The organism is Arthrobacter sp. ISL-28 (genome assembly GCF_018613875.1).
Lineage (GTDB): Bacteria > Actinomycetota > Actinomycetes > Actinomycetales > Micrococcaceae > Arthrobacter.
Genome location: NZ_JAGGPJ010000004.1, coordinates 1 through 41,870, shown reverse-complemented (window position 1 = coordinate 41,870; position 41,870 = coordinate 1). Strand labels below are relative to the sequence as shown.

The following is a 41,870-nucleotide window of genomic DNA, read 5'->3' as shown; positions in this document are numbered from 1 at the left end:
CGCGGATCCCGCAACGGGTTCCGTCCGAGGCCCAGGCGATGTTCAGTATGGGTGTAAGGCATTGCTGCTTTCTCCTGCTCGACCTGCCGCGGTTCTTTTCCGCGCTGTGGTGGCAGCACAAATCGATGAGAGTTGCTGTGACGTCGGTGCCGGATTTCCCGGCGAGCATGGATGCGGCGGCCCACACCGTCAGGTGCGGACCGCCGCAGTGCAAACAGACGGGTACTAGATGATGGCTGCCTTGAGCTGCTTGGCGGCCAGCGCCGGGTCGGCCGCACTGTAGATGGCGCTGCCGGCGACGGCTACATCGGCGCCGGCCCGCTGGACGGCTTCGATGGTCGCCGCGTTCACGCCGCCGGCCACCGAGAACGGGACCCGGGCTTCTTCGCCGGCGCTGAGCAGACCGTTCAGGTCATAGCCGGGCTGGGCCTGCTCGTCCAGGCCGGCGTGGAACTCGACGAATTTGGCACCGAGGGCGCGTGCTTCCTTGGCCCGGGAGACCTTGTCTGCCACGCCGATGAGGTCTACGACGATGCCCTTGTTGTGGGCCTGGGCCGCCTTGACGGCGCCCGCGATGGTGGAGTCGTCGGCACTTCCGAGCACGGAGACCAGGTCGGCTCCGGCTTTGAAGGCGATCTCGGCTTCCAGTTCTCCGGCGTCCATGGTCTTCATGTCAGCGAAGACAATCTTGTCCGGGTGGGCTTCCTTCACGGCGGTGACGGCGGGGAGTCCGGCGGCCTTAATCAGCGGCGTCCCCAGTTCGATAATGTCCACGTATTCGGCGACCTTGCCGGCGAGTTCGAGGGCGTCCTCGACGGTGAGGAGATCCATTGCAACTTGGAGTTTCATGGTGTTGTTGTTCCTTCTGTAGTGAATTTCGGTGAGCGGAAAGTCGGGGGTTCGCTTATTCGAGGTTCGCGTGCCTGAGCCAGAGCTGTTCGGCCGGTTCGTCAGTGTTATCCCAGAGGGTCTGGAAGACCGATTCCGTGGCGAGGAACAGGACCTGTTCGAAGAGGCTTCCCGAGTACTGGCGGGAAACGCTGGATCCGTGATCGGTCTTTTGGGCGGCAGGAATGATCACCAGCGCGTCGGCGAGTCCGGCCAGCGGCGATCCCGGGTTGGTGGTGAACGCAGCGATGCGCGCACCCGCCCTGGCTGCGGTTTCCGCGGCCTTGACTACTCCGGACGTCGTCCCGGAACCGGACGCCACCAGGAGCAGGTCGCCGGAAGATATCGCCGGCGTGGTGGTGTCGCCGGCGACGTGGACGGTCAGACCCAAGTGCATCAGCCTCATGGCTGCCATGCGCAGGACCAGGCCACTCCGGCCGGCGCCGGCGACAAAGATCCGATCTGCCCGTCCGATATGGGCCGTCAAATCAGCCAATTGCTTTTGGTCAATTTTGGCAGCCGTTTCAGCGATCTCGTCGCTGACCAGGGACAGGTTAAGTGCATTGGCACTGACGGTGTCGTCCAAGACGGGCGACGCAGTGGCTGTGGGACTCACGATTCATATCCTTTGACTCGAATATCGACCGGCAAGCAGGGGCCGATTCGGATGCTTTCCCCTAACTTGTATCCATCGTCTCGGATCGAATGGATGGGCATAACGCTTTTTTCTGACGGTTATTACTACCCGTTCGGATAGTGCACTCCGGCAGGAATCGCTACGCTGTACGGATGAGCACGCTTGCAGGCCGGCCCGGAACGGCGACAGTCCCGACACTTCCAGATGTGCAGGATCCGTTTCTGCAGGCACTAGCGAGGCTGGCCGATGCGCCCTTGACCCACATCGCGGAGCGCCTCCGTGTTGCGCTGCTCCCCTATCTGGGAAGCAGCGCGCTGGTCATCTTCACCGAAGACTGCACCGGACGTCCGCAGAAGAAGGCTGGCCGGGAAGGAATCATTTCCCGCGTCTCGATCACCGAGCTTGAGAGGTTGCGGGCTTCCCTCGCGGATGATGGCCCCTGGTTCGGGGACGCCGAGATAGCCGCCGAGCGGCGGCCGGTGCTCGCCATGAAGTACGGTCCGAGTCATGCGCTGCTGGTCATCACGGATCCAGATCCCGTCAAGGCAGATTCGGGGGAAACCTCCGCCGTTGATCTGGTGAAATACCTGTGGCACATCGCGGCACAACGGATCCAGGAGAAAGTGGCCGATGCGCCGCCGTCGTACCTGATGGAATCACGGGCCGCTTCCGCCGAGCGCGTCCGTGTCACGGCTGAACTCGTTGACCTGCATTCGACGACGCTTGAAACGCTGCTGGCCGCCTTGCGCTCATCCTCTTTGGACGACGCCTCGGCGCGTTCAACGGTCACGGATTTGACGGCTAAAGCGCTCGTCGGGCTCCGCACAGTCAGTGACCGGACTGCGGATCTGGTTGAAGAGCCTGTCGCCATGGCCTTCACGCGGCTACAAGAGGATCTCCGTCCGCTGACCCGCTTTAGCGGCATCGACGTCCAGTTCATCGAACCACCGCTAAATGGGCGGGCTCTCCCTGGCGAAGTCGCTCATGCGGCACGGGCGATCGTCCGCGGGCTGGTGCTGGCGATGATGGAACAACCCGAAGTCCGGAGGGTTCGGGCTCAGTGGGACTGCGACGGGGACAACCTGCTGATCAACGTACGCGACGACGGCGGCGGTGCCCTCTCCGCCGACGGTCCGAGCATCGGGCGGCTGGACCGCCGCGTCCAGGCACTTGCCGGACACATGCAGATCGACGTGATGCCGGGCTGGGGTGCCGACGTCTCCGTCGCGCTCCCCTTGGATCCGCCGGCGCAGCCGGCCGGGGACGTCGCCGAATGGAACCTTGCCGCCAGGGAACTCGAAGTGCTCCAGCACCTTGCCGCCGGCCGGCGCAACCGGGCCATCGCCTCCGCCCTCAACATCAGCGAGAATACCGTCAAGTTCCACGTGCGCAATCTCTTCAGAAAGCTCGACGTCCGCTCACGAACCGAGGCCATCGCCCTGGCACACAGCCACGGAGTCCGGTGACGGTTCGGCTCCGCAGCCAGAGTTCGGTCCGAGCCCGCAGGGCAGGAGCAAACGAACCGAGACACTATCCCGTCCGTGGCATTTGAGGAGCCCCACTCCGCTGAAGCGATTGGACCCGCGTGCAGGCACCGTCTAGCGTGAGTCGTATGTCGGTGGCCGAATCTTCAGAGAAGTCCAGCAGCAACACTTTGCTCGTTTTGGGCAAAATTTCATCGATCCTGGATGCGTTCTCACTGTCCAAGCCGGTGCTCTCGCTGGCGGACATCCGGGAGGCCACCGGGATGCCTACTTCCACGGTCCAGCGTCTGGTTGCCAACCTGATGTCCCAGGGCTTCCTGGACCGGGAGGAGGATGCCTACCGCATCGGGATGCGGATGGCTTATTGGGCCGCTCCAGCCACCCGCGGCATGGAAGTCATCGACGTCATCAGCCCTTTGCTCAAGACCCTTAGGGACACCACCGGCGAGACCGCATGCTTCTTCAAAACAGAGCAGCACTACCGGGTGTGCGTGGCCATGGCGGACACGCGCCATGCCCTTCGGCGTGAGATGCACTTGGGAAAGGTCTTGCCGCTCCACGCCGGTTCTGCCGGGAGAGTACTCCTGGCCTGGGACCCGGACCTCCTGGAAGCCGTCCTGCGCGATCCGTTGGAGCCGATCACCGAATCCACGATCACCAGCACCGAGGATTTGGCCACCGCCGTGAAGAAAACCCGGACAGATGGCTTCGCGATCATCGTGGGTGAACGTGAAGACGGTGCCTCGGGCCTATCCGCTCCGGTTTTTGACTCTGCAGCCGGCCTGGTCGGGGCAGTGACCATCAGCGGCCCCACCCTGCGCATGCCGCAGGAGACGTGCGAGGCGTGGGTGGAACCGCTGCTGACAACGGCCGAGCACATGACGAGATTGATAGGTGGCCGGTTTCCTGGCGAGGCCTGACGCCTGCCCGAAACCGACGCACCGATCACGGGGCGACGAGAACGCTCATTGTCCGGCAGAGATATTGACGGCGTGCGGGGGCGTGCGTCCCTCGGCGATGGCCACGGCGTTCAGGGCGCTCAGCCGGGCCATCTCGCTGCGGACGCGCACCGTGGCGCTTCCGACGTGCGGCAGAAGGACGGTGTTGGGCAATTCCGCCAGCCCCGGGGCCAGCCGCGGTTCGTCCTCGAACACGTCCAGCCCGGCCGCTGCAATCACACCGTTCCGCAGTGCGTCCACGAGTGCGGCCTCGTGCACGATCGGCCCGCGGGCGGTGTTGATCAGGATGGCGTCAGGCTTCATGCGGCGCAGCACGTCGGCGTCCACCAGATGTCGGGTCTGATCTGAGAGCGGCACGTGCACGGACAGGTAGTCGCTGCGTTCCACGAGTTCCTCCCATGGCACCTGCCGGACCTTGCCCGCGAACTCGCCGAGTTCCTCGTCGCTGACGGCACGGTCACCCGGCGGCCGCGGGGAGAAGAGTACCTCCATGCCGAAGCCCAGCGCGCGTCTGGCCGTGGCCCGGGCAATCCTGCCAAAGCCGGCGAGCCCCAGCACGGCACCGGAGACGTCCCGGCCGAGCAGGAGTTCCGGTTCCCAGCCGTGGAACTTTCCGTCGCGGACCAGCCGGTCCGCCTCCACGGCGCGGCGGGCGGTTCCGAGGATGAGCAGCATGGCGATGTCGGCTGTCGCATCCGTCAGGACGCCGGGCGTGTTGCCCACCACGATGCGGCGCCGGGTGGCGGCCTCGACGTCGATGTTGTTCTACCCGACGGCGAAGTTGGAGACGCCTTTCAGCCGCGCGCCCGCCAGGAGCGGGGCATCGATGACGTCGCGCAGCTGGGTAAGGACGACGTCGAAATCGCCTGAGGCGCAGAGCGCCGCCAGCGTCATGTAGTCGGGAGGGTCGGGCAGCACGGTGACCCGGCCGGCGTCGCTGAGCAGTTGAAGACCGGGATCCGGGATGGCGGTGGTGACGAGGAAACTGTTGCCCACGGTCAGTTGCCTCCGGTGTTGCAGGACATGCTGGTGGAAGGCGCCGTGCTGTCGGCGGGGATGACCCATTCGAAGGCCGGAGCCTTGGACCGGGCGCCTTGGGCTGCCTTTGAGCGGTTGGGTTCGCCGAGTTCAGCGAGCAGTTTTTCTGACAGACCCACGATTCCTGCGAACCTTTCGGTGGTGAGCCAGCCGGGACGGGTGGCGAAGAGAATGTCTTCGCTCGAGGTGTTTCCGCTGGCGCCTGGGGCGAAGGGGCAGCCGCCCAGGCCACCCAGTGCGCCGTCGACCATGTCCGCCCCTGCCTGGATGGCGGCGAGGGTGTTGGCGACGCCCAGGCCCCAGGTGTCGTGGCCGTGGTAGACGATCCGCCGCGCCGGGGAGTCCTCACGGACGCGGCCGACCAGTCCGGATACCTGCGCGGGAATGGCCTGGCCGAGCGTGTCGCAGAGGACGATGTCAGCGGTGCCTTCGGTGCGCGGGTCGTTAGCGATGGACAGGACGCGCTCCGCCGGCACCATGCCTTCGAAGGGGCAGGTGAACGACGTGGCGATGCACAGCTGGATCTGCCCGTTGACGGCCCTGGCGTATTCCACCGCGTGCGGCAGCGCCGCAAGGCTTTCATCCGTCGTGCGGCCGATGTTGGCCTTGTTGTGGGAGTCCGACGCCGAGAGACAGTACTGGAAGTTCCTCGCCCCTGCGGCCGCGGCCTTCGCCACATGTCCCGGGGTCGCAACCCAGATCCAGCATCTTTCCAGTTCCTCTGCGGTGAGTGCCTTGACCACCTCGAGGGTGTTGGCCATGGTGGGAACGAGGTCCGGGCGAGCCATGGAGCCCAGTTCGATGGCCGGAACGCCGAGGCGCAGGAGTTCACGGACGGTCTCCACTTTCTGCTCTGTGGAGAGAAGCTTTCCGGTGAGCTGAAGCCCGTCGCGCAGGGTGACGTCCCTGAGGATCGGTGTGCTCAATCCAGCAACGGATGTTGCATCCGGGCTGCTTTGGCGGTTGTGGTTCATGACTGGAGTGCCTCCTCGCGGCCCGACGCCGCGTTGATCTCGGCTGGACCCATGTCAAGGAGCCCGCAGAGGATTTCTGCTGTATTTTCACCCAGGTCTGGGCCCAGATTCCGGATGGGGAGGGATTGATCGCCGATCACCGGGACGATGCCGGGGAAGCCCACTTCGGAGAGGATTTCGTTGCCGGTTGAAACGTCGAATTTTTGGATCATGTTGCGGGCGGCATACTGGCTGTCGCTGCTGATGTCCGCCGCGGTGTAGATGGGGCCGGCGGGAACGCCCGCGGCGTCGAGGGCCGCGAGGGCCCCAGCGGCGTCCAGTCCTCCGGTCCAGGTGCCGATGGCCTGGTCGAGTTCCTCCCGCCGGGCCCAGCGGCCCGCGTTGCTCTGCAGTCCCGGGTCGGCGGCCAGGTCTGGGCGGCCGATGGTTTCCATGTATCGCTGAAAGATGGAGTCACCGTTGCCCGCCACCACGATACTGGCGCCGTCCCGGCAGGTGTAAGCGTTCGACGGGGCAATCCCTTCCATCCGGCCTCCCACGCGCTGCCTGTCCACTCCGTAGGCCTGATAGTCCGGAATGAGTGATTCCATCATGGAGAACATGGCCTCATTGAGTGCGACGTCGATGATGCGCTCGGTGAGCGGCACAGCGCTGGCGGCGTCCCGGCGTCGCGCTTCCCGCTGGTACAGGCTCATCATGGAGCCGAAGGCGGCGTACAGCCCGGCGATGGAGTCCCCGATCGAGACCCCCACCCGTACCGGTGGCCGGTCCGGGTCTCCCACGAGGTTGCGGAATCCGCCATACGCTTCCGCGACCGCGGCAAAGCCGGGGCGCTCGGACAGCGGTCCCGTCTGCCCGAAGGCGGAGATCCTGGTGATAATCAGGTCAGGGTTGGCCTCGTTGAGCACGCCGGGGCCGAGGCCCCATTTTTCCAGCGTTCCGGGGCGGAAGTTTTCAAGGAGGATGTCCGATTTCGCGGCAAGCCTGAGCACTGCCTGCTTCCCCGCCTCGGTGCGCAGGTCCAGCACCACGGACTTCTTATTGCGGTTGATGGTGCGGTACAGCATGGACGTGTCGCCCTTGTGCAGGCGCCAGTTTCGCAACTCATCACCTGTGTCCGGACGCTCCACTTTGATGACCTCCGCCCCGAAATCGGCAAGCATTCTCCCTGCGGTGGGGGCGGCGATGTAGTTGCCTAATTCCAGGACGCGGACGCCTTCCAGCGGCGCGATGCGTGTCTGTGTCATGGTTTTCCTTCTTTTCGTAGCGTTCGCACTTGGGCTGTCGTTGCCTTAATACGGGTCAGAACAGCAGGCTCATCAGCAGGATCAGCAGGATCGCGACGACGGATGCCACGGAGACGCCGACGGTGACCGATTTCAGCGCTCCCCTTACGCTCTGCCCCAACAGCGACTGCAGGAGCCAGAAGGTGTTGCTGGTGACGTGGACCATGAAGAGGGAGCCAGCCCCGGCCGCGAGGGCCAGGAGGACCGGGTCCAGCCCGATGGCAGGCGCGATGGGAGCGAGCAGTCCTGCTGCCGTTATGGCAGACAGGGTGACCGAGCCGACGGCGACGTGCAGGACGGCGGCGATGGCCCAGACGACGAGGAGTGGGGCGACGGTGCTCGCCGAGAAGAAGCCACCCAGAATGTCGCCGAGGCCTGCAGCGGCTACCGTCGCCGCGAGAGAACCACCGACACCGGTCAGGATCAGGATCTGCCCGCTTTCCTTGAATCCCACCGTAATGGCCTCTTCCACGCGTTTCTGGCCGATGGCCGAGCGGGTGACGAGGCACGTGCCGATGAGTCCGATCAGCAGGGCGATGACGGGCTCACCCAGGAGCTGCAGCCAGGGTACATCAATATTCAGGATCTGCAGGATCGCACCAGCGCCGATAAGCAGCAGTGAAGTCAGGAGCGGAGCGAAGAGCAGGAGCAGCGGGAACTGCTTCTTCTCAGGATCAGCCACTGCGACGGCTGCGCCGGCCGCCCGGGCAGAAGATCCGTTAGAGCCGGGTGTGCGGGCGCCAGGTGCCGCCGAAGCGGAAGGCTTCGTGCCGCCGTCGTATTCTTCCTCTTCGCCCTCCTGGTCTTCCTCGGCGACGAACGTGTGGTCCTCATCCTTCGCCTCGTTCCAGAAGCCGCGGCGGAAGAAAAACGTCATGATCGCGATGGAAATGATGATCGTTGGAATGACCAGCAGGAGGCCGAACAGCAGCATCTTTCCGAGGGGCACGTTCAGCAGCCCTGCCAAGGCCAGCGAGGCAACGCCGGGAACGGTGAACACGATGCCGCACTCGAGGGCAATGGCCATGGCCGTGGCCACCCGGGCGGTGCCAAGTTTGCCGATTCTTGGGGCCAGCTTGCGGGCAAGCGGGGCAGAAATGACGAGCAGGACGTCCAGGAAGATGGACTGGAGAAGCGTACCGATGGCGAGGCCCAGGGTGTATGGCAGGCGCTTGGGGCCGAAGGTGTTGAGGAGGTGTTCCACGAGACGCCGGATAGCGCCGCTCTGGTTGAGGATGGAGCCCATCAGGACGCCGAAAGCGATGAGCAGGCCCACCTCGACCATGATCTCGCCAAAACCGGAGGTGATGGTTTCCACGGTCTTTTCGACACCCAGACCGACGGCCAGGCCAAGGTAGACGGAGCCAATGACCAGGGCAATGACGGGGTTGACTCTGAAGCGCACAATCAGCACGACCGCGGCGAGAACGGCCACGGCGGTATTGATCAAGACAGCAATGTCTGACATGAGGGGAATCCGATCGTTGTGGCCTTCGACATTGAAGGCTTGGAATAGGTGCCGGCCGTGAGGAGCGACACAATCACCTAACTCATATTATGGGATTCAGCTCATAATGCAAGAGGTTGCGAAAAGGCACGCCTGAAACAGAGTTCTCACGGGCGTCTATTTGGGACTGGTCCGCCCTGGAACCCGCAGCAGCGTGCGCAGAATTTATGAGAGGCACGGCGCGACCCCGGCTGAAAATTTGGGCAGCAGGTTGCCTGACACATTGCTGGATGCATCCGCTACCGGCGGGTCCAAAGGCGCTTCATGTGCGCAGCAGCTCGCTGCTGCGCACATGGCGCTGACGTGACGTGTTATCCCAAAGCGCCCCGGAGCGCCTCGCCGGATTTAGCCTTGGGTCGGCTGCGTTTGGAAGATCCGGTCCCTAACGTCGTTTCGGAGAATGCGGACCTGTCCGCCATTTGGGTTGACCGTGCCGTCCAGCACATAGAAGCCCCTCCCTGCATCCGGACCGCCTGCGGCGCGGTCAAAGGCATCGATCAGATGCCTTCCCAGGTGCCCATTCGGCCCAAGTGCCTTGATCTCCTCGAGCTCTTCGACCGTCAGCCCTGCCAGTACCGCGTTGATTTCAGCCATCACACATCCCCCCGATTGTGCAGGCTCGATTTAGCCTGAGCACACAGGTTAAATCACCGGGGATAGGGCCGCAAGACGATGCGGTGACGACTCTGCAACGTTTGGCGAACGCCACGCAACGGCATCAGGCCGGCTGCTTGAGAACCGGCATGGGTGGCCCTGAGACAGCCCAACAAGACCCACGACGACGGCGGCGGGCCGCTCCCGCTGGAAGCGGCCCACCGCCGTCGGACAATAACTAAGAGTCGTCTGTAATCCCTGACAGTTCGCCCCCTGAGAACCCCCTCCCAGGGCTCAGCGGGTCTGCGGAATCTGCGTCCATGTCCCGCCCGGCTCGGCTTCGTCGGCGGCCGCAGCCCTGATCGACTCGGCCAGGCTCTGGTCATGGCGTGAGATGAAGTAGTGCACCACGGCCGCCAGGATTGCTCCGACAAACCAGGAGAACGCTGAAACGGCGCCAAATAAGGGGACGAGTGCAAAGACCACCGCCGGGACAGCCGAGACGAGGAACGAGATGACTGCCTTCTGGTTCCAGCCACCTTGATACGTGTAGTACCCCTCTTCGCTGAAGAGGTCTCGAACCAGCACATGCTGCTTGCGGAGCACATAATAGTCAACCATGATGATCCCGAACAGCGGCCCTAGCAGGGCGCCGAGGCCTCCGAGGAAAAGGTTGATCACCACTGGGCTGTTGAAGAGGTTCCAGGGTGTAATGACGAGCGCGATCATTGCGGAGATCAGACCGCCGCGCTTGAAATCGATCCGCGACGGCCAAGCGTTCGCGAGATCATAGGCCGGCGAGACGAAGTTTGCCACAACATTGATTCCCAGCGTTGCGACCGCGAAGGTGACGGCGCCGAGCAGAAGCGCCCAGATGTTGTCGATCCGCCCGACAATCTCAACCGGGTCATAGATGTGCTCCCCATATACCTGGAACGTTCCGGCCGTGACGACGACGGAGACCACGGAGAAGGCGATGAAGTTCACCGGCAGCCCCCACAGGTTCGCCGTGCGCACGGCCTTCCGGGATGGCGCGAACCGGGAGAAGTCACAGAAGTTGAGCATCAGGGTGGAGAAGTACGTCACTGTTAGCGCTACGGCGGCGAAGAAGGCATGTGCCACCCCCCATTTCGCCTGTCCCCCCGGCAGTTCGAGGGAAATCTGCCACCCAGCACGGACCAGGATGTAGATAACCAACAGTCCCATCACCGCCCACACGGCCGGACCGGCCCAGTCCTGGAATCGCCGGATCGTCTCCATGCCGTTCCGAAGGAGTAGAAGCTGGAGCGACCACATCAACACGAAGGCCAGCCAGCCCAGCGTGGACTCGCCCAGGAAATTGTTCTCCGTCAGAACCTCCAGTTCGGGCCAGATCTTCAGGGCGATGATGATCACGGCCCGGGAGGCGAGCCATGTCTGGATGCCGTACCAGGCGATAGCCACGAGCGCACGAAGAAGGGCCGGCAGGTTGGCTCCGAACGTTCCAAACGAGATCCGGGCGAGCACGGGATAGGGAACACCGGTTTTCTGGCCGGCGTATCCGGAGAAGTTCATCAGGAAAAACACGATGATGATCCCCGCCACCAGCGCAAGGAACACCTGCCAGGCACCCAGGCCCAACGCGAAAAGACCGGCCGCGAAAGTGTATCCGCCGAGCGAATGAATATCCGACATCCACATCGCAAACAGTGAATAGAAACCCCACGTACGATGTTCGGCCGGTGCAAGGTCTTCGTTGTAGAGCCGTCGGCTGGCCCCGGCTGGAATTGTGTGAGACACCAAATCCTCACTTCCCAAACTTACACATGCGGAGAGTAAGTTCAGCCCGTGGAGGCTGTGGTCACAACCTACCCATTAGACGTCAATATACTCAGCAGGCCACCGGTCGGGTAGACCAAGGGCGCCCTCTAGGTCCCGACGGCGACGTCTCGGTCTTTGTGGCGCGTGCTGACCAGTCCCAGGCAGAGTGCGGCCGCTGCCGCGGAGGCGGCCGCGACGATGCCGAAGGGAACTGGATCGTGGGCACCGCCGATACCGACCAGGGGTGCGGCGAGGCCGCCAAAGGCGAACCGGGCCAGTCCCAGCAATGAGGAGGCGGTGCCGGCGATGTCGGGGTAGCCCTTCAACGCGAGCGATGTGGCAGGCGGGCTGGTCACGGCCACACCGCCGACCATGGTGAACAGCGACAGAATGATCGCGGCCAGGGGCAGCTGCAGGAGTGCCGTCGCGAGCAGGCCCAGGGCGCCGGCGCCGGCCATGATCAGGCCGGTGGTGAGTGTGCCTCGTTCCGACCACTGTTCGGACAGGCGGCCGGCCAGAAACCCGAAGATCATGAAGCCCAGGGAATTCAGGCCAAACGCAAATGAATAACCCTGCGGGGAGAGCCCGTAAATGCCCTGGAGGATAAAGGTCGCCCCGCTCAGGTAAGCGAAGATCGCGGCATAGGTGAAGCCGGTGATCAGCACGGCTCCCACGAATACCCGGTCAGCCAGGAGCCGGCGGAAGTCGCTCACGGTGTGGGAGAGGTCTCCGGTGACGCGGCGGTTTTCCGGCAGCGTCTCCCGGAACACCGCCAGGGAGGCTACGAGGATGGCGATGCCGACGGCGGCCAGGAACAGGAATACTCCGCGCCAGTCGATGAAGGCCGCCAGTTGGCCGCCAATGACGGGGCCGATGATGGCGGCAAGTCCGCCGAGCACGGTCAGGCGGCCGTAGTACCGAATCAGCTTCCCGCCTGAGTAGACGTCCCGGCCGGCAGCCTGGGCGATCACGATGCCTACAGCGCCAGCCAGGCCCTGGACGAACCTCGCGATGATGAGTGTTTCGATGGTTGGGCTGAGCGCACAGAGGGCTGACGTGATCGTGTATGCGATGACCCCGATGAGGAGCGGCGTTCGGCGGCCGAACCGGTCCGAGAGCGGGCCAGCGACCACCTGGCCCATGGCCAGGCCGAGCAGGCAGGCGGTGATGGTCAACTGCGCCACTGAGGTGGTGCTTTGAAGCTCCGCGGTCAGGGCTGGCAGGACAGGCAGGTAGAGGTCCATGGAGATCGGACCGAAGATTGTCAGCAGGCCGAGCACGACCGCGAGCGGGCGGCCGACGGTCTCTTCACGCGCGGGCATCGGGGTGGTGATGGCTGTCACGCTGGCTCCTTCAGGGCGGTCAACGGGGGTCTTGTTCAGTGCAACAGGGTCACGCTATTCCTAGCGAGTGCTCTGCTTATCCGGGTTCTGGCAGTACCTCCCTACGCTCGGTTGATCCGGGTAGCGTGGATGCGTGGACAACAGAATGGAAGCGCGCGAATTCCTCGCCTCGAGACGGGCCAGGATCACTCCCGAAATGGCCGGACTGACGTTTGTGCACGGCCGACGCCGGGTCCCCGGCTTGCGCCGTGAAGAGGTTGCCATGCTCGCGGGGGTCAGCGTGGATTACTACACGAAGCTGGAACGCGGGAACCTCGCCGGCACTTCCGAAAGCGTCCTCGACGCCATCGCCGGGGCGCTGAAGCTGGACGAGGCGGAACGCGACCACCTCTACAATCTTGCCCGTGCAGCCAGCCCGTCCGGCAAATCCCGACGGCGTCCCCTCCAGAGCGGGACCGTCCGCCCGACCCTGCAGTTCATGCTTGACTCCATCACCGCGTCGCCGGCCTTCATCGGCAACCACCACATGGACATCGTCGCAGCCAACCAGCTCGGCTATGCCCTCTACTCGGAGATGTACCAGGGCCCGGCACGTCCGGCCAACCATTCCCGGTTCATATTCCTGGACCCCAGGGCCCGGGATTTCTACCCCGATTGGGACCTGGCAGCCAACACCAACGTGGCAATCCTGCGCACGCAGAGCGGACGCAACCCCTTCGACAAACGCCTGGCCGACCTCGTCGGGGAACTGTCCATGCGCAGCGAAGAATTCCGGGCGCGCTGGGCGGCCCATAACGTGCGGCGCCACTACGCCGGGACCAAAGTATTCCGCCACCCGGTCGTAGGAGAACTCGAACTCGCCTACGAATCCATGGAGCTCGCCGAAGACCCGGGCTTCACCCTCACCGTCTACCCGGCCGTGCCCGGATCCCCATCAGACGAACGCCTCCGCCTGCTCGCAAGCTGGGCCGCAACCGAACGAATCCAAGATCGTGCCGGTGCGAGCCAACCTCAAGGGCTGCCCCACTCCTGACTGCTGAATGCCGTTGCGGCCCTTACCCTTGCCGCAGCGCCTGAATCTTCTCCATCCGGTCAGGCCGTGGGCACAGTGAAGCTCCATTCACAAGACCGAGCAGGTGCGTCGCGTTGCGTTGAACGACTCGCAGCTCGGATTCGATGTCTTCGTGGCCCGGGTTCGTCGAGGACGAGGGCGCGGATTACGCAGGACGGTTCTATGCTTTTCCTAGAGGGTTTTGCAGCGAGCCGGAGCGTCGTGATTTGAGCGTGGAACATGGCCGAAGCCACCCCTTTGAACAGTGGACCGGAACCGCCGGCCATTTTCCCGTCCGCAATCTTGGACAGTCCCTACGTGCAAACATTCCTCAGCGAGGCGGCACGGCAATTCGTCGAAGACGTCGGCGGCGCAGCCCGGGGTTTCCTGTGGGCCGTCACACTCGTCCGTCAGGGAGACGTCCGGAACTGGGCCTCGGGCTCCACGAAGGCCCGGGACGTTGACGGGGTTCAAAGCTCGTTCGAGGACGGTCCTGCCCGGACCGCCGTGACGAACCGGGAATTCATCCACATACCCGACGTCGCCGTCGAGCGCCGCTGGTCTGGGTACGCCTCTGCTGTTGCCGGTCAGGGCGTGAGATCGGTGCTGTCCGTCCCTGTGAATGTGGAGTGGGGGATCAACGCCGCGCTGACGCTTTACGCAACCTCTCCCCACGCTTTCACCAGCGAGGATGTCATCCGCGCCGTCGCATGCGCGCGACGACTGTCCAAGGTATGTCAGTTGTTGCTGGACTTGGCGCGGAAAGCCGGGGCGGCCATCGCGCAAACCCCGCTATCCGTGATCGAAGTGGGCGTGTGGTCCCTGATCCGTGACTACGGTCTAACGGAGGAGTCGGCCACGCGTTACCTGCAGGCAGTCGTACGTGCCGTGACCGTCGATTTCCCAGCGGCACTCACAGCAGACGCCACCGGCGTTGTCCCGCCAACCGCCCGGACCTATGGGCACACAAACTCATTGGACAGCGCCACTTCCGTTTACCCAAGGACGGGGTGAGCAGTGGCAAGGAGGCCAGCCGGCTCTCCGCCTCCGCCCCGCCGCGCACTGGGAGTCTCTGTCCGCACTGGCAGTCTCTGTCGAGGGGTGTACTAACAGGGGCCCAGACGGCGGTGGAGCCGCCTTATTCTAGCTATGGACAATCGAGGCGAGGTCCGCGAGTTTCTCATGTCGCGACGGGCCAAGGTAACGCCCGAGCAGGCTCGCCTGACAGCGGTACAGGATCTCCTTGACCGCGGCGCGGTAGGCGTGGTCGGCGACCTGTCAGACGTCGAGCAAACACGCGACGTCGCCGACCAGGTGAACCGAGTCGGTCCTGTGGTCACGAGTGGCGGATATTGGCACCATCAGCACCGGGAGAAAGCACACCACTCCGCCTACGACCAGGGGTTGCAGAACGAGCTTGTGGACCATCTGGCCCACGTCACCGCAGAGCACCTTACTTAAATCTTCCAAAAGGCCAAATAGCCTGGGTCGCCCGGTGGACGCCGGCTCACGCGGCGAGCATGATGAAGCCGTGACCGCTAGCGACTCTGCAAGCAGCAAAACCCCGCGACGGGCAACTACGGCCGACTCCGCGATAGTTGCCCAAATGCTTCACGATTTCAACACCGAATTCGCCACGCCGAGCCCGGGCCCCGGCCGACTCAGGTCGCGGCTGGCCTCCCTGTTGGCGGGGGACGACGTCGTCGCACTGCTCATTGGCGAACCAGCAACCGGATTGGCAGTCCTCAGTTTCCGGCTGAACGTCTGGTACAAGGGGCCTGTCGCGATCCTCGACGAGCTCTACGTCCGTCCGGGCCTTCGTGGCCGTCGCCTGGGCAGCGCGCTCCTCGCCGCTGCATGCGACCTGGTGCGGAATCGAGGTGGCGAGCTTATCGAAATCAACGTCGACGGTGAGGACGCAGATACACGCCGCTTCTATGAAGCGCGCGGGTTCAGCAATACCGAACCGAATCACACAGACCCGCTCCTCTACTACTATCGAGAGCTTTGAGCGGCGCGTGGAAGTGCTGGAACTCGGTCTATGTGGTACGGCCATTGCCCCTCTAAAATGCGGATCCGGTAGTCCGATCACCATCTGGTCAACTGCTCTACACTCGACAATCCCCTGTACGATGAAGGCATGGTTGAGCAGATCAAGATAGTCCATTCATCTACCGTGCAACAGGTCGCGGATGGACTCACAGCCATGATCCTGAGCGGCGGACTCAAGCCAGGTGAACGCCTCAGGGAGAGTGTCCTCGCCGACAACCTGCGACTTTCAAGGAACACCGTTCGCGAAGCCGTTCGCATAGTTCAAGCGGGCGGTCTCATTCGGCACCGAGCAAATCAGGGCGCTATCGTTTGGGACCCGACCGACGCCGAGATCATGGACGTCTACAACGCCCGTTACCATCTGGAGACCACAGCCGCACGGAGCATCTCCGAAAGCACCTCTTTGGACGAAGTTCACGCCGCAATGGAGGAGTTCCGGGCAGTTTTGAAGACTAGAGATCCATATAAGATTGTCGAGAAGGACCTTGCGATTCACAGCGCCATAGTCGGACTCCTCGGAAGCCAGAAGTTGAGGACGTTCTATCAGCAGTTGGTGACAGAACTGAGGTACTTCATGTTTGTGCTTTCCATTGAACAGCACGAGTACGAGGATCCAGATACGCTCGAGGCTGAGCACCAAAACATAGTCGACGCGCTTGAATCGCGTGATCCCGCCGTGGCGGAGAAGGTTGTCTCAGACACGATCATCCAATATCGCGAATCGATCCGGCAGGTTGTCGCCGAAAGGCACGCTGCAAGCTAAGCGCCTTCCGCTGTAGCTGCAACAGCGGCAGCTCCTTTCCAGGGGCGCACTTCCCCGGACGACTGACCCGTAAAGCCTAAAATCCTTGCTAGATCCATCGAAAACGTGGCATACTATTTACTGTCGAACTGTTGAACAGCAGTACAGATGAGCAGTTGGTCTTTGGGCAGCGCGGACGGTCATGAATCACAGTCGAAGCTGGCTTCAACGGCGACACCCTGAGTGCCTACTTATCGACTTCCCCATTTAGCGGCAGGAGCCTAGGACATGAATGTCAGTACCGACTCCGAATTTATCGACGCGGTCGCATCGGAGAGTGGACTCCTGGCAGAGCAGTCTCAGCTCGCTGACTCGACTGTCTTGGAGCTTCTTGAACAGTGCTACGGCCTGAACGGGACGCTTGTCCGGATTCCGACCGAGAAGGACGAGACTTTCCGCCTCCGGGACGGAGAAGAATCTTATCTGGTGAAGGTGTCACCACCGGATGAGGATCCGGTGATCGTCCAGCTTCAGACGGCGTGCATGGAGCATTTGGAACGGACTGCCCCTGATCTTCCGGTCCAGCGTCTGATCAGGAGCCTCGCCGGAGACCCGCAAGTCCTCATCCCGGCACCAGAGGGACCTTTTGACCGGGTACTTCGGGTGATGCGCTTCATGCCCGGAGATTTGCTGGCCACCCATGAGGCCTCGCCCGGTCAGCTTCAGTTGGTCGGCTCAAGCCTTGCCCGTGTGGGCCTTGCTTTGCAGGACTTCGAGCATCCCCGCGCCGACCGTTTGCTCCTGTGGGACCTCAAGCACTTCCACCGGATGCGCCCGCTTCTTGACTACGTCGATGAGCAGCACAAACGCTCCCTGGCCGAAGACATTTTCGACCAGTTCGACGAGACTGTGGTTCCGCTTCTAGACACCCTGACCTCTCAGGTTATCCACGGGGATTTCAGTCCGTTCAATGTCCTCGTCAACCCCCACACGCCGGAGTACGTGACCGGGATCATCGACTTCGGAGACGCCGTGCGGACCCCCGTGATCTTCGACATCAGCGTCACCATGGCCAACCTTCTGGGAACAGACCTGGACAACCCCTGGGAACACGCACTGCACGTCATGGATGGCTACCGGAGCATCCATCCACTGCCCGACCGGGAGCTGGAGGCCCTGATCATCTCAGCCCAGGCCCGGCTTCTCCTGCGAGCCCTGATCACCCAGTGGCGGGCAAGCCAATCGCCCCAACGCCGCGATTATCTCCTCTCCCACTCCAAACCGGACTGGGACCGGCTCGCCGCCACAGCCGCAGCCCCGGCACCAAAACTGCCCTTTCACACCCTGAACCAGACGCACTAGCCACCAAGGAGACATCATGAGCACTACTCCCCAAACCATCCGCAAGCCGTCCCGGGCCATGATCAACGGCTTTGATCCCAACCGCCTCGGTGAGCTCCCGGATCAGATGCAGAAGAACATCCGCCGCCGGGACCAGAGCCTCGGACCCGGATACCGGCTCTTCTACGACACCCCCCTGGAAATCGTGCGCGGCAAGGGCGTCACCTTGTTTGACCGCGACGGAAACGAGTACCTCGACGTTTACAACAACGTCCCCTCTGTCGGTCACGCCCACCCGCGCGTCATAGCGGCCGTCCACAAACAGATGCAGACCCTGAACACCAACACCCGGTACGTCCAGGAATCCATCCTCGATTACTCCGAGCAGCTGCTCTCCACGTTCCCGGCAGAGCTGGGCCACGTCATGTTCACGTGCACCGGGTCCGAAGCCAATGACCTCGCCATGCGCGTGGCAAAATACGCCACCGGAAACCAGGGCATCATCGTCACCTCCGGCGCCTACCACGGCCTGACAACCGAAGTAGCGTCCTTCTCGCCGTCCCTGGGCGCGGGTGTGCCCCTCGGAGCGAACGTGCGGGTCATCGACGCCCCGGACGCCCTCCGCTACTCCTCCGATCAAGGATCCTTGGAGGACCACCTGCGGAACCAGGTGCGGGCCGCCATCGCCGACCTGCACCGGCACGGCATCGGACTGGCGGCCTTCATCGCCGACAGCATCTTCTCCTCCGACGGCGTCTTCGCCGGCCCCGCAGGCTTCCTCCGCCCCATCATCGAAGAAGTACACGCCGCCGGCGGGCTGTACATCGCCGATGAAGTCCAGCCCGGCTTCGGCCGCACCGGCGAGGAATGGTGGGGCTTCCAACGCCACGGAATCGTCCCGGACATCGTGACCATCGGCAAACCCATGGGCAACGGGATCCCCGTCGCGGCAGCAATCTTCAAGCCCGAACTGCTCGTGGAGTTCGGCAAGAACATCCGCTACTTCAACACCTTCGGCGGGAATTCCGTAGCCATCGCCGCTGCCCAGGCCGTCCTGGACGTGATCCGCGAGGAATCACTCATAGAAAACGCCCGCAAGGTCGGCGAAAAGATCATCACCGGACTGAAACACCTCACCCAGGACCTGGACCAGGTCGCAGAAGTCCGCGGAAGCGGCTTCTTCATCGGTGTCGACCTCGTCACTGACCGATCCACACTCACACCCAATGGGGAGGCCGCCGCCGGCATCGTGAACGCCCTCCGGCAGGACCGGATCCTCATCTCCGCCTGCGGCGCCCAAGGCAACGTCCTGAAACTCCGTCCCCCCATGCCCTTCTCCATGAATGACGCCGACCGCCTGATCGAAGCACTGGGCCGCGCCTGCAAGGCACTGCGCTAACGGCCAGCGTCGGGAGCTCGGGCCGGCTCGCGATAGCCACAGGGGGTATCTTCCAACTGGAAGGCACCCCCTGCTGTCATCTACTGCCACTCCAGGACCTGATCGAACAGCGAGGTGTGCACGTACACGCGCTGGACCGAGAGGCAGTTCTGCCCGGCCACACCAAACGCGCCGGCCACGATGGCCTTCGCCGCCGCGTCTGGGTCAGCGTCGGCGCAAACGATCGTGGCGTTGTTCCCGCCAAGTTCGGACAGGATCTTCTTCGCACCGGCCATGGCGGCGATGCGTTCCGCCGTCTCAGGGCCACCGGTGAAGGAAATCAGGTCCACCCGGGGGTCCGTGACAACAGCCTCGGACACACCGGGGCCTGTCACGATCGCCGCGATCCGGCCCGACGGTACACCCGCCTCCAGCAGCAGTTGGACAAAAGCCAGGCCGGTCAGCGGCGTCCGCGTGGAAGGCTTAAGGACGACGCCGTTCCCACCGATAAAGGCCGGGCCCAGCTTGTGTGCCACGAGGTTCAGCGGATCATTGAACGGCGTGATCGCCGCGATGATTCCCACCGGCTTCCGGCTGTACCAGCCGATCTTGCCAGCACCGGCCATACTGTCCTCAAAACCCAGGGTCTCCCCCGCAAGCACTGAGGAGAATGGAGGCGGTAGCAGGGGAGAGGTTCCTGACTTGCCCGCTTCGTGACGGCCAGGACCACCGTGTGATGGCGCTGTCCCTGAGGAGATCTGTCGGTTCAGCTTCCCTGCTTGACGTCGTCGAAGTCAACAAGGGCCATGCCCAAGTGCGCAACAGGATGGGCAAAAGCGACGCCATCGACGCGGAGGCTGCCGCCCGCAAGGTCCTCTCCGGGGAGTCTTCATCACCGCCGAAGGACACCACCGGAACTGTGGAAGCCATCAGGAACCTTCATCTGGTGCACGACTCAGCCATAAAATCCCGCAGCAGCGCTCTGACGCAGCTCCGAGACATCCTCCTAACGGCACCGGGAGACCTCAGAGCACGTTTGGACGCCAAGACCCTGGAGGGAAAAGCCACCCAGGCACGAAGCCTCCGACCAGTTCTTAGCCGCATTCACGGGCCCGAACAAGCTGCGAAATACGCCCTTCGCGAGCTGGGCCGGCGCGTCCAGGAGCTCACGTCGCAGATCAAAGAGGTAGAGAAGCACCTGACCACCTTGGTCAAGAGAGTTGCACCGAGAACAGCGGCGCTGCCGCAGGTCGGAATCGTAAGCGTCGCACAGCTGCTCATCACAGCAGGGCAAAACGTCGACCGATTCCACAGCGAGGCCGCATTCGCCAGGCTATGTGGAGTCGCGCCGATACCCGTCTCTTCCGGGAAATCACACAGAATGCGGCTTCACCGCGGCGGTAACCGGCAGGCCAACAGGGTTATCTACCTCATTGCCATCTGCCGCCTGCGCTACGACCCGCGATCCCAGGCCTACCGAGACCGCAAACGTGCAGAAGGGCATTCCACCTCGGACGCCATCCGCAGCCTTAAGCGCTTTGTCGCAAGAGAGCTTTATTACGCCCTCAAATCAGATCTACTAGGTGAAGGCAAGACTGCTTGGCCTGGTCAGGAGAAGGTGCATGCCCAGTGATCCCGCATGTCTATCGCATTATCAAAACAAAGTCTGGCTTGTAGTGTCGGACTATGGAAGGCCCAGAAGGACCAAAGCGCTGGGAACCAAAGATGACTCGCGGCAGCTTCCGCTTCATGTTCGTCTCCTTCACGATCATTGCGCTAGGGCAGTTGGTGGTCCTGATCCTCTTTCGCGCCTCGGGGAGACCATGGGATCTAGCCGACTACATGTGGGTTGCCGCTTTTTTGGCACCTTTAGGAGGTTTAGTGTGGCTGCTGCTTGTTCGTCGGCATGACAAGCCCTTTTGGGATGAGGAAGAGGCCCGCAGGGCTGACTGGGACGCTGGACTGCACGCCAAACGACCTGTTCGAGCCATTCGTTGAGATGCGCGCCGCGGCAACGGCCAACGCCCCGAAGCGCAGCGAAGACCTCGGCATCCAACCGGGCAACCCGATCGCGAAACCTGTCCGCCTCGTCGCTCGTGAGGACGGTGAGTAGGCCACGCAAAGCAGAGGATCCGGTCCGGTGGCTGGTCCCCTGCAACCGCTGCGGCCAGCACCATAAAACCGTCGCCCGGTGGCCTGACGGCGGAATCTGCGGCTACTGCTACCAGCAAGCAAAACGCACCCGTGGAGTCTGCGCCTGCGGCCACGAAGGCGTCCTGCCGGGAATCATCGATGAGCAGCCAGCATGCCGCAGCTGCTCGGGCGTTCGTCTCAACGTCGACTGCGAGGGCTGCGGCGCCGAAGACGAACTCTATTGCGGTGGACGCTGCTGGACCTGCATCCTCGGCGACGTCGTCGACAACCTGCTAACCGACCCGACCACGGGAACCATGGCCACGGAGCTGATCACCTTGGCAGGTGCACTAAAGTCAATGAAACGGGCCAACAGCAGCATGACCTGGATCCGGCAAAAGCACGTCACGGAGTTCCTTCGAAACCTCGCGGCAGCACCCAAGTTCAGTCAGGAAACCTACGACGAACTGCCCGACTCGCGCACCCGCGAATACGTCCGCGGGCTCCTCATCGAACACGGGGTACTCCCCCAACGTAATGCTCTTCTGATGCGCTATGACAGCTGGGTCACCCAAGCACTGGAACGCGTCAACGACCCTCAGAACCTTGACGTGATCCCTGCTACAGGTCTCCGCGATTGAGCAAGCATCGGCACCAACGAGTTCGCTTCATTCCTTGTAGAAGGTTTCGCGGGTAAGGCCCGTCTTGCTGAGGACCTCGTCCAAACCCAAAGCAACCATCAAAGGTTTTGTCTGATGTAGTAGCGCGTCTAGGTCTACCGCGCCGTTTGGAGTACACGACGCGAGCAAACATGATTGACGAGGAGCTCGTCAATCGCAGAAACACAATCGCACATGGACAGTTCTTGGAGCTCAAGGCCAACGATTTCCTAGCCCTTCATGAGAACGTGCTTGCTCTGCTACAGCTCTTCACCGACGATGTTAAAAATGCCGCCTCCACGAACGCCCACCTGGCAGATACTGTCTAGCGGCCGTTAGCGCCGGATCCTGTTCCATTGTTCGTGACGGGCCTTCCAGTTGGCGTAACGTCTGGCGGAGAGGGTGTTGCCGATTCTTGCCTGACCAAAACAGATGCCGATTGTCGGCTGGCGGCGCACGGAGTCGGCAACCGTGCCGAAGGTGATTTCTAGCTTCTGGTCAGGCCGCCGCTAAGCGTCCGCGCCCAAGGCTCGTTGATATCGGCTAGTCCGAGACTTGCTACGACGTTCTCCAACATGCCGTCGCCAAACCACTGACGTACCGCCTCGTCGGACCTTATATGTTCGCTTACAACCATGACCTGTTTCGCATAGCATGCCCGCACGGCGTTGGCTACTATAGGTTCATCGGTTGCACAGTTGGCCTGCATGAGGAAGCGCATGACGTCGCTCTCCACAACAAAATCGGTGTAAGCGCTGTGCGCCGCTGCTTGTAGGTTCTCAGGTGAATTTACCGAGGCGGCCGCTTCCGACAACTTCTCTGCCAGGGTCGTCGCCATCAGGTCGGACACGAACTCGACCGAGCTAGCGAACAAGGATGGCTTGTCGGGGAAGAGTCGGTAGACGTATGGCTGCGAGATCCCTGCGCGCTCCGCAATTTCATGAGTCGTTGTGCCGTAGAGGCCCTTCCGTGCAAAGCAAGAAACCGCCGCTTCGAGTACGGTTTGACGGCGCTGGTTGCTTTTCGCGCTAGAGCTCAGAATGGTCATAGTCATAGTCAAGCATGCGGCGAGGCGCCTCTGCACCGCGCCGCATGCTCACGCACTGGTGTCAGTTCTTGAAATTGCGGACAACTGACTGTTCGCCCTCATGGCCGTCGGGGGTGAGAGCTTCCAAGGCGACCAGGGGATTCCAGTAGTCAAGGTAGCGGGTGATCCGCCCCTCGTCGTCGGTGTAAAGGACAGAGATGCAGGTCTGCTCGTATGCCTTCTGCGTCGGTATAGCCCGCCCGGCCGTGCGGAACTCTGCGATAGCCAAGGTCGGTTCGACGGTCTCGTGGAAGAGAATGTCGACAAATTCGATATCGAATGTGGCCGGGAAGCTGCTCATATGCGCGAGGAGGGCCTCATGCCCTTGAACGACATTTGGCACACCCGCCGGGGCATATGGGAATTCAAGTACTCCATCTGGCGCGAAGAGTTTCACCCATTCGTCGATCTGGCCGGACGAGACAAGACGAAGGTGCTCTGAGAGCGCGTGCTTGGCGGTGTTCTTGGTTTCTTTTTGTGCATTTTGCGTGCCCATTAAGGTCTCCTTCTCTGGTTAGCGATCTGTAGTTAGTGATCAATCAATAACTAGTGTAGCGCGTGGCTTTGAGCTCTGTCCACGGGCAGGCCTGCTCTGGTCGACTTGCCCGTTACTGCTCGCACGTAGTCCGAAGCCAATGTGAGGAGCTCCTCGCCCGACGATGCAGTTCCGAAGACGTAGAAGTCCGGCCTGACGAGCACTGCCGTGATGTCCCATTCCCGGAACCATTCGGCGTAGGTCCCGTTTACGTCTTCGAACCTTGCCCATTCCTGGTTGATGACGGATGCGGGACCGCCAAAGGAGGTGACGGCGATCCCCAGGGCCTTCAGTGTCTCCCGGGAAGAGACCGGCAGCTCCTCTACCGGTTCGGCGACTATCAGAGCGCCAGAGCCGAATGCATCGTCGAACTTTTGTGGTGAGTCGGAGCCTTCCAGCAGAACAACGCCCTGGCGGGAGAGGTACCCCCCACGGTCGCCGGAGTGCACACCTGCGCCCAGCCGCGGGGCCGGCGGCGCTTGCGGAGTCCGGCCCGACTCCCGTTCTGCGATCATGGCGCGGTCCCGTTTTGCTGCCGCCGCAGGATCGGTAATGCAGATGATTTGGCCAAGCGAGCGGGAGAAGTCGATGAAGTCCGAGACATGAGTGACCCGCTCAGACGCGTATGAATCGAGTAGGTCGTCCTCCGCTATCCCGCGGAGGACGAGGTCGAGCTTCCAAGCGAGGTTGACGCAGTCCCGGAACCCGGCCGCCAGGCCCTGCCCGGCGAACGGTGGCATCTGATGGGCGGCGTCACCGAGCAGGAACACCCGGTTGACGCGCCAGTTCTCAGCCCATCCGGAGTTGAAGGTGTAAACCACTCCCCGCTCGATAGCGGAGTTGGCGGTTGTTACCCCGAACGGCTTGAGCAGCTGCCAGATGCGTTCGGGGTCGACGAGAGACTCGACCGACTCGTCGTTAAGGCGCATGAATTCCCACCGACGACGGCCTGGCCCCGCCGGCACTACGGTTGTCGGCCGCTTCGGGTCGCACACCTGTTTCGCGAGGTGAGTGATTTCGAGACTAGGACCTGGAATGACATCGACAACCAGCCAATCGAAGAAGTAGCCAAGGTCGTGCCAAGGGACTTCCGCAGCGGTCCGGGTGCTGCTGCTGGCACCATCTGCGCCGAGCGCGTAGCGGGCGCGGAACCGGGTCACGGTCTGATCAGCAACGTCCTGCACCTCGATCTCAACGCCGCCCGACCCTTGCCCGGTCACCCGCGCGTCGACGCCGCGTCGGATAACAACGCGTGGAAGGTTCTGTAGCTTTTCGTCGAGATGGCGCTCAAGGGCGGGTTGATTGTAGAAGTAGGTGTTGTTCCACCCAGACGGGTCAATTCCCGTCCAGTCGACTTGGTGCAGTACGTCGTCGTCAGCATTGACCCAGACGTACATGTCGTCGTAGGGTTCGACCGCGTCTGGCATGCTGTCCACGGGCATGCCTGCGTGTTGCAAGACCCTGGCAATCTCGGCGTCGTGAGCGACCGCACGTGGGAGCGGGTAGGTTGCGTCCTTCCGCTCGAGGATGGTCACCGAATGACCCGCCCGTGCCAGTAGGAGCGCCGCCATCTTTCCGACCGGCCCCATTCCGATAATGACAACGTCCGAGTCGATCCCATTCGATGGCGAGCTCATGGATTGCTGCTTCGGAAACGCTGAGTAATCGATCCGATGCCCTCGATGGTGGTGATGAGCGTTTGACCGGGTTTCAGGTAGGTGGGCGGGTTCATGCCCATTCCCACCCCTGCCGGCGTCCCGGAGAAGATCACATCTCCCGGCAGCAGTTCCACTAACGCGGAGAGCTTTTCAACGAGGACAGGAAGCGAGAAGATCATCTGCGAGGTGCTGCCTGACTGGAGGATGCTCGTCGAACCGTTTGCCTCTTCAAGAGTGCATCCGATTTTCAGGTTCTGTGGATCGTGCTCGGCGCGGATTTCTTCGATGCTGGTAACCCAGGGGCCGAGCGGGGCGAAGTTTTCAAGCGATTTCCCAAGACTGAACTGGGCAGGAGGGGCCCACCACTGAATAGTTCTGTCACTCAGGTCCTGTCCGACCGTGAACCCTGCGATGTGGTCCCAGCCCTCGGAGCGGGGAATGTCTCGGCCACCCCTGCCGATTACCGCAACGAGCTCGGCCTCCCAGTCGACCATGTCGCTGGGCAGCGTCACATCGCTGTCCGGCCCGGCGAAGCTCGAGACGAACTTGGTGAAGACAACGGGCTCCGCAGGAGGCTCCAGCTTCGATTCACGGGCATGGTCGGCATAATTGAGGCCGATGGCGAAGACCTGCCTTGGATGGCCGACGGGATTTCCGAGGTCGCGCTGCTCGAATGAGCGTGCACTATCTAGCTCGTCGAGATCTAGCGTCTTCGCCCACTCACTGAACTCATCCCATCTCCGGTAGAGGCCCTGGGGGTCAGAAGGGAACAGATTATTGCTCGCCGAGGCGATATCGACGGCGGAGTCTGATTGGATCAGGTGTGCGCGTCCTGCGATGCTTGCGATTCGCATATTTCTCGTTTTCCTTTGTCTCGTCTGCTCAGTTACCAGAGTTCGGGCAGGTATACCTCAGGGGCGACTGCGGGTGCGTATTGGCCTGTGCGCGTTCGTCGATGGATTTCTTGAGCATCAAGACCCTCGTTGCGGGCGGCGACTAGCTTCTCCGGGTCGAAGTGAGCGCCGATCGGGTTCGCAGCGAACTCCTGCGACGCCCACATCCACTCTTTTGATTTCGACCAGCTTCCAAAAGCGTCAACCTGGATCTCGACGCCGTTGCCTTCCGGGTCTTGGTAGTACATCGAGATCGTCATGCCGTGGTCGAGGTTCAGGAAAGGGTCGACCCCAACCGCGTGCAGTCGCTCGTAATTGTCGAGCCACTGGTCGAAGTCCGCGTATTCGAAGGCGGTGTGATGTAGGCCCGCGGTATGGCCCTTGTCCACCGGCGCTTTCAGTCCCGGTAGGGCGAGAAGTGCAATGCGGTGGTTCGCTGCGTCATTGGTCAGCCACGCTCCCTCTGGCGAGTAGTACACGGGCTCAAGGCCGGCGACGGCCTCGTAGAACGCCACCATTTCGTCGAGCTTCCTCGTGGCGAACGTGGTGTGGTGAAAGACCGGCCGGGAGATCGGGCGTACTCGGCGCTGGGATGGCATGTTCTCTCCTGAAGTGTGGGGACTATGAGCTAGATAAGCTCAGATATTTGTGGCGGTTCCCCGCTCCAGGGGGACAAAAGAGGTGCCCTCCGGAGCGAGTGCGGTCAGCAATTGGTAGTGCAGTGCCTGATGCAGGTGAGACAGACCGGCCTCGTGTATGGGTATCGCGACACGGGGCGACACGGAACGCTCAAAGTCAATGGCCTCTTGAAGACGCATCCAGGGCCCGCCCACGGGAAGCAGAAGGACGTCGACCTGACGGGCATCGTGAGCGAATGAGTCGCCCGGGTGCCAGATCCGACCGCCGAGCACGAACCCCGTGCTGGCGACGTTCGGAACGAGGGGGTGAATAACGGCGTGCTCGGCTCCGGTCGCCTCAATCGACAGTCCGCCGACGTTTCGGGTCTCCCCCGGCTCGATGACCAAGACGTTAGCTTCCTCGGGAAGTTTGGCCGCGACCGCCGCGTTTGAGATGATCGTCACTCCGCCATTGCGCTCAAGGACGGTGGCGAGCCTGTCCATTGCAAAGTGGTCCGCATGCTCATGGGTGATGAGGATCAAGTCCAGGTCGAGGAGATCGTCGAAGCCGGTTGAGTACCCTCCGGGATCGATCAGTGCTCGTACTCCGTCGACCTCGACGAGGACACAAGCATGGCCAAGATGTGTAATCAACAAGGCTATCCTCCGGCTTTCTCAAACTCACGATGGCATCTCCACGCTGGAAGGGTAGGGACCCCGCCGCCGTCCGCCGCCGTCACCGCACCCGCGAGAGGCCGGCCCGTGAGCCAGGCCAGCAGGTCACGCGGAGAGCCTTGTACTATCGCGACCTCGCCAATTGCATGGAAGACCTCGAGACTGCCGTCCGAGCACAACCGCGTGCGGGGCCAGTCCGGCACTTCGGCAAGTTCGGTGACGACTTCGACAAGAATCCCTGCAACGGTCTCACCATCAAGCTCCTCGGCTACCCGCATGTCGAGGTCATGGACGATGATCTCCACGAGCGCGTCCCACAGGACTCTGTCAATTCCCGGCGCACGTCCCCGATCAGTGCAAACAAACGCAGCAGTTTCGTCGCGTAGCCGGCTCAGTGCTGTTGTGATGTCATCGATCACAACAGCGCCAGGACGGTGCCCGCCCGGATCCTCGGGCCAACGACGTAGCTCGTCAACCGGAGGAATACCACCGGTGCGGAACTCGTGCAGGATGTCAGCGTAGTCATCCGCACACCGAGCCACATGGGTGATCACCTGCCCGATCGTCAGGTCGGGAAGAGACGACTCGTGGTGGAAGTCGATCTCCCAGAGGACCTCGACGGAGGAAAGGAAACTGGAGGAGCGTTGATTGAGCCAACGCGGAACACGATCAGATTTGTGGTCTTGTAGGCCCCGAGGGCTACTCCCGGTTGTGCTCACGGCGGCCCTTCCGAACAAGATAGCGCCAACCTGCATCCAACTGGCGGGAATTCCAGATCTGCTCGCGCTTAAACTCGGTCTCGGTATCGTCGGACCACAGCCTGGGACCACCGGCAGCGATGGCATTCAGAGCCGTGCGGCAGGCACGCTCGAGAAGCACCGCATACATAACCGCTGATCCGATGTCAGGCCCCACCGTCACCGCCCCGTGTTTGGGTAGGAGGATCCCGCGCGCATCGCCTAACTCAGCCGCCACGGCCCGACCTAAATCCGCCGAGGCGATTAGCGCTCCAGTAGCGCTGAATCTCGGAATCTGGGGTGAGGCAAACGGGACTGCGTCGTGGGAGATCGGCTGGAGCGGGACGTCGAGCGAGGAGAATGCGCTGAGTGCCGGAGCGTGGGTATGGACGACTGCTCCGACATCGGGGCGGGCTAGGATGATTTCGGTGTGTATCGGGTACTCAAGGTGTCGTGGCTCGTCTCCTTCAAGGACCTCGCCATCGGACCTGACCAGAATGACCCGTGGCTCGTCGATCTCCTCGAACCCCCAGCCCGCCGACTTCATCCAGACGCCGCGTCCGCCCGGGTCGCGGACGGAGGCATGGCCCCAGACCATGTCTCCGAGTCCCGCGGCGCTAAGAGCGAGACTGGCGTCGACGACATCGGCGCTCGGCTGTCCGGTCATGACCGCTCCCTGGCCACGTTGGTGGCGAGGGGAGTGTCCACCCCGACCGGACCGACGGTGGTCGCTCCCCCCGGGTCGCCGAGCGGGGCATCCCGCCCAGGCAGGGGCTCGGCGAAGAAATCAGTGTTGTCCTTCATCCACACCGGATCCGGGAGGTCGTTCAGCCCGCCGCGGATCGCAGATACAGGGCAGGCCGACATGCACGCCCCGCACTCGATACATTCGTTCGGATTGATGTAGCGCTTCTCCAGTCCTTCATAGATGCAGTCCACCGGACACACATCCACGCAGGAGCTGTCGAGTTCGCCAATGCATTCACTGCCGATTACGTAAGCCATCAGTCTTCCTTTCCGCCCACCATCGCGTGGATCTTCTCTGATGAATGCCCCGGGAAGACATCCTCCCCAGGGCGGAGCAGCGCAGCGATGTTGTTGACAGCTGTGGCAGCCTCGCCGAATCCGACCACCATGAGACGGACTTTGCCCGAATAGGTCGTGATATCTCCTGCCGAGTACACGCGAGGTCGGCTCGTCGACATGTCGGTAGCGACGACGATCTGACGACTCTGTAATTCAAGGCCCCACTCCATAAGTGGCCCAAGGGACGCAATATGGCCCGACGCGGGTATCACAACGGAGGCGTCAACCATCGTGTGGTCGCCCGTCTTGGTGTTCCTAATCGTGACCGCTTCGACGGCCTCTGCTCCATGGAGCGCCGCTATTTCGGAGTCCATATGAACCGATGCCGACGTCCTCATCAGTTCAGTGATTGTGCTGTCGAGCGCAGTGAACCGGCTCCGGCGGTGGACCACGGTCACCGAACGCGCATGCGCTTCCAGCGCTACCGCCCAATCGAGTGCGCTGTCGCCGCCGCCGACCACGATGACGTCGGCCGCTTCGTATGCCTCCGGCGGCCGGACGATGACATCGACTCCCGCCCCGGTGAAGGCGTCCACCACTGGAATCGGGCGCGGCGTGAAACGCCCGATTCCTGCGGTCACAAGCAGGGCACCGCAGTTGATGACAGTCCCCATTGAGGTAGTCACCCGAAGGCCGTCCCCGTTGTCCTCGAGCGTCACGCACTCTTCACCGAGCAGAATCGCAGGCGCTGCCGACTTGGCCTGTTCGACCAGTCCTACGATCAGATCGCGTCCCTTGACAGCAGGGAAGCCGGCAACGTCGTAAATGTACTTCTCCGGATACAGCGCCCCGGTCTGGCCGCCCAGCTGCGGAAGGCTGTCGACGAGGGTCACGCTCAGACCGCGCATACCCGCATAGTAGGTTGCGAAAAGACCCGTGGGTCCGGCACCAACGATGAGCAGATCCGTTTTCAGGTCGATCATTTCCACATCAATCCTTCGGTGAGCGGCGCTTGTTCCGCCAGGTCCTCGTAGGCACGCAGGGCGCCAGGATGCAACGGAATACTCGTGTCCCTGAGCGCCCTAGGGTCAATCGGATACGTCAGCGGAGTCCGGTCCCGCGGGAACGAGCGGTACTGCACTTCTAAGGCCAGCCGCGTCATGACCATGCACCACGCAGCGAGGTAGGCCACATCCTCGGGGAGGTCCTCTCGGCAGATGACCTGGAAGTCCGAGAAGTCAATCGTCCGAATTGGCTGGTCCTGTTCCGGAAGATACCCAACAGGCAGCTCACCAGCTGGCCAGCCGAGACGTGAAAGCCCGGCAAGAACTTGATCGCCCCATGGGATATACCGGACATGTCGTCGAGACGCGATGCGCTGCCACGACGGCGTCATGACCGCCTCCTGGATGACGACGTTGGCCTCACCGGATTCGAACGCGTGCAGAGCGGGGAACGGTCTCTCCCATTCGAGCATGCGTGCCCCGCGACTAACTAGCGCAGGCACGGAGGCACCCGCGAGCTCGAGACCTAGATGCGCAATCAAGCCGATCACATTGACGCCATCGTTTGGCGACGTTGCGATGACCAGCCTGTCAGCTACATGGAGCAAATCAGAGGCCGTGTGAACCGGCAACGACGCGTCGACCGCGATCACGAGTCGATCATCGTGACCGAGCGTGCCGAGGGCACGAAGTTCGCCGTGCGCCGGGGTTCCCAGGACCGGGGAACCATCACGGGCCAGTGCGGCGATCGCCGCCGGAGTGATGACGGCGATGTCGGCCTCATCATCATCGAGTGCGGCGACCTGGTCAAGTCCGCCACGACCGCACCAAATTGACAACTTCGAGTCTTGATGTGACCGGTCTCCGATTTCCTGGGACAGCCATCCACAGATCCTCGTCATGTTCGCCTGGCCCCAGTCCCCCCGGAACCGCAGATTCAGGGGCCGATTGATGAATGGCGCTGAACCGGAGGCAACCGCGTTTAGGACTCGGGTCACGACGGCATGCCGTCTAGGCCGGCGCGGTCGAGGGCGAACTGAATTTCGGTCACAGTTTCCACCGGCCACCCGATGCGTTCGAATTCCGACTGAATACCTTGCTCGCTTTCCCCCTCGTACACCGTGACGATATATCCCTCGTCGAGGTTGACGTACAGGTTGCGGAACTCCGCATAGACACCTGCTTTGACGTCCGGGATGTATCCCTGGATCTCCTCTTCGGACAGTCCGGGTGAGCGGTGAATGCTGAGGTAGAGCGACATGTGTGATCTCCTTCGATCAGGTGCATGGAAGCGGTTTGAAGGCGGTTTGGAGGCGGTAGTTGGGCAGGAGTCAGCCGGCCCATCCAAGCGACTCAAGTGAGATGGCATCTGCGAGGGTGCCGCAGGAACTGCACAGACGATCCGTGTCGTTGAACTCGCGGATCGCCGCCGCATAGACAAGACGTGGAGTTACGGCTCCCTCGTGAATCCACTCGAGCCGATAGCTTTCGTTGCCGCACTGCTCGCAGAAGAACGCTGCCCCGCGACGTACCGGTTCGTTCGAGGTGTACCGCACGAAGACTGACTCCTCGACCGGTACGATTCGATGCGGAGTGCCGGCGGGAACGTAGATGTTGTCTCCGGTCTGGGTCCGGAAGCTGTTCACCGTGCTGTATTTCATTTCGACACGGGCACGTCCCGACATCTGAGCCAGAACTGTGTCCTCATCGATAATGAGGCAGAACGGCTGCGGGATCGTGTTTCGGGATAGCTCCACCTGCGGATCAACGTCTTCCGGGATGAGCGCGACGTCCTCAAAACTGCCGATCTCAGCTGCCGCCTTGAAGGCGGGAATGGCGCGACGACGTATCATGCGGTTCGCTCGGCTTCGGCCGCCGCGGTCAACGCGTGATATGCAGAGTTCACGATGCGTGTCTGCTTCACCATGCGCGTCCAATTCCACGGTTCGGTGGGCAATGGCACATTCTCAAAACCGCAGCCTGGACAGGCACGGCCCTCGGCCGAATTGCGGATCGCAGCGAACTCAGAAGATCCGGCCTGCGTGGAGAACTGCCGTATGAAATCGTCTTCGCGTCCAAAGCGTGCCGGATCAAAGTCGGGCGCGCCGAACGGACCGGCATCGTACTCGTGACGGATCATCTCCTGCTTGCATTCCTGGCACTTCGCGACCATGGCCTCCTTCTGGCCCTCCTCGGTCGACTGCCTCTGCGTAACGGTGACGATTACAAACGCTTCGGGATCCTTTTCGTCTTTAAGGAATGAATTGACCCCGTGGTACTTCTGCGTAGCCATAATCTGACCGGTCGACAGCATCGCGTTGTTCGAGCCCCATGTGATGACAACCTCAGAGGCGGTGTTCCAGTGGAAGTACTGCCCGTGCTCGCGTTCCGGCCCGCCCCACATGACTGCAGCACACGGGACGATGGCCCCGGCGTCGTCGTAAGGAAATATCGGAACGAGCTGAGCCACTTGCTTTGACACTCGCTCGTACACGCTGACCTTCAGGGGCTCTCGGGCCCCTGAAGGCCTCGGTATCTCTCGAGCCTCGGACAGCTGGGGCAGGATCACGGTGTCGTGTTTATTGGTTGTCAGACTCACCCAGATCTCCTTTGATTTCAGAATCGCATGTCTCGGTAGATGACACATGTTATGTCGTCGAGTGAGACACAACACTAGCTTGCCGGATCCACTCTGACAAGGAAAATGGCCGACTTTTCGCTCCTCAAACGATGGGAAGACGTTTCCATGGACCACCGACTCTTTGACAATAGACTGTCATAAGCTTTGTCATGCATAAGGTTCTGATATCAGAGTGCCGTCTCGCTTTGGTCGCGTGCGAGTTCACGAGCAGCGCATGTTCCGCGCGGCTTTTCGCCGCCATCAGGCGCTGCGGTTACCCTAGTCTCTGCTTTGCAGCAGGCCACGGAGTCGGCGTAGTCGCCTCATCGTCTCCGTGATCTCTGACTCAGTTAGGATCTCTTCCATAGCTGCGGTCCAGTCGCGCCGCCATCGGTGAAGGGCTTCGTCGTATGCGGTCTGGCCCTCTGCCGTGAGAATCATGAGACGCGAGCGTTGGTGACGTGGGTTCGCCTTTAGCTCGAGCAGTTTAGAGGCGACCATCTCGTTGGCTAGTCGCTGGACCGCCTGCCGCGTCAAGCCCATGTTGCGAGCGATTTCCGCCACCGTAGGTGCGGTCGGCGCGAGTGCTACCGCGCCGAGCACCTGCCAACGCGCGCTAGTGAGTCCCGTGTCCTTAACCGCCTCATCACCCGCCGAAAGTAGGCGCGCGTTGACGCGGAATATCTCGAAAATGAGTTCGTCGATTGGTCGTGTCTCCCGCGCCTGCATGAGTTCATGCTGTCACGTCTTTATCGGACCTATCGAAAACGAAGGTTGTAGCGGTTTGCCACGGCGGCCGCCATCTCGCCTGCCTCACGCATCCAGGTCCCGTCCCCGCGCGATTTAGGAGCAGTAGCGGCGATTGCTGCCTGAGGTCGGCCTAAAGGATCACAGAGGACTGCTGCTACCGCACTTACATCAGGCTCGCTTTCGCCATTGTTGGTGGCATATCCGCGGGCCCGCACGAGCTCCAACTCGGCTAGAAGGTCCACCCGCCGCAGTTGGCCACGCTGAGGGGTACCTCCGATGATTTCAAAGGGGAAGATCTTCAGAATCTCTTCATCACTCATGGCTGACAGCAGCGCCTTACCGGCCGCGGCGGAATGAGAAGGGAGTGTCCAACCGACTCGGCTCCTGGTGCGCACCGAATACTCGCTCTCTATGCTGTTGAGATAAAGCACATGGTCGCCTCGCAGGACGGCCAGATGAACAGTCTCTCTCGTTAGTTCCGCAAGCTCGACCAACGCGCCGGTCATTGCATCTTCATCGCTGCTTCGGCATACGGAACGGCCGATTGCTGTCAAAGCGGGACCGGGAACGTATGAACGCGTTGAAGCCCGATGTTCCACGAAGCCATGAAGCAGCAGAGTCGTAAAGAGACGATGAACGGTCGAGCGGGATAGCTGCAGCCTTTTGCTGGCCACACCTATCCCGATCTCATCTTCACTCTCGAACATGCGCAACAGCATGAGGACATTGGCCGCCGCTCCGATCTCTCCGGCACGACGAGAACCGCGCGCCTCATCACCGGAAGTGAGATTCTCCATAGAGAAGAATTATGACAGAACCCATCGGCGGCGCACTCCCCGCCCGGCCCGTGAAGCGGAACGCCACCAGGCAACGAAATGCGTGCCGAAATCCTAGGCCCTGGCCGGGCCTGTCTCCTTTATGCAGAACAATGTTGTCATGACACCCTGCCGTCTGCGGCCTTTATCCCCACATCAGGTAGTTCAGCTTCAAGATGCGTTGCTGGCGAGTGCTGATCTCCCCCTAGTGTTCGCGCTGACCATTCTCGACGGCGGCCACGTCGCGCTGGCCCACTCGCCGGCCATCCTCGGAATGGAAGAGTCCGGCAGAGCCCTGGACAGCATGACGCCGAACCGCTACTGGGAAAACTGGACGCAAGAAAACCCATTAGCTATCGCATAGACGCTGGACTGCTACCGGGGGGCCCAACCAAGGTGTTCGCGGACATCGCACAACAAGGGGGTTGAGCGGGATCCGTGCAGCCGTTGGCGGTGTCGTGTTTGGACCTCATCGGTACACCCGATCAAGTGGCCGACCAGATGGGAGATGCGATGGAACAAATTGGGGGTGACGGCTTCCTGATCAACGGTCCTCTCAGCCGGGTTTACGTTTCACAGATCACCGATGGTCTCGTGCCTGCGCTGCAGCGTAAGGGACTGACCAGAACGGAATATGGCCACGCAACATTCCGGGAAAATCTGATGGCCTTCTAAGCATCTTCAGAAATAAGGGGTGGCTGGTCCGGTAAACTCGACCAGCCACTTGCCGGGTTTCGAAGCGTTCCTGGCGTTTCGTGCCTCCCGCGCTCCATTACCGGCATCCACAGGGGCCAACCATCCAAGGCTGCAGCCAGGGCCGCGGCCTCCGCTTTTCACCCACCTAAAAGGAGCAGCCATTAGGTTCAGTTCCGAACACGAGGCCTGGCAGCAGCGGTTCCTATTGCTTAACGTCCTCACGGCCAACCATCGCAGTGTTGAGTCTTCCGAGCCGGAACCACTGCCGCGAAACGCTCTAGAAGGAAGCTGACGATTGATACCGCAGGATCCCCCGTCGGGGCCCCTGGGTGTATTCCTCAGTCGGGTCTGCCGTCCAATTCTTGACCAGGGCATTCCGAGAGTGGTCACTTGTCCAGACGGTGTCTGGACAAGTGGATTCTTCACTTTCACGGACGCCAGCTTTAAAGGCGGTCCTTCTGTTCGTCAGCAGGGTAGATGCCAGCCGCCTTCAGGCCCGCGATCGAACCCCCGACTTCAATGACACCTCTGTCGGTTTTCACATACACAACGGTATGGCCGCGGCCGAGATACCAAGGTGCAACAGCCGGAGTTCTCAACCCACCCGTCATCGGTGTGACGTCCGCAAGCATCACTGGCTCGCCGATCGTAGAACCAGTGAAAGCGTTTCTCGGCTGAAAGATCAGCGACCCCTCTTCCACCTTCGCATACCCAAAAATCCACCCACGCTTGTCAGAGGCGGCAGGCGGAGAAAAGCCTGGGGGCAAGGACTTCGGCCCCGGGCGAATGCTGCATTCAACGATGCCAAATTGGGCATCCTTGGCAGCCCGTTGCCTCCTTAGCGGGGCGACTAGCAATGTCAGAGCGAAGTAAATGGCGAGAGTGGCCACGAAGACGATTTCCAGAAAGACCCATAAACCGACCTTTTCGAGAAGGGGGATGATCGCAGCGGCGATCGGCAGACCGACACCGATACCAGCCACGTCATAGGCTTTTTCCCACCAACTATGCGGCGTTGGATGGAGCTTCTCGGCAGTCATGATGCCCTCCGGCCCTTCGGCGTGCCCCGATCCATTTGAGCGTAGTCTCCCAGACAAGGACCGCTCCGGATAGGGCTCATGCCCCGTGAAGCCGCAGGCGTTTCCACCCCTCGATTTGTCTATAGGAACATCTCCCCGGAGGCCGCGGCGGAGAGCCGCAGGGTTTCGATGCAGCGGCGCACTTCACGCTCCGCCTCCGTGATGGTCTTACTGCTCTCGGCAGCAATGATGTTGGCGAACCGCTCAGCCTGCTCCATCAGCAGCCGGGCTGCCCTTTCCAAGGCCTCCCGGCGCAAACGGAGCGGCCACCGGTCGCGTTGCACGTGCCGGTGGATATGAGCGATCGCCCGACTCACATCCGCCGGCGTCGAACTGCATACCCGCCCCAGCAGGAAGCCGTATTCAGGATCCCGTACTTCCAAGGTCAGATCAGCGCGCTGCCACTGACCTTCAAAGAAGGCACCGCCGGGAAGATTCGCGACGTCGTTCCGGTCGTCGGACGTTCCGGGAGTTGGGGCTGATTCCGGGCGCGCGTCAACAGCGTTTATGGATGGAAGCATGGGATTTCCTTCGTGGCCTAGCTGAACCGGTCAATGATTTTTGCGGCCCCGCCGATGAAGGGAAGGAACCAGGGCGGGCCGAAGTGGCCCGGCACGGGCGGATTCTTCAGGTCTTCCCAGACGTTCGCTGACTTGTCGCCAGCCATATAGTGGGCCATGCGCTTCCCCATGTGGGCTGCCATCTGCACCCCGTGTCCGCTATAGGCCATGGAGTAGTAGAGCCCGTCGTGGACGCCCGCGTGAACCATCTGGTCCATGGAAAGGTCCACCAGGCCGCCCCAGATGTAGTCCACCTTGGCGTTGGAGAGGTACGGGAAGAGTTCGAGCATGGCCTTGCGCAGGATCTCCGCGCTCTTGACGTCCGAGTCCGGGCTGGACAGCGCAAACCGGGCCCGGCCGCCGAAGAGCAGACGGTTGTCCGGCGTAATCCGGAAGTAGTAACAGAGCATCTTGCTGTCCGAGGCCATGCGCCGGTTTGGCAGGATCCGGTTGACCACGTCTTCGGGCAACGGCTCGGTACAGATGATGAAGCTGCCCACCGGGATGACGCGGCGCTGCAGCCACGGGGTCACCCCGCCGGTGTAGCCGCTGGTGGCGACCAGGACCTGCTTGGCCCTGGTGATGCCCCGGGTCGTGTGCACGTCATGCACAGTGCCCGAAACCTTCTTCAGCTCCGTGACACCGGCTTCCTCGCAGATATCCGCCCCGGCGGCAACAGCCGCCCCGGCCAACCCATGCACGAACTTGCCCACATGCAGCCCTGCTCCCAGTGGGTCAAGCATGGCCCCCTGGTAGAAGTCCGTGCCGATTTCACTGTGGATCTCGGATTTGGGGATCACGGTGACGTGGTGGTCGGCCAGTTTGGCCAGCTTCTCCTGCGACTTCAGGAAGCCCTCATAGTGGGACTTGTGGAAGGCCAGCGAGAGCTTTCCGAAACGGTTGTAGTCGCAGTCGATGCCATTGTCATGCACCAGCTTCTCGATGCTGTCGATGGCGTCGTTGTATTCCTGGAACATCTCCACGGCACGCGTGGCGCCGTAGCGCTTGACCGCGGTGCTGAAGCTGATGGCCAACCCGGTAGTCGCCATTCCCCCGTTGCGTCCCGATGCGCCCCACCCCACGGTGTGGCGTTCGAATACGGCAACACTGGCGCCCTGCTTGGCAAATTCAAGGGCCGCTGACAGCCCGGTAAATCCGGCGCCGATGATGGCGACATCGACGTTCTCGGGAACCGGAGTGCGCCGGTAGTCCCCGGAGGGTTCGGCAGTGTCCAGCCAATAGGGGTTGAGTTTCACGGTTTGACCTTTCGCCTCGAAGTCGGTTTAGAGACCGAGGTGCTTGTTGATCTCGTCCAGGGACTTAACGGCGTTGTAGTCGTAGCCTCCGGTAATGGGGTCATAGCCACGGTCCAGCACCCAGAGGTTCCGGAAGCCCATGTCGTGCATCGGATGCATGTCGTACCGTGTGTGAGAGGCGATGTGCAGGAAATCCTCCGGCTTGGCGTTCAGGGTATCGAGCATGTACTCGAAGGCCTGGTAACGCGGCTTGTAGGCCTGGGCCTGCTCAGCGGTCAACACGGCGTGGAAGTCTGCGCCGAGCTTGGGAATGCTGATCTCCAGGAAGCTGTCGTCGGCGTTGGACAGAGCCACCAGCTGGTAGTTGTCGCCCATGAGCTTCAGCGGGGCCGGCACGTCATCGTGGGCACCAAAGCTGCGTACAGCGTCAGCGAACTCCGCGCCCGCACCAGGGGTCGGCCCAATGCCAAAAAACTTGCATACCCGGTCAAAGGAATTCTGAAGGATCTGCTCGTACGGCTTGTAGTCGCCAAGGACCTCGTCGAACCGGTACCCGCGGAAAACCTTCTTGAACGCAGGCCACTCCTCTTCAGGCAGACGGCCTGCGAGCAGCCGGCGGGTAGTGGAATCAGTATTCCAGTTGATCAGTGTGCCGTAGATATCAAAAGAGATGTACTTCGGCCGGTTGGAGTCTGCCATGATTCGTCCATTCATTGAAGAGGCCCGCATGTGGCCTTCCGCTTTTATGAGGTGTCTGGGCTCCTCGGCCTCCTTTCGTACTGAAGACCCGGTCGCCCAATACGTCGACTCTAAAACCGCCCTTAGCATTCTGTCAACAGTTGAACAGTTGAGCTACTTTGGCCTCATCTTTATTGTTGACAGTTGAGCAGTTGAGTAGTTCACTTGGTCTAGATGCGGACGAGATCCAGATCACAACGAGGAAAAGTGAGCAGCAACCTATCGGGCATCTTATTCAGCAAGGTATGCCCTATTGTCCTCAAATATCACACCTGTTTCAGCGGACTAAGTTCGGCTGAAGGCCATTCGAAGGAACCACCATGAAGACCATCAATAAAGTCCAGACTGCCGCTGCGGGGCTTGCTGTCCTGCTGGCCCTGACTGCCTGTGGCGGCGCGGCAACGGGCACTCAGGGGACGGACATCCCGAAGACGCAGAACACCCGTGACATCTCAGAGGGTGTCCAGCCGGATGCCGCCGCGGTGGCGCTGCTGCCCGAGTCCTACAAGGCCAAGGGCGAACTGACCGTGGCGATGGACCTGAGCTCCCCGCCGATGACGTTCCTCGCCGAGGACAACAAAACCCCCATCGGCGTGAACCCGGACCTCGCCCGCCTGGTCGCCAAAAAGCTTGGACTGAAGCTGAAATTCGAGAACACGGCATTCGACACAATCATCCCCGGCATCGACGGCGGCCGCTACGACTTCACCGCCACCACGATGTCCGCCACGGAAGAGCGGCTCAAGGTCCTGGACATGATCAACTACCTCAAGGGCGGCTCGGCCGTAGCGGTAGCCAAGGGCAACCCGCTCAATCTGACCAACGACACGCTCTGCGGCAAGAACATCGGCGTGACCAAGGGCTCCACCCAGCAACTCAAGCACCTGCCGAACGTCTCGAAATGGACCTGCGAGGAAAAGGGCAAGCCGGCCATCAACGGCATCACACTGCCCAACGTCCAGGAAGCCCTGACCCAGCTGGACTCCAAGCGGATCGACGGCGTCTTCTACGACGCCAGTGCCCTGGCCTGGGCACAGGTCCAGCAGCCCGACCACTTCACCGTCCTGGAACCCAGGATGGATACCCGCACGAACACCAACGTCGCCATGGGCCTGAAGAAGGGATCACCCTTGACACCAGCCCTGCAGAAAGCCATCCAGTCCGTTCTGGAAACCCCGGAATACAAGGAGTCCCTGGAGTACTGGGGCCTGGGCGAATCAGCCATCACTGAAGCCACAATCCGCTAGGGGGTGCTCCGATGTTGAAAACGATTCCCCAAGGAAGTGAAACTACAATGACCGGGACGGATTCAGCGCTCAAGCCACGGCTCAAGCGGCGGAGCACCTTTGAGTATGTTGCCTGGGTTCTGTGCAGCCTGATCGGCATCGGCATCCTGATCTCGGTTTCGACCAACCCCAACTTCAAATGGGGTGTCGTTGCCAGCTACTTCACCCACGACACGATCGTGCGCGGCCTGATGCTCACGATCTTCCTGACCTTTGCCAGCATGGCCCTGGGCACTCTTCTGGGCCTGGGCCTGGCGATCATGAGGGGCTCGAGCATCAAGCCGATTGCGGCCACGGCGGGTGTCTACATCACCCTTTTCCGTGGCACCCCGGTCCTGGTGCAGCTGATCTTCTGGTTCAACGTCTCCGCACTGTACCCGAACCTGACCATCGGGATCCCGTTCACGAACATCGGCACCGCGGTCGACATGAACGCCCTGATGGCGCCCATCACCGCGGCCCTGGTCGGCCTGACCCTCAACGAGGCCGCCTACATGGCCGAGATCATCCGCGGCGGGTTCTCCTCGGTCGGCAAGGGCCAGATCGAGGCCGCCGACTCCCTCGGCATGAGCGGGGCGATGAAGATGCGCAAGGTCATCATCCCGCAGGCGATGCCCTCGATCATCCCCGCGACCGGCAACCAGGTCATCGGCATGTTCAAGGGAACCTCCCTCGTCAGTGTGCTCGGTGTCGCCGAGCTGCTCCAAAGCGCCCAGCTCATCTACGCCCGCACCTACGAAACCATCCCGCTGCTGATCGTGGCAGCCTCTGGTACCTCGTGATGACCCTGCTGCTGAGCTACCCGCAGTCCAAGCTCGAACAGAAATACTCCCGCGCAACCTCCAGGCTTCCCCGAAAGGCGAAAAAAGTTGTGCTGACCGAACCGGAAGGGGCCCTCCGATGAGCAACGACGGAACGATTCTTGCCCAGAAAATTCGAAAGTCCTTCGGCCCCAAGACAGTCCTGAAGGACATCAACCTGGAAATCGCCAGCGGCGAAATCTGCTGCATCATCGGCCCCAGCGGCTCCGGTAAGTCCACCGTCCTGCGCTGCATCAACGGCCTGGAGACCATCGACTCGGGGGTCCTGAAAGTCAACGGCGAGGACTTCGGCTACTACGAGACCGACACCGCCTACCACGCCGTCCCCCCGAAGAAGCTCGCCCAGCAGCGCACCAGGGTCGGCATGGTCTTCCAGCAGTTCAACCTCTTCCCCAACATGACCGCCCAAGAAAACATCATGTCCGGGCCGGTCCTGGTCAAGGGCGCTGACAAGAAAGAGTCAGCCAAGCGGGCCCAGGAACTGCTGACCAGTGTCGGCCTGGCCGGGTTCGGGGACTACTACCCGGCCCAGCTTTCCGGCGGGCAGCAGCAGCGCGTCGCGATCGCCCGGTCCCTGGCCATGGACCCCGAGATCATGCTCTTCGACGAACCCACCTCCGCCCTGGACCCCGAAAAGGTCGGCGAAGTCCTCATGGTCATGCAGGATCTGGCCAAGAAGGGCATGACCATGGTGGTCGTCACCCACGAAATGGGCTTCGCCCGCGAAGTGGCCGACTCCCTCATCTTCATGGACGACGGCTACATCGTCGAACGCGGCGACGCCCGGGAAGTCCTGCGCAACCCCAAGGAACCCCGGACCCAGGCCTTCCTGGAAATGGTGCTCTAACCATGAACGGAAAACTCGCAGTCATCGGCCTGGGCAGCATCGGAAGCATGGCCCTGTGGCAGGCCTCCCGCCTGTCCGACTCAGTGGTCGGATTCGAAGCCCAGAGACCCGCCCATGCCCGCAGTGCCGTGGGCGGCGATACCAGGCTCTTCCGGATGATCTACCGCGGAGCCCCCGACCTCTACCCATCCTGGAACGCTCACGTGATCTCTGGGCCGAGCTCGAAGCGGAAACCGGGCAGAACATCCTGATCCGCTGCGGCGGCCTCTCCATCGGAACCAAAGACGGCCCCTACCTCTCGGCC

The 41,870-nt window shown here is 61.9% G+C and carries 49 protein-coding genes and 1 pseudogene; 20 read left to right on the top strand and 30 right to left on the bottom strand.

The genetic code is table 11. The features are described 5' to 3' along the window. A partial coding sequence (locus tag J7E80_RS02830) for a hypothetical protein (protein WP_215049967.1) occupies positions 1–233 on the top strand: 233 nt, incomplete at its 5' end. Here the strand turns inward: J7E80_RS02830 and hxlA are convergent. Together hxlA and hxlB are read right to left on the bottom strand one after the other, a co-directional pair. Then, positions 226–849: a 3-hexulose-6-phosphate synthase gene (gene hxlA / locus J7E80_RS02825; protein WP_215049966.1), complete on the bottom strand. Its 624-nt coding sequence runs from the start codon at positions 847–849 to the stop codon at positions 226–228. The two genes, J7E80_RS02830 and hxlA, sit on opposite strands and share 8 nt — an antisense overlap. Before the next feature lie 55 nt (positions 850–904). Continuing rightward, positions 905–1,504 carry a 6-phospho-3-hexuloisomerase gene (gene hxlB / locus J7E80_RS02820; protein ID WP_215049965.1) on the bottom strand — a complete coding sequence of 200 codons (600 nt, stop codon included), beginning with the start codon at positions 1,502–1,504 and terminating at the stop codon, positions 905–907. Positions 1,505–1,677: 173 nt separating this feature from the next. Here hxlB and J7E80_RS02815 point away from each other — a divergent pair, with 173 nt between their 5' ends. Both J7E80_RS02815 and J7E80_RS02810 read left to right on the top strand, forming a co-directional pair. Then, positions 1,678–2,991 (top strand): response regulator transcription factor family protein, encoded by a 1,314-nt coding sequence (locus J7E80_RS02815; RefSeq protein ID WP_215049964.1) that lies wholly within the window; start codon positions 1,678–1,680, stop codon positions 2,989–2,991. 146 nt (positions 2,992–3,137) lie between these two features. Next, positions 3,138–3,929, top strand: coding sequence for an IclR family transcriptional regulator (locus tag J7E80_RS02810; protein ID WP_215049970.1), 792 nt, complete (start codon positions 3,138–3,140; stop codon positions 3,927–3,929). A gap of 45 nt (positions 3,930–3,974) precedes the next feature. On the opposite strand, the pseudogene J7E80_RS02805 reads toward J7E80_RS02810, so the two are convergent. The 7 genes and pseudogenes from J7E80_RS02805 to J7E80_RS02775 all read right to left on the bottom strand — a co-directional run bounded on the left by J7E80_RS02805 (position 3,975) and on the right by J7E80_RS02775 (position 12,501). Beyond that, positions 3,975–4,964, bottom strand: a pseudogene (locus J7E80_RS02805) (2-hydroxyacid dehydrogenase). 2 nt (positions 4,965–4,966) lie between these two features. Beyond that, positions 4,967–5,980 (bottom strand): hydroxymethylglutaryl-CoA lyase, encoded by a 1,014-nt coding sequence (locus tag J7E80_RS02800; protein ID WP_215049963.1) that lies wholly within the window; start codon positions 5,978–5,980, stop codon positions 4,967–4,969. Next, positions 5,977–7,227 carry a CaiB/BaiF CoA-transferase family protein gene (locus tag J7E80_RS02795; protein ID WP_215049962.1) on the bottom strand — a complete coding sequence of 417 codons (1,251 nt, stop codon included), beginning with the start codon at positions 7,225–7,227 and terminating at the stop codon, positions 5,977–5,979. The genes J7E80_RS02800 and J7E80_RS02795 overlap by 4 nt, the downstream gene beginning before the upstream one ends. 55 nt (positions 7,228–7,282) lie before the next feature. Next, positions 7,283–8,734, bottom strand: a complete 1,452-nt coding sequence (locus J7E80_RS02790; protein ID WP_215049961.1) for a GntP family permease — start codon at positions 8,732–8,734, stop codon at positions 7,283–7,285. A 384-nt stretch (positions 8,735–9,118) separates the two neighbouring features. After that, positions 9,119–9,367, bottom strand: coding sequence for a hypothetical protein (locus J7E80_RS02785; RefSeq protein ID WP_215049960.1), 249 nt, complete (start codon positions 9,365–9,367; stop codon positions 9,119–9,121). Positions 9,368–9,661: 294 nt separating this feature from the next. Further along, positions 9,662–11,146, bottom strand: coding sequence for an NCS1 family nucleobase:cation symporter-1 (locus J7E80_RS02780; RefSeq protein WP_311380751.1), 1,485 nt, complete (start codon positions 11,144–11,146; stop codon positions 9,662–9,664). Positions 11,147–11,274: 128 nt separating this feature from the next. Next, entirely contained in the window at positions 11,275–12,501 is a 1,227-nt protein-coding gene (locus J7E80_RS02775; RefSeq protein ID WP_396020719.1) for a multidrug effflux MFS transporter, read from the bottom strand. A 142-nt stretch (positions 12,502–12,643) separates the two neighbouring features. On the opposite strand from J7E80_RS02775, the gene J7E80_RS02770 reads away from it, so the two are divergent. From J7E80_RS02770 to J7E80_RS02740, 7 genes are all read left to right on the top strand, one after another. Continuing rightward, a complete protein-coding gene (locus J7E80_RS02770; RefSeq protein WP_215049959.1) occupies positions 12,644–13,543 on the top strand; it encodes a helix-turn-helix domain-containing protein in 900 nt (299 codons plus the stop codon). Positions 13,544–13,879: 336 nt separating this feature from the next. Then, positions 13,880–14,575: a GAF domain-containing protein gene (locus J7E80_RS02765; protein ID WP_215049958.1), complete on the top strand. Its 696-nt coding sequence runs from the start codon at positions 13,880–13,882 to the stop codon at positions 14,573–14,575. Positions 14,576–14,710: 135 nt separating this feature from the next. Continuing rightward, entirely contained in the window at positions 14,711–15,022 is a 312-nt protein-coding gene (locus tag J7E80_RS02760) for a hypothetical protein (RefSeq protein ID WP_215049957.1), read from the top strand. Between the two features lie 145 nt (positions 15,023–15,167). Further along, positions 15,168–15,572, top strand: a complete 405-nt coding sequence (locus J7E80_RS02755; protein WP_251036370.1) for a GNAT family N-acetyltransferase — start codon at positions 15,168–15,170, stop codon at positions 15,570–15,572. Between the two features lie 129 nt (positions 15,573–15,701). Next, positions 15,702–16,376, top strand: coding sequence for a GntR family transcriptional regulator (locus tag J7E80_RS02750; RefSeq protein ID WP_215049955.1), 675 nt, complete (start codon positions 15,702–15,704; stop codon positions 16,374–16,376). Between the two features lie 267 nt (positions 16,377–16,643). Further along, positions 16,644–17,717 (top strand): phosphotransferase, encoded by a 1,074-nt coding sequence (locus tag J7E80_RS02745; protein WP_215049954.1) that lies wholly within the window; start codon positions 16,644–16,646, stop codon positions 17,715–17,717. Between the two features lie 16 nt (positions 17,718–17,733). After that, positions 17,734–19,095: an aspartate aminotransferase family protein gene (locus tag J7E80_RS02740; RefSeq protein WP_215049953.1), complete on the top strand. Its 1,362-nt coding sequence runs from the start codon at positions 17,734–17,736 to the stop codon at positions 19,093–19,095. An 80-nt stretch (positions 19,096–19,175) separates the two neighbouring features. Here the strand turns inward: J7E80_RS02740 and J7E80_RS02735 are convergent, their stop codons facing one another. Continuing rightward, entirely contained in the window at positions 19,176–19,700 is a 525-nt protein-coding gene (locus tag J7E80_RS02735) for an aldehyde dehydrogenase family protein (protein ID WP_251036369.1), read from the bottom strand. A gap of 44 nt (positions 19,701–19,744) precedes the next feature. Here J7E80_RS02735 and J7E80_RS02730 point away from each other — a divergent pair, with 44 nt between their 5' ends. The 4 genes from J7E80_RS02730 (at position 19,745) to J7E80_RS02715 (ending at position 22,195) form a co-directional block, all read left to right on the top strand. Beyond that, positions 19,745–20,707, top strand: a complete 963-nt coding sequence (locus tag J7E80_RS02730) for a transposase (protein WP_251036368.1) — start codon at positions 19,745–19,747, stop codon at positions 20,705–20,707. Between the two features lie 291 nt (positions 20,708–20,998). Further along, on the top strand, positions 20,999–21,187 hold the full coding sequence (locus J7E80_RS02725) for a hypothetical protein (RefSeq protein WP_251036367.1): 189 nt from the start codon (positions 20,999–21,001) through the stop codon (positions 21,185–21,187). Then, a complete protein-coding gene (locus J7E80_RS02720) occupies positions 21,180–21,848 on the top strand; it encodes a hypothetical protein (RefSeq protein ID WP_215049952.1) in 669 nt (222 codons plus the stop codon). The genes J7E80_RS02725 and J7E80_RS02720 overlap by 8 nt, the downstream gene beginning before the upstream one ends. Before the next feature lie 107 nt (positions 21,849–21,955). Continuing rightward, positions 21,956–22,195, top strand: a complete 240-nt coding sequence (locus J7E80_RS02715) for an MAE_28990/MAE_18760 family HEPN-like nuclease (protein ID WP_215049951.1) — start codon at positions 21,956–21,958, stop codon at positions 22,193–22,195. Between the two features lie 158 nt (positions 22,196–22,353). Here the strand turns inward: J7E80_RS02715 and J7E80_RS02710 are convergent, their stop codons facing one another. The 16 genes from J7E80_RS02710 to J7E80_RS02635 all read right to left on the bottom strand — a co-directional run bounded on the left by J7E80_RS02710 (position 22,354) and on the right by J7E80_RS02635 (position 34,265). After that, positions 22,354–22,914 carry a TetR/AcrR family transcriptional regulator gene (locus tag J7E80_RS02710; RefSeq protein ID WP_215049950.1) on the bottom strand — a complete coding sequence of 187 codons (561 nt, stop codon included), beginning with the start codon at positions 22,912–22,914 and terminating at the stop codon, positions 22,354–22,356. A gap of 61 nt (positions 22,915–22,975) precedes the next feature. Next, entirely contained in the window at positions 22,976–23,449 is a 474-nt protein-coding gene (locus tag J7E80_RS02705; protein ID WP_215049949.1) for a nuclear transport factor 2 family protein, read from the bottom strand. A 50-nt stretch (positions 23,450–23,499) separates the two neighbouring features. Continuing rightward, positions 23,500–25,125, bottom strand: coding sequence for a bifunctional 3-(3-hydroxy-phenyl)propionate/3-hydroxycinnamic acid hydroxylase (locus J7E80_RS02700; RefSeq protein ID WP_215049948.1), 1,626 nt, complete (start codon positions 25,123–25,125; stop codon positions 23,500–23,502). Further along, the gene (locus J7E80_RS02695; RefSeq protein ID WP_215049947.1) at positions 25,122–26,000 is read right to left on the bottom strand and encodes a fumarylacetoacetate hydrolase family protein; all 879 of its coding nucleotides are present in this window, start codon (positions 25,998–26,000) and stop codon (positions 25,122–25,124) included. Before J7E80_RS02695 ends, J7E80_RS02700 begins: the two co-directional genes overlap by 4 nt. Positions 26,001–26,032: 32 nt before the next feature. After that, positions 26,033–26,638 carry a VOC family protein gene (locus tag J7E80_RS02690; RefSeq protein WP_215049946.1) on the bottom strand — a complete coding sequence of 202 codons (606 nt, stop codon included), beginning with the start codon at positions 26,636–26,638 and terminating at the stop codon, positions 26,033–26,035. A 39-nt stretch (positions 26,639–26,677) separates the two neighbouring features. Further along, complete coding sequence (locus J7E80_RS02685; protein WP_215049945.1) at positions 26,678–27,310, bottom strand: MBL fold metallo-hydrolase; 633 nt, start codon at positions 27,308–27,310, stop codon at positions 26,678–26,680. Positions 27,311–27,315: 5 nt separating this feature from the next. After that, the gene (locus tag J7E80_RS02680) at positions 27,316–28,050 is read right to left on the bottom strand and encodes a maleylpyruvate isomerase N-terminal domain-containing protein (protein ID WP_215049944.1); all 735 of its coding nucleotides are present in this window, start codon (positions 28,048–28,050) and stop codon (positions 27,316–27,318) included. Further along, positions 28,031–28,735, bottom strand: a complete 705-nt coding sequence (locus J7E80_RS02675; protein ID WP_215049943.1) for a class II aldolase/adducin family protein — start codon at positions 28,733–28,735, stop codon at positions 28,031–28,033. Before J7E80_RS02675 ends, J7E80_RS02680 begins: the two co-directional genes overlap by 20 nt. After that, complete coding sequence (locus J7E80_RS02670; RefSeq protein WP_215049942.1) at positions 28,732–29,073, bottom strand: 4Fe-4S binding protein; 342 nt, start codon at positions 29,071–29,073, stop codon at positions 28,732–28,734. The genes J7E80_RS02675 and J7E80_RS02670 overlap by 4 nt, the downstream gene beginning before the upstream one ends. Then, positions 29,073–30,077, bottom strand: a complete 1,005-nt coding sequence (locus J7E80_RS02665) for an NAD(P)/FAD-dependent oxidoreductase (RefSeq protein ID WP_215049941.1) — start codon at positions 30,075–30,077, stop codon at positions 29,073–29,075. The genes J7E80_RS02670 and J7E80_RS02665 overlap by 1 nt, the downstream gene beginning before the upstream one ends. After that, on the bottom strand, positions 30,074–30,937 hold the full coding sequence (locus J7E80_RS02660) for a TAXI family TRAP transporter solute-binding subunit (RefSeq protein ID WP_215049940.1): 864 nt from the start codon (positions 30,935–30,937) through the stop codon (positions 30,074–30,076). The genes J7E80_RS02665 and J7E80_RS02660 overlap by 4 nt, the downstream gene beginning before the upstream one ends. 155 nt (positions 30,938–31,092) lie before the next feature. Then, complete coding sequence (locus J7E80_RS02655; RefSeq protein ID WP_215049939.1) at positions 31,093–31,359, bottom strand: DUF4242 domain-containing protein; 267 nt, start codon at positions 31,357–31,359, stop codon at positions 31,093–31,095. A 70-nt stretch (positions 31,360–31,429) separates the two neighbouring features. Further along, complete coding sequence (locus tag J7E80_RS02650; RefSeq protein WP_215049938.1) at positions 31,430–31,951, bottom strand: hypothetical protein; 522 nt, start codon at positions 31,949–31,951, stop codon at positions 31,430–31,432. Beyond that, positions 31,948–32,697: a hypothetical protein gene (locus J7E80_RS02645; RefSeq protein WP_215049937.1), complete on the bottom strand. Its 750-nt coding sequence runs from the start codon at positions 32,695–32,697 to the stop codon at positions 31,948–31,950. The genes J7E80_RS02650 and J7E80_RS02645 overlap by 4 nt, the downstream gene beginning before the upstream one ends. Before the next feature lie 300 nt (positions 32,698–32,997). Next, a complete protein-coding gene (locus tag J7E80_RS02640) occupies positions 32,998–33,447 on the bottom strand; it encodes a MarR family winged helix-turn-helix transcriptional regulator (RefSeq protein WP_215049936.1) in 450 nt (149 codons plus the stop codon). A gap of 29 nt (positions 33,448–33,476) precedes the next feature. Next, positions 33,477–34,265: an IclR family transcriptional regulator gene (locus tag J7E80_RS02635; RefSeq protein ID WP_215049935.1), complete on the bottom strand. Its 789-nt coding sequence runs from the start codon at positions 34,263–34,265 to the stop codon at positions 33,477–33,479. Between the two features lie 121 nt (positions 34,266–34,386). On the opposite strand from J7E80_RS02635, the gene J7E80_RS02630 reads away from it, so the two are divergent. Both J7E80_RS02630 and J7E80_RS02625 read left to right on the top strand, forming a co-directional pair. Continuing rightward, entirely contained in the window at positions 34,387–34,647 is a 261-nt protein-coding gene (locus J7E80_RS02630; RefSeq protein WP_215049934.1) for a hypothetical protein, read from the top strand. Between the two features lie 125 nt (positions 34,648–34,772). After that, positions 34,773–34,958, top strand: a complete 186-nt coding sequence (locus J7E80_RS02625) for a hypothetical protein (RefSeq protein WP_215049933.1) — start codon at positions 34,773–34,775, stop codon at positions 34,956–34,958. A 464-nt stretch (positions 34,959–35,422) separates the two neighbouring features. Here J7E80_RS02625 and J7E80_RS02620 read toward each other — a convergent pair whose 3' ends face one another. The 4 genes from J7E80_RS02620 to J7E80_RS02605 all read right to left on the bottom strand — a co-directional run bounded on the left by J7E80_RS02620 (position 35,423) and on the right by J7E80_RS02605 (position 38,573). Continuing rightward, entirely contained in the window at positions 35,423–36,019 is a 597-nt protein-coding gene (locus J7E80_RS02620; RefSeq protein WP_215049932.1) for a hypothetical protein, read from the bottom strand. A 119-nt stretch (positions 36,020–36,138) separates the two neighbouring features. Then, a complete protein-coding gene (locus J7E80_RS02615; RefSeq protein WP_215049931.1) occupies positions 36,139–36,579 on the bottom strand; it encodes an aldehyde dehydrogenase family protein in 441 nt (146 codons plus the stop codon). Between the two features lie 17 nt (positions 36,580–36,596). Then, on the bottom strand, positions 36,597–37,874 hold the full coding sequence (locus J7E80_RS02610; RefSeq protein ID WP_215049930.1) for an FAD-binding oxidoreductase: 1,278 nt from the start codon (positions 37,872–37,874) through the stop codon (positions 36,597–36,599). Positions 37,875–37,901: 27 nt separating this feature from the next. Next, on the bottom strand, positions 37,902–38,573 hold the full coding sequence (locus J7E80_RS02605; RefSeq protein ID WP_215049929.1) for a haloacid dehalogenase type II: 672 nt from the start codon (positions 38,571–38,573) through the stop codon (positions 37,902–37,904). Positions 38,574–38,932: 359 nt separating this feature from the next. Between J7E80_RS02605 and J7E80_RS02600 the strand changes: the two genes are divergently transcribed. From J7E80_RS02600 to J7E80_RS02585, 4 genes are all read left to right on the top strand, one after another. Then, complete coding sequence (locus tag J7E80_RS02600; RefSeq protein WP_215049928.1) at positions 38,933–39,859, top strand: ABC transporter substrate-binding protein; 927 nt, start codon at positions 38,933–38,935, stop codon at positions 39,857–39,859. A 47-nt stretch (positions 39,860–39,906) separates the two neighbouring features. Continuing rightward, positions 39,907–40,680 carry an amino acid ABC transporter permease gene (locus J7E80_RS02595; protein WP_251036364.1) on the top strand — a complete coding sequence of 258 codons (774 nt, stop codon included), beginning with the start codon at positions 39,907–39,909 and terminating at the stop codon, positions 40,678–40,680. A 118-nt stretch (positions 40,681–40,798) separates the two neighbouring features. Further along, positions 40,799–41,566: an amino acid ABC transporter ATP-binding protein gene (locus J7E80_RS02590; protein ID WP_215049927.1), complete on the top strand. Its 768-nt coding sequence runs from the start codon at positions 40,799–40,801 to the stop codon at positions 41,564–41,566. Positions 41,567–41,568: 2 nt separating this feature from the next. Further along, positions 41,569–41,817 carry a hypothetical protein gene (locus J7E80_RS02585; protein WP_251036363.1) on the top strand — a complete coding sequence of 83 codons (249 nt, stop codon included), beginning with the start codon at positions 41,569–41,571 and terminating at the stop codon, positions 41,815–41,817. Positions 41,818–41,870: the final 53 nt, after the last annotated feature.

What these genes read in the sequence shown, in the direction of transcription:
- hxlA (WP_215049966.1), bottom strand. Translation starts at nt 849, where the DNA reads ATGAAACTCCAAGTTGCAATGGATCTCCTCACCGTCGAGGACGCCCTC.
- J7E80_RS02815 (WP_215049964.1), top strand. Translation starts at nt 1,678, where the DNA reads ATGAGCACGCTTGCAGGCCGGCCCGGAACGGCGACAGTCCCGACACTT.
- J7E80_RS02810 (WP_215049970.1), top strand. Translation starts at nt 3,138, where the DNA reads ATGTCGGTGGCCGAATCTTCAGAGAAGTCCAGCAGCAACACTTTGCTC.
- J7E80_RS02800 (WP_215049963.1), bottom strand. Translation starts at nt 5,980, where the DNA reads ATGAACCACAACCGCCAAAGCAGCCCGGATGCAACATCCGTTGCTGGA.
- J7E80_RS02795 (WP_215049962.1), bottom strand. Translation starts at nt 7,227, where the DNA reads ATGACACAGACACGCATCGCGCCGCTGGAAGGCGTCCGCGTCCTGGAA.
- J7E80_RS02790 (WP_215049961.1), bottom strand. Translation starts at nt 8,734, where the DNA reads ATGTCAGACATTGCTGTCTTGATCAATACCGCCGTGGCCGTTCTCGCC.
- J7E80_RS02785 (WP_215049960.1), bottom strand. Translation starts at nt 9,367, where the DNA reads ATGGCTGAAATCAACGCGGTACTGGCAGGGCTGACGGTCGAAGAGCTC.
- J7E80_RS02760 (WP_215049957.1), top strand. Translation starts at nt 14,711, where the DNA reads ATGGACAATCGAGGCGAGGTCCGCGAGTTTCTCATGTCGCGACGGGCC.
- J7E80_RS02755 (WP_251036370.1), top strand. Translation starts at nt 15,168, where the DNA reads ATGCTTCACGATTTCAACACCGAATTCGCCACGCCGAGCCCGGGCCCC.
- J7E80_RS02750 (WP_215049955.1), top strand. Translation starts at nt 15,702, where the DNA reads ATGGTTGAGCAGATCAAGATAGTCCATTCATCTACCGTGCAACAGGTC.
- J7E80_RS02745 (WP_215049954.1), top strand. Translation starts at nt 16,644, where the DNA reads ATGAATGTCAGTACCGACTCCGAATTTATCGACGCGGTCGCATCGGAG.
- J7E80_RS02740 (WP_215049953.1), top strand. Translation starts at nt 17,734, where the DNA reads ATGAGCACTACTCCCCAAACCATCCGCAAGCCGTCCCGGGCCATGATC.
- J7E80_RS02735 (WP_251036369.1), bottom strand. Translation starts at nt 19,700, where the DNA reads ATGGCCGGTGCTGGCAAGATCGGCTGGTACAGCCGGAAGCCGGTGGGA.
- J7E80_RS02730 (WP_251036368.1), top strand. Translation starts at nt 19,745, where the DNA reads ATGGAGGCGGTAGCAGGGGAGAGGTTCCTGACTTGCCCGCTTCGTGAC.
- J7E80_RS02725 (WP_251036367.1), top strand. Translation starts at nt 20,999, where the DNA reads ATGAGGAAGAGGCCCGCAGGGCTGACTGGGACGCTGGACTGCACGCCA.
- J7E80_RS02710 (WP_215049950.1), bottom strand. Translation starts at nt 22,914, where the DNA reads ATGACCATTCTGAGCTCTAGCGCGAAAAGCAACCAGCGCCGTCAAACC.
- J7E80_RS02705 (WP_215049949.1), bottom strand. Translation starts at nt 23,449, where the DNA reads ATGGGCACGCAAAATGCACAAAAAGAAACCAAGAACACCGCCAAGCAC.
- J7E80_RS02700 (WP_215049948.1), bottom strand. Translation starts at nt 25,125, where the DNA reads ATGAGCTCGCCATCGAATGGGATCGACTCGGACGTTGTCATTATCGGA.
- J7E80_RS02695 (WP_215049947.1), bottom strand. Translation starts at nt 26,000, where the DNA reads ATGCGAATCGCAAGCATCGCAGGACGCGCACACCTGATCCAATCAGAC.
- J7E80_RS02690 (WP_215049946.1), bottom strand. Translation starts at nt 26,638, where the DNA reads ATGCCATCCCAGCGCCGAGTACGCCCGATCTCCCGGCCGGTCTTTCAC.
- J7E80_RS02675 (WP_215049943.1), bottom strand. Translation starts at nt 28,735, where the DNA reads ATGACCGGACAGCCGAGCGCCGATGTCGTCGACGCCAGTCTCGCTCTT.
- J7E80_RS02670 (WP_215049942.1), bottom strand. Translation starts at nt 29,073, where the DNA reads ATGGCTTACGTAATCGGCAGTGAATGCATTGGCGAACTCGACAGCTCC.
- J7E80_RS02665 (WP_215049941.1), bottom strand. Translation starts at nt 30,077, where the DNA reads ATGATCGACCTGAAAACGGATCTGCTCATCGTTGGTGCCGGACCCACG.
- J7E80_RS02655 (WP_215049939.1), bottom strand. Translation starts at nt 31,359, where the DNA reads ATGTCGCTCTACCTCAGCATTCACCGCTCACCCGGACTGTCCGAAGAG.
- J7E80_RS02650 (WP_215049938.1), bottom strand. Translation starts at nt 31,951, where the DNA reads ATGATACGTCGTCGCGCCATTCCCGCCTTCAAGGCGGCAGCTGAGATC.
- J7E80_RS02640 (WP_215049936.1), bottom strand. Translation starts at nt 33,447, where the DNA reads ATGCAGGCGCGGGAGACACGACCAATCGACGAACTCATTTTCGAGATA.
- J7E80_RS02635 (WP_215049935.1), bottom strand. Translation starts at nt 34,265, where the DNA reads ATGGAGAATCTCACTTCCGGTGATGAGGCGCGCGGTTCTCGTCGTGCC.
- J7E80_RS02630 (WP_215049934.1), top strand. Translation starts at nt 34,387, where the DNA reads ATGCAGAACAATGTTGTCATGACACCCTGCCGTCTGCGGCCTTTATCC.
- J7E80_RS02620 (WP_215049932.1), bottom strand. Translation starts at nt 36,019, where the DNA reads ATGACTGCCGAGAAGCTCCATCCAACGCCGCATAGTTGGTGGGAAAAA.
- J7E80_RS02615 (WP_215049931.1), bottom strand. Translation starts at nt 36,579, where the DNA reads ATGCTTCCATCCATAAACGCTGTTGACGCGCGCCCGGAATCAGCCCCA.
- J7E80_RS02605 (WP_215049929.1), bottom strand. Translation starts at nt 38,573, where the DNA reads ATGGCAGACTCCAACCGGCCGAAGTACATCTCTTTTGATATCTACGGC.
- J7E80_RS02600 (WP_215049928.1), top strand. Translation starts at nt 38,933, where the DNA reads ATGAAGACCATCAATAAAGTCCAGACTGCCGCTGCGGGGCTTGCTGTC.
- J7E80_RS02595 (WP_251036364.1), top strand. Translation starts at nt 39,907, where the DNA reads ATGACCGGGACGGATTCAGCGCTCAAGCCACGGCTCAAGCGGCGGAGC.
- J7E80_RS02590 (WP_215049927.1), top strand. Translation starts at nt 40,799, where the DNA reads ATGAGCAACGACGGAACGATTCTTGCCCAGAAAATTCGAAAGTCCTTC.
- J7E80_RS02585 (WP_251036363.1), top strand. Translation starts at nt 41,569, where the DNA reads ATGAACGGAAAACTCGCAGTCATCGGCCTGGGCAGCATCGGAAGCATG.